Genomic DNA, 57,194 nt, shown 5'->3' with positions numbered 1-57,194 from the left:
GTGGTGGGCGTCCGAGGTGCTGCCGCAGCCCACCAGCCGGGCGCGGACCCGCGCACCGCGGGCCGCCGCGTCCCCGGTGCGTTCCAGCACGAGGACGCCCGCGCCCTCCGCCATGACGAAGCCGTCACGGTCGGCGGCGAAGGGCCGGGACGCCTCGGCGGGCGCGTCGACGCGCCGGGACAGGGCGCCCGCACGCCAGAAACCGGCGGTCGCCAACGGGGTGACGGCGGCTTCGGTGGCCCCGGCCACCGCGACGTCGCACTGCCCGGAGGCGAGGAGGTCGCGGGCCACGGCGACGGCGGTGGCACCGGAGGCGCAGGCGGTGGCCGGGGCGAGGCCCGGCCCGCGGGCCCCGAGGGCGATGGACACCTCGCCGGCCGCCATGTTCGGGATGATCTGGGGGATGGTGAGCGCCGAGACCATGTCGGCGCCCCGTTCCTCCAGCCGTGCCGCCTGCTCCTCGCGCACCGCGTCCGCGCCGAGCCCGCAGCCGATGACGACCCCGACCCGGTCGCCGTCCCACGTGCGCGGATCGAGGCCGGCGTCGCGCACCGCCTCCCGGGCGGCGAGCACGGCAAGCGCGGCGTTGCGCGACATGCGCCAGGCGGCGCGTCCCACGCGCCGGTCCAGGGCGTCGCGGGACAGCGGGACACGGCAGGAGAAGTCCACCGGGAGCCCGGCCAGCGCCGGATCGCGGGTCGCCGTGCCCGCGCCGCGGCACACCGTCTCCCAGGTGGCGCCGGCGTCCTCGCCGGCGGGGGTGACCAGACCGAGGCCGGTCACGGCGACGGGCGCGGTCACCGGCTCACCGCCGTCACCGCGCCACCGGACCCGCCCGCGCCACCGGACCCGTCCGCGCCGTGCGCGCCGTGCGCACCTCCCGCGCTGTCCGCGCCACCCGTGCCGTGCGCGCCGCCCGTGCCGACCGCCCGGTCCGCGCCGTGCGTGCCGTCCGTGGCACCCGTGCGCAGGGCGTCGAGGTGCTCGACGATCCGCGCGAGGGTCGTCTCGCGGGAGGCCTGCTCACCGTCGATCCTCACCCCGAGGCGTTCGTGGAGGATGAGCACCAGTTCCGTCAGGGCCAGGGAGTCCAGGTCCAGCTGAGCCAGGGTCAGCTCGGGCCGGATCTCCTCCTCCGGGACGCGGAAGGCACTGGTCAGGACGGAACGGAGGGTGTCGTAGGTGTCGGGCACGGGTTCTCCTTGCGGCTCTGGGGTACGGACGCGGCGGATGCGGCGAGACGGGCGAGCTCCGCGATCCCGGCGTCGAACCCGACCGGTGGCACGAAACCCAGGTCGCGGCGGGCCGCGGTGAGGTCGAAGTGGTGCGGATGCAGCAGTTCCGCGACGAGGAAGCGGCTCAGGGCATGGGTGCGGGAACTGCGGACCGCGCGCAGCACCGTCTCGGCGACCGCGGCCCCGGCGGTGGCCGGCCGGGGCGGTACGGAACACCAGCGGGCGTCGATGCCGGCGGCCCGCAGGAAGTGACGGGTGATCTCGCGCAGGGGGCGTGGGTCGCCCTGGCCGATGAAGTAGGCGCGGCCGCCCACGGTCCGCGGTGACTGCCGCAGCCGGTCCAGGGCCAGCAGGTGGGCGTGGGCGGCGGTACGGAGGTGGGTGGTGTCGACGAGGTTGCCGCCGTCGCCGGGCATCGGCAGCAGGCCCGCCCGCACGGTGCGGGCGAGGGCGGGGGCGAAGTGCGGGTCGCCCGGCCCCCAGATGATGTGCGGGCGCAGCGAGACGGTGGCCAGCTCCGGACCGTGGGCGGTCAGCACCAGGGCCTCGGCGCGGGCCTTGGTGGCGGGGTAGGCGGCCAGGTGGCGCGGGGAGGGGAGCAGGCTCTCGTCGACGCCCTCCAGGCCGCCGGGCCGGAAGACGACGCTGGCGGTCGAGGTGTACAGCAGGGTGCGGACCCCGTGCGCACGGCACTGCTCGATCACGTGGCGGGTGCCGACGACGTTCGTGGCCCAGTAGGGCCGCGGCGGGCCGCTGACACCGGCCAGGGCGGCGTTGTGCACCACCGCGTCGCACCCGGCCACGGCGCGGGAGACCGCGGCGGCGTCGGCGAGGTCCCCCAGGTGCTGGCGGACGCCCAGCCCTTCCAGCGCGGTGCTGGGGCGGCGTCCCAGGGACGAGACGACGTGGCCGCGCGCGCTCAGCTGCCGGCAGATCTCCAGACCGAGGAAGCCGCTTCCGCCGGTGACCAGTACGTTCATCGGACCCTTTCGTGCGGGGTGCCCCGCGGGTGTCCCGGCGGGCCGGGTGCGGCGGCCGGTGTCGGTGTGCGTGCGCCCACGGGCCGCCCGGCGGGGACCGGCGCTCCGGCCGGTGGCAGGGCCTTCACCGGGTCCTCCCGCGCAGGCGCCGCGCCGCCCAGCCGACCAGCCGCAGGCGGTCGATCTTGGAGTTGTGCCGGGGGTCGGTCGGAAAGCCGCCATGGATCAGCACGGCACCCACCCGGTGCCCTTCCGGGTGGTCCCGCAGGACGGCGCGCACGGCCGTCACCACGGCGGCGCGGGGCGTGGAGGGGAGGGGTTCCACGCAGAGCACGGGCAGTTGGCACAGCGCCGTGCCGACCCCGACGAGGGCGGTGCGCCGGACACCGGGGGCGGTGTCCGCGGCTGCCTCGATGTCCTCGGTGGCCAGGGTGAAGCCGGTCCCGGTCACCAGGTGGGCCCTGCGGCCGAGGAACCACAGCCGGCCCTCGTCGTCGAGCCGGCCGAGGTCTCCGGTGCGGTGCAGCACGCCGTGGTCGGTGTGGCTCTTGGTGACGGCGTCGGCGTCCGGGCGCGCGTGGTACGCGGGACTGACCGTCGGGCCGGTGACGGCGATCTCGCCGGCCCCGGTGGCGTCGGCGTCGAGGATCCGGGCGCGGATGCCGGGCAGCGGCCGGCCCAGGCAGGTGCCGGAGTGTCCCGCGGGCGGCCGGACGCGGGAGTCCCGCAGGTCGTGATCGCCGATCGCGGAGACGGGCAGGCACTCCGTGGCGCCGTAGACGCTGAGGATCTCGGCCTCGTCCGGCACGGCCTCGCGCAGGGCGTCGACGAGGCCCAGGCGCAGCGGGGCGCCGAAGGAGAGGACCTGCCGGACCGAGGGCAGGGTGAGGGCGTGGCGGGCGCAGTGACGGGCGATCAGGGTGAGCACGGCGGGTGACGCCAGGACGACGGTGGCCCGGTGCCGCAGGATCGGCCCGACGAGTTCCTCCGGCGCGGTGCGGGCCGGGGCCAGGTGGCGCACGGCCGGGGCCACGGTGGCCAGGCCGAGGAGCGGGCCGAGCAGGGCGGCCGGCAGGAACCCGGCGAGGAGCACGTCGTCGGGACGGGGGCCGATCAGCGTCGTGAGCGCGTCGAGCTGGCCCGCCAGGGTGGTGTGGCGGTACTCCGCGCCCTTGGGCCGTCCGGTGGATCCGGACGTGAAGGCGATGAGGGCCGGCCCGTCGCCGCCGGGCTCGCTCAGCGGTGCGGCCGGGACGCCGCCGGCCGGTGTCCGGGTGGTCAGCCGCCGTCCCGGGAGCAGCGGAGCGGACCCGGTGACCAGGGAGATCCCGATGTGCGGGCGGCCCCAGCCCAGGGCCCGGCGTCCGAGGTGGGCCAGCGGCTCCCCGACGAAGACCTCCGGGGCGACGTCCTCCAGGCAGCGGCCCACCTCGGCGCGCGGTTCGATCAGTACGGGGACGGCGCCGAGGAGGCCGAGGGCGTACGAGACGGCGGTGAGGTCGTGGGCGTCACGGGTCATCACCACGGCCTTGTGACCGGGCCGGACGCCCGCGCCGCGCAGGGCCCCGGCGATGTGGTGGGAGTGCCGCACCAGTTCACCGCGGCGGGTGGTCCTGGAGGTTCCCCCGCGGGTCTCGACGAGGGCGATCGCGTCGGGTCGGCCGGCCAGTCGTGCGGCGATGCCGGGAACGGTCGAGGTCACGGTGTCTCCTGGAGGAAGTCACGGATGAGGTCGCCCAGTTCGGCCGTGGCGTCCTCCATCACGAAGTGCCCGGCGTCGGGGAAGCGGTGGATCGCGGCGTGCGGGTGCCGGCGTGCCCATTCCCCCAGCAGGGCCGGGGTGAAGACGGGGTCGCGCATCCCCCAGGCGACGAGCAGCGGGAGATGCGCCGTACCGGCCCCGCCACCGGGCGGTTCGAGCAGCCGCCAGGCGGGGTCCGCGGGCCCGCGGGGGATGGCCCGCACGGCGTCGGTGACCGCCCGCCGTTCCGCGCGGCGGGCGCAGGGCCGCAGCAGGGCCCGGCGCTCGGCCGGGAGCAGCGGGCGGTGGACGCCGGCCCGTGCCGCGGTGCGGGCGAACGCGTTGGTGGCGTGGACGAGTTCGGCGACCGGGCGGTGGTCGCGGATCCACCGCAGGTACCACGGCAGCCGGAAGCCGTCCGGGAAGGGGAAGGCCACGGTGTTGCAGACGGCCAGCCGGGCCACCACGCCCGGGTTCCGCAGCGCCCAGGCGACGCCGAGCGGGCCGCCCCAGTCGTGCAGCACGAACGTCCAGCCCTTCTCGGGCAGGCCCTGGTCGCGCACCAGGTGGCGGTGGAGGATGTCCAGGTGCTCCAGCTGGGCCTCGTAGGGGTCCGGCACCCCGTCCGCCGGCCTGAGGTGCCGGGAGAGGCCGAAGCCCGGCAGGTCGGGGGCCAGGCAGCGGGCGTGCGGGGAGAGCCGGCGCAGCAGTCCCCGCCAGACGTAGCTCCACGACGGGTTGCCGTGCAGGAACAGCACCGGCTGCCCGGAGCCGAGGTCGAGATAGTGCTGGCCGGTGACCGGCACGCGCCGCCAGTGCCGGGGCGCGGGGTAGCCCGGCATCAGCCGTTCCAGGGCACCGGGGTCCGTCGCCGGGGCGCGGCCGGCTCGCGCGGTCACCACCGGACGAGGGCCAGGCCGAAGCTGAAACCGCTGGCCAGGCCGATCATCGCCACCAGGTCCCCGTGCTCGATGCGGTCGTCCTGGCGCGCCTTGACCAGTTGCAGGGGGAGCGAGGCCGCCGCGCAGTTCCCGTGCTCGGCCACCGCGGGCAGGCACCGGTCCTCGGGGAGGGAGAAGGTGTCGATCACCTCGCGGTACTGCGGCATGGCGATCTGGTGGAAGGCGATGAAGGCGTAGGCGCCGGCCTGCGCGGCCCGCAGCTCCTCCCCGGCGGTCTCCAGGATCCGGGGGAGGACGTCGAGAGCACCCTGGCGCAGGTCCCCGTTCAGCCGCAGGGTGGTGTGGTCGTCGTGGACGGAGAGGTGGTGCATGCTGCCTCCGCCGGCCACCGTGCAGGACTGCCAGGCGGCGGAGTTGCTGACGAACCGCAGGGACAGCAGGCCGGGATCGCCCTCGCCCGCCGGACCGGCGGTGAGCACCATCGCGGCGCCCGCGTCGGAGGCGGTGTAGCCGGGCAGGGCCCGCAGCAGGTCCTCCCGGTCGGGGGCGTGCCAGCGGGTGGCCAGGGTGGAGGGTTCCCCGCAGGTGATGAGGACCGTGCGGTAGCGGCCGGTCTCGATGAAGGAGGCGGCCACCTCCATGGCGTTGAGGAAGCTGTTGCAGGCGTTCTTGACGTCGAACACCGGGCAGGAGGCGCCCAGTTTGGCCGCCACGAGGTGGGCCGTCGCCGGTTCGATCAGGTCCTGCGAGGTCGAGGCGAACAGCAGCAGACCGATGTCCTCGATCTTCAGGCCCGCCTGGTCGAGCGCCGACCGGGCGGCCGTCACGGCGAGGTCGGAGGCGTTCTCGCCGTCCTCGTGGACATGGACTCCGCGCACCCCGGTGAGGTCCTCCAGCAGGCCGGGCGGCGGGGCGTAACCACCCGTCTCGGTGATCTTGACGCGGATCTCGTCCAAGGTCCGGTAGCGGGACGGAAGATGTGCTGACACGGCGGCGATTCGGGCACGGATGGCTTCGGGCACCGCGTCACCGTAGCCAGCCGTCCGGCCGGAATGACGATTGTGCAGTGGTTTACACCCCGACGAGTGATTCGCACTGGATTTTCCGTCCCGTTGTCCCTTTCAATCCGCAGGTAGGCCATCAATCGGCGTGAAGGGGCGGGAACTTGGCGACGCAGCAGCATGAACGGGCCGTGGCGGTGGTGGGTGTGGGCTGCCGGCTCCCCGGAGGCATCACCGACCTGGACGGACTGTGGTCCGTGCTGCGCGACGGACGGGACGTGGTCGGCGAGATGCCCGCCGACCGGCTGCCCCGGGACCGCACGGTCGACCCGGGGGCCGTGCGTCCCGGCCGCAGCTACACCGCGGCCGGCGGCTTCCTGGAGGACATCGCCTCGTTCGACGCCGCCTACTTCGGCATGTCCCCCGCGGAGGCCCGGCACATCGACCCGCAGCAGCGGCTGCTGCTGGAGATGGCCGCCGAGGCACTGGACGACGCCGCCATCCCCGCCGCATCCCTGGCCGGCTCGGACACCTGCGTGTACGTGGGCATCTCCGACCCCGGCCACGGCGTGCACCTGTCGATGATGCAGGACCACACCAGTCCGCACACCATGCCGGGCGCCACCCTGTCCATCGCGGCGAACCGGATGTCGTACGCCTTCGACCTGCGCGGGCCGAGCATGGCCGTCGACACGGCCTGCTCCTCCGCCCTGGTCGCCCTGGACCGGGCCTGCCGCACCCTGCGCGAGGGCCAGAGCCGCGTCGCCCTGGTGGGCGGCGTCAACGTGCTGTCCAACCCCTACTCCTTCGCCGGGTTCTCCTACGCGGGCATGCTGTCCCGGCGCGGACGCTGCGCGGCGTTCTCCGCCGACGCCGACGGCTTCGTCCGCGCCGAGGGCGGCGCGGTGCTCGTCCTCAAGCGCCTGACGGACGCGCTGGCGGACGGTGACCGTGTGCACGCCGTACTGGCCGCCACCGGGAACAACACCGACGGCCGCAGCACCGGCATGATCGTGCCCAGCGCCGAGACCCAGGAGGCCCTGCTGCACGCGGTCCACGCGGAGGCCGGGGTCGCCCCGGACGACCTGGTCTACGTCGAGGCCCACGGCACCGGCACCCAGGCCGGGGACCCGGCGGAGGCCGAGGCCATCGGCCGGGCGCTGGGCCGGCGACGCCGCTGCGGCCCGCTGCCGATCGGCTCGGTGAAGTCGAACGTCGGCCACCTGGAGCCCGCCTCCGGCATGGCCGGCCTGCTCAAGGCCATCCTGGTGCTGCGCCACCGGCTGGTACCGGCCTCCCTGCACGCCCGCCCCCTCAACCCCCGGATCGACTTCGACGGACTCGGCCTGGCCCCCGCCGTCGACCCCGTACCGCTGGAGGTGGGGGAGCGGTCCGCCGTGGGAGTGAGCGCCTTCGGCTTCGGCGGTGCCAACGCCCACGCCGTCCTCACCCCGTCGCCCGCCGCCGGCGGGTCCGGGGCGCGCCCGGTGCCGGACGGGCGTCCGCTGCCCCTGGTCGTCTCCGCGCGGTCCCCCAAGGCCCTGAAGCAGATGACCGCCCGCATGGCGGACCGGCTGCGGGAGACGGGACCCGAGGACTTCTACGACCTCGCCCACACCGCCACCGTGCGGCGCACCGCCCACCCCCACCGTGCCGCCGTCCTGGCCGCGGACCCCCGGGACGCCGCCCGGCAGCTGGACCGGCTGACCGCCGCCGAACCCGCCCGCGGGGCCGTCGTGCGGGCCGGCGCACGGGACGGCGTGGCCTTCGTGTATTCCGGCAACGCCTCCCAGTGGCCGGGCATGGCCGCCGACCTCCTGGCGGGCGAACCGGCCTTCCGCGAGGCCGTCGAGCGGGCCGACGCGGCCCTCGCGCCCCACCTGGGATGGTCGGTCGCCAAGGAACTGGCCCACCCGTCCCCCCGGCGGTGGCAGCGCACCGAGGTGGCCCAGCCCGTCCTCTTCGCCGTCCAGGCGGGTCTGACCGCACTGCTCGCCGCGCACGGAGTGCGCCCGCGGGCGGTGGCCGGGCACAGCGTCGGAGAGGTCGCCGCCGCCCACGCCGCGGGCGTCCTGACGCTGGAACAGGCCGCGCTGGTCATCGCCGAGCGCAGCCGCACCCAGGGCGCCACGGCCGGCCGGGGCCGCATGGCCGCCGTCGGCCTGCCCGAGGCGGAGGCCCGCGAGGAACTGGCACGCCACGGCGGTGCCCTGGAGATCGCCGGAATCAACAGCGAGAAGGACGTGACCGTCGCCGGCGACGCCGACGCGCTGGCGGCCTGGGGCGTCGAACTGGCCGGCCGCGGCGTCTTCTTCCGCGACCTGGACCTCGACTACGCCTTCCACAGCCGGGCCATGGACCCCATCCGTCAACCCCTGCTCGACGCACTCGGCGGACTCGGACCCGCCCCCGCCGCCGTCCCCTTCCTCTCCACCGTCACCGGCACCCCGCTGGACGGTCCGGAACTCGACGCCGAGTACTGGTGGCGCAACGTCCGCGAACCCGTCCGCTTCGCCGAGGCCGCCGCCCGGCTCACCGGACACGCCGGTGTCCTGGTCGAGATCGGCCCGCACCCGGTGCTGCGCCCCTACCTCCGCCACACCGGCGCCACCTGCGTCGCCACCCTGCACCGCGACGGCGACGGACCCCGCGAGACCGCGGCGGCCGTCGCCGCCGTACTCGCCGCCGACACCGCCACCGACTGGCGCCACCACTTCCCCCGGCCGGGCCGGGTCACCGACCTGCCCGCCTACGCCTGGCAGCGCGAACGGCACTGGCACGGCACCGCGCACGACCTGGTGGCGCACACCAGCGGCAGCGGCCTGCTGGACCATCCGCTGGTGGGCGAGCGGATGCCCGCCCCGCACCCCGTGTGGCACGGCACCGTCGAACCGCAGCTCGTGCCCTGGCTGGGCGACCACCGCATCGGCGACGACGTCCTCATGCCGGCCGCCGCCTACGTGGAGATGGCCCTGAGCGCCGGACGGCGGGCCCTGGAACGGCCGGTCGAGGTACGGCACCTGGAGATCGGCCGCCCGCTGTCCGTGCCGTGGCCGGACCCGACACCGGTCGCCGTGCAGACCGCGGTGACCCCCGAGGACGGCGCCCTGACCGTCAGCGTCCGCGAGGAACACGGCGGGGAGTGCCTGCCCGTCGTGCGCGCCCAGGTCCGCACCCTGCTCGGCACGGCACCCGCCCCGCTCGACGTCGGTACGATCCGGGCGCGCTGCGACCGGGGCATCGACGGCCCGGACTTCTACCGGGCGTGCCACGGCATCGGCCTGAACTGCGGCCCGGCCTTCCAGCTCATCGACCGCGTCGACGCCGGTGCGGACGAGGTCCTCGTCAGCTACCGGCTGGAGCACGACGCCGACGCCTACACCGCCCACCCGGTCCTCCTGGACGCGCCGCTCCAGGCCACCGTGGCCCTCGCCGGAGCGGATGCGGAGTCCGCCGCGTTCCTGCCGACCGTGTTCGACGCCGTACGCGTGTGGCGCACCCCGGCGCCCACCGGCGTGGCGCACCTGCGCCGCCGCAGCCGCGGCGCCAACGAGATCTGCTGGGACATCACCTACGCCGACCCGGACGGCACGGTCACCGTCGAGATCGACGGCTGCCGCACCCGCCGCGGCCACCTGGCCGGGCACACCCCGCTGACCGTCCAGCGCACCGTCCTGCGGGCCGCCCCCCGCCGGGCGGAGCCCGCGCCGCCCTCCCCGCTGCCCGCGCCCACCGAGGTCGCACGGGCCGCCGGGCCGCGGATCGCCGCCGCCCGTGCCGCCCTGGAGAGCAGCGGTCACCGCCGGTTCACCGCCGCCGCCGGACGGGCCGGCGCCCACTGCTGGGCCGGGACGCTCCACGGCCTCCTCACCGACCCCGCGGCCCCCTTCACGATGGGTGACCTGGTGGCCGGGGGCCTGCAGCCCCGGCACCGGCGGCTGGTCCGGCTGATGCTGCCCCTGCTGGCCGAGCACGGTCTCGTCCGGCCGGTGGGGGAGAACTGGCAGCTGACCGGCGCGGAGATCCACGCCGAGGCCATGCTACGCGGACTGGTGGAGGACCATCCCGCGTTCGGCGCCGAGACGCTGCTGCTCAACCGGCACCTGCGCCGGCTGCCCGAGGTGGTACGGGGACACGCCGACGCACGCGAACTCCTCCCGGCCGGGGACAGCGCCCACGAACAGCTCCACGAGACGAGTCCGGCCCACCGCTTCACCCACCGGGCCGTGCAGGCGCTGCTCGGTGACATCGTCGCCCGCTGGCCCGCCGACCGCCCCCTGCGCGTCCTGGAGTTCGGCGCGACCACCACCGCCCTGACGGCCGCGGTCCTGCCCGTCCTGCCGGCCGACCGGACCCGCTACACCTGCGCCGTCACCAGCGACGGTGCGCGCACCCGCGCCGAACACCGCTTCGCGGCCCACGACTTCGTCGAACACCGGGTCCTGGACCCGGACGCCGACCCGGCCGGCCAGGATCTGCACCGGGGCGGTTTCGACCTCGTCCTCGCGGGCGACTCCCTGCACGCCACCACCGACCTGGCCGCCACCCTGCGCCGGCTGCACGCCTTGCTGGCGCCCGGCGGACACCTGCTGGCGACCGCCCCGCACGACGCCCGTCTCCAGGCCCTCCTGTCCGGCACGGTGAACGGCTTCTGGGAGCGCGGCGACCACACCCTGCGCCCGGCCTCCCGCGTCCTGGCCCGCGACCAGTGGGCACCTCTGCTGCGGCAGTGCGGCTTCTCCGGTGTCGCGCAGACCGGACCCGAGGACCGTTCCGTCCTGCTCGCCGCGGCCGACCACGACCAGGAGCCGGACGCCGGGCCCCCGAGCCCGCTCCCCGGAACCGCCTGGGTGGTCGCCGTCGAGGACGGGACCGAGACGGCCACCGCGCGGGCCCTGGCCGCCCACCTCGGCGGGGCGAGTGTCGTCACCGCGCCCGACGGGGCCGCCGCATGGCGCGACGTGCTCCCCGCGGACCCCGCACCGCACGTCGTCCTGCTGCTCGCCGAACCCGGCCCGGACGACGTCGTCCCCCGGACCACCCGCCGGGCGGCCCTGCTGCGCGCCCTCGCCGAGGCCTGCGACAGCCCGAGCGGCGGCCCCGGACCCCGGGTGTGGCTCGTGACCCGCCCCACCGGCCTCTTCCCCGCCCCGGACCAGCCGTCCCACCCGGTCGACGCGGCCGTCTGGGCGGCCTGCCGCACCCTCGCCAACGAGCGGCCCGACCTGAGGCTGTGCCGCCTCTCCTGCCACCGCACCGAGGACCCCGGCACCGATGCCCGCCGCCTGGCCGCGGAACTCCTCGCCCCCGAGGACGCCACGGACGCCCCTGAGGACGAGATCCTCCTGACCGCCCGCGGCCGGTTCGTCCCCCGGCACGTCGAACACCCGGCACAGGAGCCGCCCGCCGTACCCGCCGGCACGCCCTACGTCCTCGAAGCCCGCGATCCGGGCCTGCGCCGGCGGCTGGTCTGGCGGCAGACGGACCCGAGCGTGCCCGGGCCGGGCGAGGTGGCCCTGGAGATGCGGGCCGTGGCCCTGAACTACCGCGACCCGATGCGGGCCAACGGCCTGCTGCCGCCCGAGGCGGCCGAGAACAGTCAGGTCGGCCGCGGACTGGGCACCGACGGGGCCGGCGTCGTGCGTGCCGTGGGACCGGGCGTGACGCACCTGAAGCCCGGTGACCGGGTGTGCGGGCTGGTGCCCGCCGCCCTCGCGTCCCACGCGACGACGTCCGCCTCCGCCGTCGTCCGCATCCCCGACGGACTGGACTTCACGGAAGCGGCGACCTTCCCCGTCGCCTTCCTGACCGTCCACCAGACCCTGGTCAACCAGGCCCGCCTCGCCCCCGGGGAGACCGTGCTGGTGCACGGCGGAGCCGGGGCGGTGGGCCTGGCCGTCCTGCAGTGCGCCCGCCGGCGGGGCGCCCACGTCATCGCCACCGCGGGCACCGAGACCAAGCGGGACCTGCTGCGCACCCTCGGCGCCGAACACGTGCTCGACTCCCGCGGCCTGGACTTCGTCCCCCGGGTACGGGAACTGACCGGCGGCCGCGGTGTCGACGTCCTGGTGAACTCCCTCAGCGGCGAGGCCATCGCCCAGGGCCTGGACCTGCTGCGCCCGAACGGCCGCTTCATCGAGCTGGGCAAGAGGGACATCTTCCTCAACAACCCGATCACACTCCGCCCGTTCCAGCGCAGCCTCACCTTCATCGGCTTCAACCTCGACAGCGTCATCGAGTCCCCGGAACCGGGTGCCCGGCTCCTGGAGGACTTCGCGGCGGAGGCCGCCTCGGGCACCTACCGGCCGCTTCCCCACACGATCCACCCCGCCGCCCGGATCGACGAGGCGTTCCACCTCCTCCAGCACTCCCGGCACACCGGCAAGGTCGTCGTCACCTTCGACCCGCTGGACGAACCCGTACCGGTGGAGCCCGCGCCCGCCGCCCTCCGCCTCGACGCCGGGGGCACCTACCTGATCACCGGCGGACTCAGCGGCCTCGGCGCCGCCACCGCCCACCTGCTGGCCGACCGCGGGGCCCGCCATCTGGCCCTGGTCTCCCGCGGCGGACCCGACGCCCCCGGGGCACCCGCCCTGCTCCGGGAGCTGACCGACCGCGGCGTACGCGCCACCGCCCACGCCGCCGACGTCACCGACGAGGCCGCGCTGCGCCGGGTCCTGGACGCCGTGGACGCCACGGGGCACCCCCTGCGCGGAGTGGTGCACGCGGCGATGCACATGGACGACGCGGTGCTGGCCGACCTCACCGACGACCGGTTCGCCGCCGTCCTGGCCCCCAAGGCGGCGGGCGCCGCCCTGCTCCACCGGCTCACCGCCGGCCGGGACCTCGACCTGTTCCTCGCCTTCTCCTCCGTCTCCGCCGGCATCGGCAACCCGGGACAGGCCGCCTACGCGGCGGCCAACGCCTACCTGGAAGCCCTCACCCGGGCGCGGCGCGCCACCGGCCTGACGGGTACGGCGCTGGCCTGGGGACCGATCGGCGGGACCGGCTACGTCGCCCGCAGCGGCATGGGCCCCGCCATGACCGGACGCGGCCTCGAACTGCTCACCCCCGCCCAGGTCCTGGCCACCACCGACCGCCTCCTGGCGGCCGGGACCGACGTCGCCGGGGCGGGCCGCTACCGCTGGGGGGCCGCCCGCGGGCTGCTGCCCGCCCTGGCCACCCCCCGGTTCGCCCCGCTCGTCCCGGCGTCCTACGCCTCCGCGGACGCCCGCGACGAGCTCCTGAGCACGCTGGCGGACCTCCCCGCGGACGAAGCGGTGCACAAGATCATCGAGACGGTCACCCAGCTCCTCGCCGGGGTCCTGCAGACCGCCCCGGACGACCTCGACCCCACGCTCAACGTGACCGACTTCGGACTCGACTCCCTGCTGGGCACGCAGTTCCTGCTGCAGGCGCGGGAACTCTTCGACGTCCGTCTCGGACCGGCCGACCTGGCCACCGGCCGCACGCTGACCCACCTCGCCCGGCTGATCCACCAGCGCCTGAGCCCGGAGCCCGGCACGTAGCGGGCACCGGACGCCGTCGGTGTCAGCGGGGCGCGGACCGGGGACCGGCGACGTCGGCGCCCAGGGCGGTCACCCTGCGGCGCAGCTCGCGGTCGGCGGTGATCACCAGGACGGGGCGGCCGGCCGCCCGGGACACCAGCTCGACCATGTGGTCGTCGCCGCTCCCCGGAGCCGACTCCACGTGGACGCCCGGCACCGGCTCCACCCCGCGGGCCGCGCCCTCCACCACCAGGACGATCTCCAGCGGACCGGTGCGGCCGGGCAGGCCGTCGGCGGCCAGGCGGTCCCGGAGCCGTTCGGCGGCGCCGCGCCGGTCCCGCCACCAGCCGTCGGGCACGGAACCGACCACGTTCGCGGCGTCGACGATCACGAGCGGGACGGTGCTGTCGTTCATGCGCTCAGGGTGCCACGGACGCCCCCGGCGGGGCCGGGCCCCCGGCGTCGCGCTCGAACACGCCTGCATAAAGTGAAGAGGTGAACGGCGACTGGCTCCTCCGCGGCCGAGACGGCCGCCTCACCGTGTACCTGCCGTCGGACGACGCCGTCCTGTGCCGTGCGGAACTCGCCCCCGGCGGGCCCTGGGAGCCGCCCCGCCGGATCGGCGGCGACCAGCGACTGCTCCCGGGCGCGGCGGTCGGCCGGGGCGCCGACGGGTACGCCCATCTGGTCGCCTGGCGGCCCACCGGGAACGGGCAGGCGGGCCTGGTGCACTCCACCCACTTCCGGCCCCGGCTCGCGCCCCTCGACTGGCAGCCCGTCGGGCACCCCGCCACCAAGGGCGACCGCACCGGGACACCGGCCGTCGCCGTCGACGCCCGGGGCCGGGCCCACGTGGTCGCGCCCACCGCGTCGGGCGGGCTCGCCCTGCGGGTGCAGAAGGAGAAGGGCGGCTGGGAACCCTGGCGGCCGCCGCGGCGGGCGGACGGCGACGCCAACGGCGCACACGACGGGAACGCCGGCGACGGCGGGAACGACACCGGCGACGGCCATAACGCCGGGGACGACGCCGACGCGGAGGGGGCGCCGGGTGTCCGCGGCGCGCCCGTGGCCGTGACCGCGGGCTCGGGCCGCGTCGAGGTGTACGCGGCCGTGCCGGGCGGCATCCGGCGCTGGACCCAGGACGAGCCGGCCGGTCCGCTGGTACCGGCGGGCCGCGTCGACGTGCCGGTGCGGCCGGACACCCTGCGGGCCCTGGCCACCTCCGCCGAGCACACCACCTGCTACTTCACCGACGAGCACGGCGAGCTGTGCGCGTGGCGGGCGGGCACCGAGCCGGTTCCCCTGCTCGCCGCGGCCGGCCCCGGTCCGGTCTCCGCGGTGCGCTGCACCATCGAGGGCCACGACTGCACCGTGCTCGCGCAGCGCTCGGCGAGCGGCCGGGTGGCCTTCGCCGCGTATCCCACCGAGCAGGAACCGGCCGGCGCCTGGTGGACCGAGTCCGGCCCGGCGCTGCCCGCCGACGCCCGGGTCGCGCTGGCCCTCGACGAGCACGAGGAGCTGGTGGCGGCCACCCTGTCGCCGTCCGCCGGAACCCTGCGGCTCACCCGCCGCAAGGACGAACCGGGACTCGCCCTGCGGGCCTGGCAGGAGGTCTGACCCGGCGGCGCCGCCCTGCCGGGCCGCCGCCAGGACGCCGGGGCACGGCCCCGTGCGTCCGCCGACGGAAAAGGGGCGGGCCGCACGGATCGTCTCCGTGCGGCCCGCCCCCTTCATGTCCCGGTGCGGCTCACCGGCGTGGACTCACGCCGGGACGCTCGCGACGCCCGGGGCGAGGAACCGCTTGCCGTTGACCCGCTCGGACACGCCCTCGCGGTCCAGGTACGGCGTGATGCCGCCCAGGTGGAACGGCCAGCCGGCGCCCGTGATCAGGCACAGGTCGATGTCCTGGGCCTCGGCGACGACACCCTCGTCGAGCATGAGCCCGATCTCCTGCGCCACCGCGTCCAGCACCCGCGCCCGCACCTGCTCCTCGGTGAGGACGGTGTCGCCCTGCTTCAGCAGCGCGGCGACCTCCGGGTCCAGCTCCGGCTTGCCGCTGTCGTAGACGTAGAAGCCGCGCTTGCCGGCCTCGACGACCCGCTTGAGGTTCGGGGAGACGGTGAAGCGCTCCGGGAACGCCCGGTTGAGCGTCTCGGAGACGTGCAGACCGATCGCCGGCCCGACCAGCTCCAGCAGCACCAGCGGCGACATCGGCAGCCCGAGCGGCTCGACGGCCTTCTCGGCCACCTCGACTGGGGTGCCCTCGTCGATGACGTTCTGGATCTCGCCCATGAAGCGGGTCAGGATGCGGTTCACCACGAACGCCGGGGCGTCCTTGACGAGCACCGCGGTCTTCTTCAGCTTCTTGGCGACACCGAACGCCGTGGCCAGCGAGGCGTCGTCGGTCTGCTCGCCGCGCACGATCTCCAGCAGCGGCAGCACCGCGACCGGGTTGAAGAAGTGGAAGCCGACGACCCGCTCGGGGTGCTTCAGCTTCGACGCCATCTCGGAGACGGACAGCGAGGAGGTGTTGGTGGCGAGGATCGCGTGCGCCGGGGCGACCGCCTCGACCTCCGCGAACACCTGCTGCTTGACGCCCATCTCCTCGAACACGGCCTCGATGACGAAGTCCGCGTCCGCGAAGCCCTCGGCCTTGTCCAGGACACCGGTGACCAGCGCCTTGAGGCGGTTGGCCTTGTCCTGGTTGATGCGGCCCTTGCCGAGCAGCTTGTCGATCTCGGCGTGGACGTAGCCGACGCCCTTGTCGATGCGCTCCTGGTCGATGTCGGTCAGCACGACCGGCACCTCCAGGCGGCGCAGGAACAGCAGCGCGAGCTGGGAGGCCATCAGACCGGCGCCGACGACACCGACCTTGGTGACCGGACGGGCCAGGCTCTTGTCCGGGGCGCCGGCGGGGCGCTTGCCGCGCTTCTGCACCAGGTTGAACGCGTAGATGCCGGACCGCAGTTCGCCGCCCATGATCAGGTCGGCGAGCGCCTGGTCCTCGGCGTCGTAGCCCTTCTGCAGGTCGCCGTCCTTGGCGGCGGCGATGATGTCCAGGGCGCGGTAGGCGGCCGGGGCGGCGCCGTGCACCTTGGAGTCCGCGATCGCGCGGCCCCGGGCGACGGCCTGGTCCCAGCCCTCGCCGCGGTCGATCACCGGGCGCTCCACCGCGATCTCGCCCTTGAGGACGGCCGCGGTCCAGATCAGCGACTGCTCCAGGAAGTCCGCGCCCTCGAAGATCGCGTCCGCGATGCCGAGTTCGTGGACCTGCTTGCCCTTGAGCTGCTTGTTCTGGTTCAGGCTGTTCTCGATGATCACCGAGACGGCCTTGTCGGCGCCGATCAGGTTCGGCAGCAGGGTGCAGCCGCCCCAGCCGGGCACCAGGCCGAGGAAGACCTCGGGCAGGGAGAAGGCGGGCAGCGCCGCGGACACCGTGCGGTAGGAGCAGTGCAGACCCACCTCGACGCCACCGCCCATGGCGGCGCCGTTGTAGTACGCGAAGGTCGGCACGGCCAGCTTCGACAGCCGCTTGAAGACGTCGTGGCCGCCCTTGCCGATGGCCAGCGCGTCCTCGTGGCGCTTCAGCAGCTCGACGCCCTTGAGGTCGGCGCCGACCGCGAAGATGAACGGCTTGCCGGTGACGCCGACGCCGGTGATCTCGCCGTCCGCGGCCTCCTTCTCGACCTGGTCGATCGCGGCGTCGATGTTCGCCAGCGACTGCGGGCCGAGCGTGGTCGGCTTGGTGTGGTCGTGACCGTTGTCCAGCGTGATCAGCGCGAACCGGCCCGCGCCCAGCGGCAGGTCGAAGTGGCGTACGTGCGCCTGCGTGACGACCTCGCCGGGGAACAGCTCGGCCGCACCCTTCAGAAGTTCAGCGGTGGTGCTCACTTGTCCCCCTCGAAGTGCGGGTTCTCCCAGATGACCGTGGCGCCCATGCCGAAGCCGACGCACATGGTGGTGAGGCCGTAGCGGACCTGCGGCTGCTCCTCGAACTGCCGGGCCAGCTGCGTCATCAGCCGGACACCGGAGGAGGCCAGCGGGTGGCCGAAGGCGATGGCGCCGCCGTACTGGTTGACGCGCGCGTCGTCGTCGGTGATGCCGTAGTGCTCCAGGAACGCGAGGACCTGGACGGCGAAGGCCTCGTTGATCTCGAACAGGCCGATGTCGGAGATCGACAGCCCGGCCTGGGCGAGGGCCTTCTCCGTGGCCGGGATCGGGCCGTAGCCCATGACCTCGGGCTCGACGCCGGCGAAGGCGTAGGAGACCAGGCGCATCTTCACCGGCAGGTCGTGCTCGCGGGCGAAGTCCTCGGAGGCGATGAGGGAGGCGGTGGCGCCGTCGTTCAGACCGGCCGCGTTGCCCGCGGTGACCCGGCCGTGCACGCGGAACGGCGTCTTGAGGTTCGCCAGGTTCTCCAGCGTGGTGCCCGGGCGCATCGGCTCGTCGGCGGTGACCAGGCCCCAGCCGGTCTCACCGGCTTCCTCGTTGGTGCGGCGCACCGAGACCGGCACCAGGTCGGCCTGGATCTTGCCGTTGGCGTACGCCTTGGCGGCCTTCTCCTGCGAGCGGACCGCGTACTCGTCGGCGCGCCGCTTGGTGATGCTCGGGTAGCGGTCGTGCAGGTTCTCTGCGGTCATGCCCATGAACAGGGCGGACTCGTCGACCAGCTTCTCGGAGACGAACCGCGGGTTGGGGTCGACGCCCTCGCCCATCGGGTGGCGGCCCATGTGCTCGACACCGCCCGCGATGGCGACGTCGTACGCGCCGAAGGCGACCGAACCGGCCACCGTGGTGACGGCGGTCAGGGCGCCGGCGCACATGCGGTCGATGGAGTACCCGGGGACCGAGGTGGGCAGGCCGGCCAGGATCCCGGCCGTGCGGCCGATGGTCAGGCCCTGGTCGCCGATCTGGGTGGTCGCGGCGACGGCGACCTCGTCGATCTTCTTCGGGTCGAGACCGGGGTTGCGGCGCAGCAGCTCCCGGATCGCCTTCACGACGAGGTCGTCGGCGCGGGTCTCGTGGTAGATGCCCTTCGGGCCCGCCTTGCCGAACGGGGTGCGGACGCCGTCGACGAAGACGACGTCCCTGACGGTACGAGGCACGATGGCTCTCCTCCAGGGTGCGGGATGGCACTGCTGCGGCACGCCAGCACTGAGCGCGCGCTCAGGCCCATGCTACTTGTGGGTAACGTAGCTGCCCAGTCCCGCTGCTCCAAGCGGCGAAGGTCACACCCGCCCGGCGGATGCGCCGCGCCCGGCGGACGGGCCCGCGACGGCTACGCGTCCTTCGCCCTGAGCGCGTCGACCAGGACCGGGGTCACCAGCTCCACCTGCCACGGACGGGCGCCGTGCCCGGCGAGGGCGGCGCCCACGGAGGCGGCGTCCACGTCCGCCGGGGGCTCCCAGCACACCCGCCGCACCGTGTCCGGCGTGATCAGGTTCTCCTGCGGCAGGTTGAGCCGCTCGGCCAGGGCCGTCACACCGGCCCGCGCGGCGGAGAGGCGGGCCGCGGCGGCCGGGTCCTTGTCGGCCCAGGCGCGCGGCGGCGGGGGACCGTTCACCGGCTGGCCCGGCTGGGGCAGCTGCGACTCGCTCAGCGCCTTCGCCCGGTCGACGGCCGCCTGCCACTGCTCCAGCTGGCGCCGGCTGGTGCGCTGCCCGAAGCCGTTCAGCGCGCCGAGCGCCCGGGCGTCGGCGGGCAGGGCGAGGGCGGCCTCGACGATGGCCGCGTCGGAGAGCACTTTGCCCGGCGAGACGTCCCGGCGCCGGGCGATGCGGTCCCGGGCCTGCCACAGCTCCCGCACGACGGCCATCTGGCGGCGCCGGCGCACCTTGTGCATGCCGGAGGTGCGTCGCCACGGGTCCTTGCGGGGCTCGGGCGGGGGAGCGGAGGCGATGGCGTCGAACTCCTGGCGGGCCCACTCCAGCTTGCCCTGGCGCTCCAGCTCCTTCTCCAGCGCGTCCCGCAGGTCGACGAGCAGTTCGACGTCCAGGGCGGCGTAGCGCAGCCACGGCTCGGGCAGCGGCCGGGTGGACCAGTCGACGGCGGAGTGGCCCTTCTCCAGCACGTAGCCGAGGACGTTCTCCACCATGGCGCCCAGGCCCACCCGGGGGAACCCGGCCAGGCGTCCGGCCAGCTCGGTGTCGAACAGGCCGGTCGGCCGCATCCCTATCTCGCGCAGGCAGGGCAGGTCCTGGGTGGCGGCGTGCAGCACCCACTCGGTGCCGGCCAGCCCCTCGCCCAGTGCGGACAGGTCGGGGCAGGCGACGGGGTCGATCAGCGCGGTCCCGGCGCCCTCGCGGCGCAGCTGGACCAGGTAGGCGCGCTGGCCGTACCGGTAGCCGGAGGCGCGTTCGGCGTCCACGGCGACCGGGCCGCTGCCGGACGCGAACGCGTCGGTCACGGCGGCGAGGGCCGCCTCGTCGGCGACGACGGGCGGGATGCCGTCACGGGGTTCCAGCAGGGGGGTCGGCGCCTCCGTAGCAGAAGATCGGCCGTCGTCCGGAGGGGCGCCTCCGGTGGTTCGCAGTGAGCTGTCTGCTGCGGTGTCGTGGGCGTCGGTCACCTGTCAAGAGTATCCGGGTCACGCGGGCGCCCGCCGACGGAACGTTACGTCGGCGGGCGCCAGGGGGTCGGGAACCGGTCAGTCCGGTGAACGGGACGGTGCGCAGGGACGAGGGACGGAGGGGGAGGGGGCCGGGGAGGGGGTGGAGGGAGGGGGGACGGGACGGCCGGGGGTCAGTGGATGATGCCGGTGCGCAGGGCCACGGCCACCATGCCCGCGCGGTCGCCGGTGCCCAGCTTGCGGGCGATGCGGGCGAGGTGGCTCTTGACGGTCAGCGCGGACAGGCCCATCGAGACGCCGATGGCCTTGTTGGACTGGCCCTCCGCCACCAGCCGCAGCACCTCGACCTCACGGCCGGACAGCTCGCGGTAGCCGCCCGGGTGGCTCGGGGCACCCGGGGGGCGGCGGTGCAGCCGTGCGGCGGCGGCACCGATGGGGGCGGCACCGGGCCGGGTGGGGAGCCCGAGGTTGGTGCGGGTGCCGGTGACGACGTACCCCTTCACTCCGCCGGCCAGTGCGTTGCGCACGGCGCCGATGTCGTCGGCGGCGGACAGCGCCAGCCCGTTGGGCCAGCCCGCGGCACGGGTTTCGGAGAGAAGGGTGAGGCCGGAGCCATCCGGCAGGTGGACTTCGGCGACGCAGATGTCGCGGGGGTTGCCGATGCGGGGACGAGCCTCCGCGACGGACGAGGCCTCGATCACGTCACGGACACCGAGCGCCCACAGGTGGCGGGTGACGGTGGAACGGACGCGGGGGTCGGCCACGACGACCATGGCGGTCGGCTTGTTCGGGCGGTAGGCGACCAGGCTTGAGGGCTGCTCGAGGAGAACGGACACCAGGCCTCCTGGGGTGCGGGACGGGGCCGGCTCGTGGGGGGTGAAGCCGGGACGAACCGTGCTTTCAAGGTCACAGTCGTCTTCGGCATCGAACCCGGTCTCCTTTAGAAAATGATCACTTTTCAGTGAGTAGTAATGCGTTCAATTCGGACACACTGTCGATCATTCGAAGATCGAACGGTTTCGGTCCACGTCGCAACGCTTCCGAAAGTGGCCGTATCGACAAAGTGACGCGCGCGGAGCGCCCCGCGAGGCCCCCCGGGAAAGCCGGAGGGGAGGGCCCCCGGGCGGAGCGGAGGATCAGTGCGACTGCGGACCCCTGCGCTGCGGGAGCGTCACCACCGACGCGTCCCCCGACGCGGCCGGCGGCAGCCCCGCCACCTGCGCCAGCAGGTCGCACCACGACACCAGGTGGGTCGCGGTGTCCGGCACCCCGCCCCGCCCCTCGCGCGGCGTCCACGAGGCACGGATCTCGATCTGCGAGGCCGACGGACGCTCCGACAGGCCCCCGAAGTAGTGCGAACTCGCCCGCGTGACGGTGCCGCTCGCCTCGCCGTACGACAGGCCGCGCGCCGACAGCGCCCCGGTCAGCCAGGACCAGCACACGTCCGGCAGCAGCGGGTCCGCCGCCATCTCCGGTTCCAGTTCGGCGCGCACCAGCGTCACCAGCCGGAAGGAGCCCTGCCAGGCATCGTGCCCCGCCGGGTCGTGCAGCAGCACCAGCCGCCCGTCCGCCAGGTCCTCCTCCCCGTCGACCACCGCCGCCTCCAGCGCGTAGGCGAAGGGGGCCAGCCGCTTCGGCGCGGGTGTGGGGTCCACCTCGATCTGCGGCCGCAGCCGCGCGGTCCGCAATCCCTCCACCGCCGCCCGGAAGGGGGCTGGGAGCCCGTTCCCGGGTCCGGGATCGTCCCCCGTGACCTTCCCTTCGTCCATTCCGCCAGCGCCGTCCGACAGTCGTCCCTGAGCCGCAGCCATGCCGGGAAGATTAAGGGGAAGCGGGCCCCGGCGCAGGGAGGGACACCCGGCCCGCCGGACGCTGTCCGGATCATGGTCGGCGGGCGGGCGGCGCACCCGCCGCACGGCCGGCGGGTGACCCCGGCCACCAGGGCCGCCCCGGGGCCGGACATCCCCCGCGACATGGGACACTGGCCGGTGTGAGTGCCAACCTGAGCCCGACGGGCGACCAGCCGACTTCGACGTACGACAGTGCCTTCCTCAAGGCGTGCCGGCGTGAGCCGGTGCCCCACACCCCGGTGTGGTTCATGCGCCAGGCCGGGCGCTCACTGCCCGAGTACCGCAAGGTGCGCGAGGGCATCGGCATGCTGGAGTCCTGCATGCGCCCCGACCTGGTCACCGAGATCACCCTCCAGCCGGTGCGCCGCCACCAGGTCGACGCGGCGATCTACTTCAGCGACATCGTCGTCCCCCTCAAGGCGATCGGCATCGACCTCGACATCAAGCCCGGCGTCGGACCGGTCGTCGAGCAGCCGGTGCGCACCCGCGCCGACCTCGCCCGCCTGCGCGACCTCACGCCCGAGGACGTCGGCTACGTCACCGAGGCGATCGGCCAGCTCACCCGCGAACTCGGCAGCACCCCGCTGATCGGCTTCGCCGGGGCGCCGTTCACCCTCGCGAGCTACCTCATCGAGGGCGGCCCGTCCCGCACCTACGAGAACGCCAAGGCGATGATGTACGGCGACCCGGAACTCTGGGCCGACCTGCTCGACCGCCTCGGGGAGATCACCTCCGCGTTCCTGAAGGTGCAGATCGAGGCCGGCGCCTCCGCCGTCCAGCTGTTCGACTCCTGGGCCGGCGCGCTCTCCCCGGCCGACTACCGCCGCTCGGTGCTGCCCGCCTCGGCGAAGGTGCTGGAGTCCGTGGCCGGCCACGGCGTGCCGCGCATCCACTTCGGTGTCGGCACCGGTGAGCTGCTGGGCCTCATGGGCGAGGCGGGCGCGGACGTCGTCGGCGTCGACTGGCGCGTCCCGATGGACGAGGCCGCCCGCCGCGTCGGCCCGGGCAAGGCGCTCCAGGGCAACCTCGACCCGACGGTGCTGTTCGCCGGCCGCGAGGCCGTCGAGGCGAAGACCCGCGAGGTCCTGGCCCAGGCCGAGGGCCTGGAGGGCCACATCTTCAACCTCGGTCACGGCGTCATGCCCAACACCGACCCGGACGCCCTGACCCGCCTGGTCGAGCACGTCCACACGGCGACGGCCCGCTAGGGACGGCCCGCCAGGGGTCGTCCGACAACCCCTGGCACCGGCACACGGCACGCCCCCGCCTCCGCGCCTCCACGCGCCGGACGCGGGGGCGTGCCGTCCGTGTGCCCGGCCCCGGATCCGCCCGTGGCGGCGCGGTCCGCGCCCCCAACTCCCCCTGGAGCAGGGTGACTCGGAGGACCGGGAGGGGGCGTGGCCGGGTGGGCCACGGGTGTACCGTGCCGTCCGACGGACGGAGTGAACACATGAGCGAGCGCAGGGACGAACCGGGTGAGGTGCGCGACAGCCCCACCGGCTGGGTGGCCGGCCACGTACGCCGGTACGTGGAGAGCGACGGTGCCCGCGGACACATCTGGTACGGGAAGCCGACGCTGCTCCTCACCACCCGGGGACGCCGGTCCGGCGTCCTGCGGCGCACCGGCCTGATCTACGGGGAGGACGCGGGCAACTACGTCGTCGTCGGCTCCAACGGCGGGTCCGACCGGCACCCCCACTGGTACCTCAACGCGCTGGCCGAGCCCCGGGTGCGGGTGCAGGTGGCCGCGGAGAGCTTCGACGCGGTCGCCAGGGAGGCGGAGGGGGAGGAACGGGCCCGCCTGTGGGAGGCGATGGCCGTGATCTTCCCGCAGTACCTGAGCTACCGGCAGCAGACCGCGCGGCGGATGCCCGTCGTGGTGCTGGAGCCGTGGCGGCCCGCCCGGGGCTGACCGCCTCAGCGCGCCCGGCGTCCGAAGAGGACGCCCGGGGGCTCCGGGGGCGGTGGCGTGCCGGGTTTCAGGGGCCAGGCCAGGAGCATGCCGACGACGAATCCGGCGACGTGGGCGACGTAGGCGACGTCGACCGTGGCGGAGACGCCCTGGCCGGCGGAGTAGAGGGCCTGGAGGACGAACCAGGACCCCAGGACGACCCAGGCCGGCAGCCGCAGGGGCAGGAAGATCAGGAAGGGCACCAGGACCCACACCCGCGCCCTCGGATACAGCACCAGATAGGCGCCGAGCACCCCCGCCACCGCGCCCGAGGCGCCCACCAGGGGGTCGTCGGAGCCCGCGTACAGCAGGGCGAAGGCGTAGGAGGCCGCGTAGCCGCAGACGACGTAGAACAGCAGGTACCGCACGTGTCCCATGCGGTCCTCGACGTTGTTGCCGAAGATCCACAGGAAGAGCATGTTGCCCAGCAGGTGCAGCCAGCCGCCGTGCAGGAACATCGAGGTCAGGACGCTCAGCTCGGGCGACTTGGTGTAGCCGGGCGGGCCGATCACGCAGCCCGGCCCCTGGGGCCCCACGCCGGTGTCGCCGGTGGGCACCAGCTCCGGCATCCGGTGGTGGATCAGTTCGCGCGGCACCACCGCGTACTGGTCCAGGAACGCCTGGAGGCGGCAGAGCTGCGCCAGTCCGCCCTCGCCCATCACGCCCAGCGCGCCGGGCGTGAGGAACACGAAGACGGCGACATTGGCGGCGATCAGCGCATAGGTGACCCACGCGGTGCGCCGGACGGGGTTCACGTCATGGACGGGGATGACCACATTCCACCTGTGCCCGGACGGCGGTGGGTGAATCCGGGACGGCGCTGAACACCGCCGTCCGGCGGTGCGTATCCCTCCTCGACCGCCCGCGGCGCGGGGAAGGGGCCGCGGGGCCGTGGGGCCGACGTGAGGAACAGACGATGAACGACCGTGGTACGGCTGCGATGCACGCGCTGCCCGACGGCGAGGCGGAGCTCACGCTCGTCGTGCGGCTGCCCTGGGAGGACGTCGCCCGGCTCGGCCAGGAGGCGGGGCGGCTGGCCGCCCAGATGCAGCGGCCGGTGACCCTGGACGAGGCGGTCGGGCACCGCCTGCGGTCCGCGCGGGCCGCCGCCGCGCACGCCAAGCCGGCCGGGGAGCAGCCGCCGTCGGCCGTGCCCTCGGCGTCGGCCGGGGCGGCCCCGGTGGCGTCGTCCGGGCCGGTGTCCTCGCTGCCGTCCCGCGCGCCGTCCGAGCAGGCCCGGCAGGCCATCGAACGGATCAACGGCTCGGCGTAATGCGGCCAGCCGCCCCTCTGTCCGCCAGCGCCGCGGCGTCCGCCACCGCCGCGGCTCGCACCCCGGGGCGGCGCGCCTGCCGGGGCGACGGCCGGGAGCGGTGGTGGCCGCGGGCCGTGGCGTCGGGCACCCGTGGCGGGGGCCCGGCCCGTCGCGTGGCGGAAGCCGCCCGGTGGGGCCGGCCGGTGGGGCCGCCCGGGCCGAGGGCGGGCGGCCCCCGCCACGCGCCGGGCGGCACGCCCGGGCGTGCGGTGCGTCAGCGTCCGGCGGCCCGCAGCTTCGACGTGGCCTTGCGGGCCGCCACCTGCACCGGGTCCCAGGTCGGGGAGAACGGCGGGGCGTAGCCGAGGTCCAGGGCGGTCATCTGCTCGACCGTCATCCCGGCCGTGAGGGCGACCGCGGCGATGTCCACCCGCTTGCCCGCGCCCTCCCGGCCGACGATCTGGACGCCGAGCAGCCGGCCGGTGCGCCGCTCGGCCAGCATCTTCACCGTCATGGGGGACGCCCCCGGGTAGTAGCCCGCCCGGCTGGTCGACTCGATGGTGACCGTCTCGAACCGCAGCCCCACCCGCAGGGCGTCCTTCTCCCGCAGGCCGGTGCGCGCGATCTCCAGGTCGCACACCTTGCTGACCGCCGTCCCGACCACGCCGGGGAACGTGGCGTAGTCGCCGCCGGCGTTGGCGCCGATGATCTGGCCGTGCTTGTTGGCGTGCGTGCCCAGCGGGATGTGCCGCTCCTGGCCGGAGACCAGGTCGAGCACCTCCACGCAGTCCCCGCCCGCCCAGATGTCCTCGTGGCCGCGCACCCGCATGGACCGGTCGGTGAGGAGCCCGCCGTACCGGCCCAGCGGCAGTCCCGCGGCCCGCGCGAGCCCCGTCTCGGGCCGGACGCCGATGCCCAGGACGACGACGTCCGCCGGGAACTCGGCGTCCGCGGTGGTGACCGCCCGCACCGCGCCGTCGTCCCCGGTGAGCAGGCCGGTGACCTCGGCGTCGTTGACCATGGTGATGCCCATGCCCTCCATGGCCCGGCCCACGAGTTCGCCCATGTCCGGGTCGAGGGTGGCCATCGGCTGCCGGCCGCGGTTGACGACCGTCACCTCGTAGCCCCGCTTGAGCATCGCCTCGGCCATCTCCACGCCGATGTACCCGGCACCGACGACCACCGCGCGCCGGCCCCGGGTGCGGGACAGCGTGTCGAGCAGGTCCTGTCCGTCGTCCAGGGTCTGCACCCCGTGCACCCCGGGGGCGTCGATGCCGGGCAGGTCCGGGCGCACCGGCCGGGCCCCGGTGGCGATCACCAGCTTGTCGTACGACGTCCAGGACTCGGCCCCGGAGTCGACGTCCCGGGCGCGCACGCGGCCCGCGGCGGCGTCGATCTCCGTGACCTCGGTGCGCATGCGCAGGTCGATGTCGCGCGCCCGGTGCTCGTCCGCGGTGCGGGCGATGAGCCGGTCGCGGTCCGGCACGTCGCCGCTGACCCAGTACGGGATGCCGCAGGCCGAGTAGGAGGTGAAGTGGCCGCGTTCGAACGCCACGATCTCCAGCTCGTCCGGACCCCTCAGCCTCCGTGCCTGCGACGCCGCGGACATCCCCGCGGCGTCGCCGCCGATCACGACCATCCGTTCCCGCGCACCGCGCCCCTGACTCGTGTTCATGCCCCCACGCTACGGCGACGGGCGCCCGTGCCGGGCCCGCCGGCTCAGTCCTCGTCGGCGGGCCGCTCCGGCCGGCCCTCGGGGCGCACGGCCGGCGGGGCCGCCGGCGCCGGGCCGGCCACACCGGCGGCGGGCGCGGGCCGCGGGCGGCGCCGCAGACGCGGGCGCACGGCCCAGCGCCACAGCAGCACGAGCAGCGCGACCGCCGCCGCGAACGGCAGGACGGCGCCCAGCCCCACGGTGATCCAGCGCAGCAGGGTGAGGAAGGCGTTCCAGCCGCCGGCGAGCGCGTCCGCGAAGCCGGGGTCGTCGTCCTCCGCGGCCTGCTCCGCCACGGGCTTCTCCGACAGGGTCAGGGTGAGGGTGGCCAGGCCGGTGCGGTCCTTCAGGGACGCCTGCTGGGCGAGCAGCGCCTCCAGGTCGGCCTGACGGGTGCTCAGTTCACCCTCCAGGGTGACCACGTCGCTCAGCTTCGTGGCCCGGTCCATCAGCTCGCGCACCCGCGCCACGCTGGCGCGCTGGGTCTTGATGCGGCTCTCCACGTCCACCACCTGGTCGGTGACGTCCTCCGCCTTCGCGGTGCGCCGCACCAGGGTGCCGGTGCCCTCCAGGGCGGACAGCACCTCGGTGTACCCGGCGACCGGCACGCGCAGCACCACGCGCGTCCGCTCGTGGCCGTCCCGGTCCCGGTCCGTGCTCTCGTCGCCGATGTAGCCGCCCGCGTCCTCGGTGGTGGTGCGGACCTCGTCCAGCGCCTTCGGCACGTCGTCGACCCGCACGGTCAGCGTGGCCGTGCGGATGACGTGCTGCCCGGCGGCACGCGGCGGGGCCGTCGACCGGGCGGCGCCGGACGAGCCGCCGGGGGCGCCCTTCCGCGCGCTCTCGGGCGCCGCCCCGCCGTCCGATCCGGCGCCCGGCGCGTCGGCGCGCGCCCCTGCGGCGCTGTCGGCGCCGTTCCCGCCGCCGTCGCCGCTCCCCCCGCATCCGGTGACGGCGAGCGCCGCGGCGAGCAGGACCCCGGCCAGGGCGTGGGCCGGCCGGGCGGACGTGTGGATGCGCATCTGGTACTCCCCCTGTGGTGATCTCCGACAGTCCTTCGACGCCACCGGGGGCCGGAACGTTTGCCGCCCCCGGTCCCGAACCGGTCACGGTCGGGACTCGGCAGGGCCACATGGCCCTGGCCGGGGAGCCGGGCGGGTCTGAGAGGGTGGGGGCATGAGCGCAACGAGTACCGGTCCCCGGCAGCGGGTGGTCGTCGTCGGAGGAGGCATCGCCGGACTGGCCGCCGCGCACCGGCTCCAGGAGCGCGGAGCACACGTGACCGTGCTGGAGGCCGCCGGACGGATCGGCGGCAAGCTGCTGCCCGGCGAGGTCGCCGGCGCCCGCGTGGACCTCGGCGCCGAGTCGATGCTGGCCCGCCGTCCGGAGGCGGTGGCCCTCGCCCGCGCGGTGGGGCTCGCCGGCCGGCTCCAGCCGCCCGCCACCGCGACCGCCTCGCTGTGGACCCGCGGCGCCCTGCGCCCCATGCCCAAGGGCCACGTCATGGGCGTGCCCGGTACCGCCGCCGCCCTCGCCGGGGTGCTCTCCGACGAGGGCCTGGCCCGCATCGGGCGCGACGCCGACCTGCCGCGCACCGAGGTCGGCGACGACGTCGCGGTCGGCGCGTACGTGGCCGCCCGGCTCGGCCGCGAGGTCGTGGACCGGCTGGTCGAGCCGCTGCTCGGCGGCGTGTACGCGGGCGACGCCTATCGCATCTCGATGCGCTCGGCGGTGCCGCAGCTGTTCGAGGCGGCCCGCACCCACACCTCGCTCACCGAGGGCGTCCGCGCGATCCAGGAGAAGGCCGCCGCCGCGCCCCGCACCGATCCGGTGTTCATGGGCATCGAGGGCGGGGTCGGCACCCTCCCGTCCGCGGTCGCCGCGTCCCTGCGCTCCGGCGGCGCCGAGATCCGCACCGGGACACCGGTGACCGGGCTGCGCCGGGAGCCCGGCGGCGGCTGGCGCGTCGTCACCGGCGACGGGCACCTCACCGCCGACGCGGTCGTCGTCGCCGTGCCCGCCCCGGCCGCCGCCCGGCTGCTGCGCGCGGAGGCCCCGGCCGCAGCCGCCGAACTGTCGGGTGTCGAGTACGCCTCCATGGCGCTGATCACCCTCGCCTACCGCCGCGACCGGGCCGCCCTGCCCGACGGGAGCGGCTTCCTGGTGCCGCCGGTCGACGGCCGCACCATCAAGGCCGCCACCTTCGCCTCGCAGAAGTGGGGCTGGATCGCCGCGGAGAACCCGGAGCTGCTCGTCGTGCGCACCTCCGTCGGCCGGCACGGCGAGACGGAGGTCCTGCGCCGCGACGACGCCGACCTCGTCGAGGTCTCCCGGCACGACCTGAAGGCCGCCACCGGCCTGGACGCCACGCCCGTGGCCACCCGGGTCACCCGCTGGGACGACGGCCTGCCCCAGTACCCCGTCGGCCACCACGCGCGCGTGGCGCGCGTCCGTGAGCACCTCGCCGCCCTGCCCGGCCTCGCCGTCTGCGGGGCGGCCTACGACGGCGTCGGCATCCCCGCGTGCATCGCGAGCGCGTACGCCGCCGCCGACCGGATCCACGAGGACCCGCGCGCTGTGCGGGACCTCACCGCCGACCCGGTGCGGAGCCCGCACCCAGGAGCAGGAGAATGAACGGCATGAGTGACGACGCCACCACCCCCGCCGCCGACCGCATCCCGAACAAGGGCAAGCTGGCCAGGGACCTCAACGAGGTCATCCGCTACACCCTGTGGTCCGTCTTCCGACTGAAGGACGTGCTGCCCGAGGACCGGGCCGGCTACGCGGACGAGGTCCAGGAGCTGTTCGACCAGCTCGCCGCCAAGGACGTCACGATCCGCGGCACCTACGACGTGTCGGGGCTGCGCGCCGACGCCGACCTGATGATCTGGTGGCACGCCGAGGACAGCGACCGGCTCCAGGAGGCGTACAACCTCTTCCGCCGCACCCGCCTGGGCCGCGCCCTCGAACCGGTCTGGTCGAACATGGCGCTGCACCGCCCCGCCGAGTTCAACCGCTCGCACATCCCGGCGTTCCTCGCCGACGAGACGCCCCGCAACTACGTGAGCGTCTACCCCTTCGTGCGCTCCTACGACTGGTACGTGCTGCCCGACGAGGACCGCCGCCGGATGCTCGCCGACCACGGCAAGATGGCCCGCGGCTACCCCGACGTGCGGGCCAACACGGTCGCCTCGTTCGCGCTGGGCGACTACGAGTGGATCCTCGCCTTCGAGGCCGACGAACTGCACCGCATCGTCGACCTCATGCGTCACCTGCGGGCCTCCGAGGCCCGGCTGCACGTCCGTGAGGAGATCCCGTTCTACACGGGCCGCCGCAAGGACCTCTCCGAGCTGGTCGCGTCCCTGGCCTGATCACAGCGCGGGCCGCGCGGGCTCCGGCCCGCCGGCCCGCCCGGCCGGCACCCTCGGGACCGGCTCCGGGCGCGGCGCGCACGACGCCCGCCGCCCGGGCACCCGGCCGTGCAGCAGGTACGCCTCCAGGTGCCCGTTGACGCAGGCGTTCGGGCCGCCCGCGATGCCGTGCGTGCCCGCGTCCCGCTCGGTCACCAGCGCCGAACCGGCCAGCCGGCGGTGCAGCTGAAGGGCGCCCTTGTAGGGGGTGGCCGCGTCCCGCTCGGCGGCCAGGATCAGGGTCGGCGGCAGTTCCCCCGGCCCGGTGCGCACGTCGAGCGGCCGCTGCCGGGGTGCCTGCCAGAACGCGCACGGCAGGTTGGCCCACACGTTGTCCCACGTCTCGAACGGCGCGGTGCGCGCCAGCCGGGTGTTGTCCCGGTCCCACACCGCCCAGTCCGTCGGCCAGGGCGCGTCGTTGCACTCCACGGCCAGGTACACCGCCCGCGCGTTCTCGTTCTCCGCCGCCGCCTCCGGGAGCGGCTCGGCCTGCTCGGTCAGCGGCCGCGGATCGCCCCTCAGGTAGGCGGACAGGGCGTGCGCCCGGTGCGGCCAGTGGTCGTCGTAGTACCCGGCCTGCAGGAACGCCCCGTGCAACTGCCCCGGCCCGACCGTGCCGCCCGCCGGCTCCCGCGCCAGACGGGCGCTCACCTCGTCGTAACTGCGCTGCACGGCCCGGGCGGTGGTGCCCAGCCCGTACACGGCGTGGTGCCGGGCGGCCCACTCCCGGAAGTCCGCCCAGCGGTCCTCGAAGGCCGCCGACTGCGCCAGGTTGTTGCGGTACCAGATCCGCTCCGGGTCCGGGTCCACCGCCGAGTCGAACACCATCCGCCGCACGTGGCCGGGGAACATCGTGGCGTACAGCGCGCCGACGTAGGTGCCGTACGAGGCTCCCAGGAAGGTCAGCCGGCGTTCGCCGAGGGCGGCCCGCAGCACGTCCAGGTCGCGCGCGTTGTTCAGGGACGTGAAGTGGCGCAGCGCCTCACCCGTCCGCTCGGCGCAGCCCCGCGCGTACGCCCGCGCCCGGGCGACGCGTGCGCGCTTGTACGCCTCGGAGGGGTGGACCGGCGCGGCGGTCGGCCCCTGCACCGAGGACCCGGGCTCCACACAGGACAGCGGGGCGGACGGGCCCACGCCGCGCGGGGCGTAGCCGACCAGGTCGTAGGCGGCGGCGAGGCGCTTCCACTCGGGGACCATGCCCATGAGGGGGAAGTACAGGCCGTTGCCGCCCGGCCCGCCCGGGTTGTACACCAGGGCGCCCTGGCGCGGCACCGCCCGCCGGCCGTCGGCGGGGTCCTCGCCGGTGGCGCGGATCCGGCTGACGGTGAGCTCGATCTGCTTCCCGCCGGGCCGCGCGTAGTCGAGCGGGACGCGCACGGTGCCGCACCGCAGGGCGCCCGGCAGGTCCTCGGCGTCCGGGCACCTGCCGAACGTGACGCCCTCGGCGGCGGCGCGCGCGGCGGCCACCGCGGTGCCGCGCAGCTCGGCCGCGCCCGGGGTGCCGGTCGCCGGCGTCGCGGGGGCACCGCCGGCCGGAGCGGCGGCCAGGGCGGTGAACAGCAGGGTCCCGGCGGCCACGTGGACGGCGGCTGGTCTCATCGAGTGTCCCTTCGGCGCACGGCGGCGTGACGGGCCGGAGGGGCCGGCCCGTCGGAAGGGATGCTTCGGCCGGGGGCGGCGCGGGGCAAGCACCCGCCCCGGGTGTCGCGGTCAGTGCCCCCGCACGCCCCCGTCGTGACGGCCGGACACCGCCGGATGGTGCTCGCGGTGTGCGAAGGCCGCACGCAGGTCCGGATCGTCCACCGCCCGGATGCCGTGCACGGCGACCGACGTGAGGTACGCCCGGTCGTCGCCCGTGCGGTCACCGTCGAGGTGCAGGGTGCCCAGCAGCCGCTGCCCGGCCGGCGACGCCCAGCGCGCGTACGGGTGCACCTCGGCCCGCGCCATGGCCAGGCAGCTCAGCGTGAGGGTGAGCGGCAGCGCGAACCACAGGGCGACCAGGTGCCGGGGGACGTCCGGCGGGACCGGCATCAGCAGCGCGGTCACGGCCAGGACGAGCACCACCGGCACGGCCAGCCGCACCTGCCGCACCGCGTCGGCGATGCCGGTGGCCGTCGTGCCGGGCAGGGCGAGGCCGGCGCCCACGAGCCGGTCGGCGATCCCGCGCACCGGCTCCGCGCCCGCCGCGGCGGCCCGGACCGGCGCCAGCGGCGACTGGCCCTCCGGGCCGATGGCCCCTATCACCGACCGCTCCATCTCGTCCCGGCCGAGCGGGTCGACCACGGTCGCCCACCCGGTGTGCGCCAGCAGCAGCCGGCGCTGGCGGGCCATGGACACCAGGGTGACGTCGGCGACCCGGCGCGGCCCGCCGGACAGGAACGCGGTCTCGTACAGGGTCAGGACGCGGTCCCGCCGGCCGCCCGGAGGCGCGGCGTCGGCGGCCGCCGCGCGGACCGCGGCCAGGCACAGCCGCGTGCACGTCACCCCGGCGACGGCCCAGGCGGGCAGCAGGAGCAGCACCCAGAACATGGCTCGTTTGTAAGCGACACGGTCGCGGGAGCACCATGCCCGGTTCACGATCCGGACGCGATGTCGCCGGTCCGTGACGTTCCGCTTCCGGCCCGCCGCCGTCCGTCACGGCCGCGCGCGGGCCCCGGCTCAGCGGCGCAGCAGGACCCGGCGGGTCGCCCGCGCGAGCCGTACCGCCGGGCGGCCGGTACGGGGCCGGGGCCCGGACCGCTCCAGCCACCAGTTACGCAGCTCGCGGCGCGTCCGGGCGTCCTCGGGCCGGCCGGCCGTCAGGAGGTGCCCGGCGAAGTCCAGGGCGTCCTGCCGGTAGCCGCCGGTCATCGGGCGGGCCTGCGCGTACGCGAGGAACGCGGGCCGGTACCGCGCGCCCAGCAGCACCGGCAGCTCGGGCGCCACCTTGGCGACGACGTCGGCCCGCTTCGCGGCCAGCGCCCGCGCCTGCACGCCGACCCGCGCCCGGTCGAACCCCTCGGGCGCGGGCGTCCCGGCGACGAGCGCCGACAGCAGCGCGGTCTGCGCCAGCGCGAGCCGTTGCCGCGCGGGCCCGGCCGCCTGCCCGCCCGGCTCCGGCGCGGGCGCCGGGGCCGGGGGAGCGGGCGGGGTCCGCCGGGCGGCGGGGGACCGCCGGGCCGCGCCGTCGGCCAGGGCGCGGCGGACGGCCCCCAGTTCGGCCCGGAGCTCCCGCGGGGCGGGGAAGTTCTCGTCCCGTTCCAGCAGCACGCCCGGGGGCGAGGTGCGGGAGGCGAGGTCGGTCAGGATGTCGAGCACCGGCCGCGGGACGGGGTGGGCGTGGCTGTCGTGCCACACCCCGTCCCGCTCGAAGCCGCCGGCGACATGGACGTAGGCGATCGCCTCCAGCGGCAGCTCGGCGAGGGCGGCGGCCGGGTCCTCGCCGCGGTTGACGTGGTTGGTGTGCAGGTTGGCGACGTCGATGAGCAGCCGCACGCCGGTGCGGTCGGCCAGCTCGTACAGGAACTGGCCCTCGGTCAGCTCCTCGCCGGGCCAGGAGAGCAGCGCCGCGATGTTCTCCAGGGCGAGCGGCACCGGCAGCGCGTCCTGGGCGACGCGGACGTTCTCGCACAGCACGTCGAGCGCGTCCCGGGTGCGCGGCACGGGCAGCAGGTGCCCGGCCTCCAGGCGCGGGGAGGCGGTCAGCGGGCCGCCCGCGCGGACGAAGGCGATGTGTTCGGTGACCAGCGGCGCCTGAAGGGCGGTGGCCCGCTCGGCGAGGGCGTCGAGCCGTCCGGGGTCCGGCCGGTCGGCGCCGCCGAGGCCCAGCGAGACGCCGTGCGGTACGACGGTCACCCCCCGCTCGCGCAGGCGCAGCAGCGACGCGGGCAGATGTCCGGGGCAGACGTTCTCGGCCACGACCTCGACCCAGTCGATCCCCGGCATCGCCTCCACGGCGTCCGCGATCTCCGGCCGCCAGCCGATGCCCGTCCCCAAGTGCTGACGCATCGTCCCCTCCTCACCCGGCCCCCGGTCGTCCGGCGGGCCCGGCCCCCGGTGTGTTCCGGCCCCCGCCGGACGTCCGTCGCGGACGTGTCGGGGGTATGGCCCCGCCGCCGGGACGTGAACCGTCCCGGCGGGACCTTCAGAGGAACATTTGAGCTTCGCGGTGCGGCGGGCGGACGCGACGAACCGCGCCCGCCCGCCGCACCGGCCCTCACGCCAGGGCGAAGTAGCGCGCCCACACGTAGACGGCGGCCAGCGACACCGTGACGGCGGTGACGACCAGTCCGTAGCGGCTGAACTGCCAGAACGAGATGTGGTGGCCGGAGCGCTCGGCTATGCCGATGACGACCACGTTCGCCGAGGAGGCGATGATCGTGGCGTTGCCGGCGAGGTCCGCGCCGAGGGCGAAGGACCACCAGAGCATGCCCGCCTCCGCGGTGCCGCCGGCCGCGTTCACGATCTCCTCGACGATCGGGCTCACCGACGCCACGAAGGGGATGTTGTCGATGAGCGCGGAGGGCACCACCGAACCGAACACCAGGGCCATCGAGGTGGCGAACAGGTTCCCGCCGGTGGCCTCGGCCGCCGCTTCGCCCAGGTCGCCGATGACGCCCATGTTCACCATCGCCCCGACCATGACGAACAGTCCGGTGAAGAACGCCAGGGTCTCCCACTCGACGTCCTTCATGACCTCACCGGTGTTCAGCCGGGACACCGCGAGCAGCAGCAGACCGCCGCTGATGGCGATCACCGAGGGCTCCAGGTCCAGCCAGGTGTGCAGCACGAAGGCGACCATCACGACGCCCATCACCGCACCGCTGACGGCGAGCAGCCGGGCGTCCTTGATGGCGTCGCGCGGGTCGAGTTCCATCACGGACGCGACGCGCTCGGGGTCGTAGGTGAACGCTTTGCGGAACATGACCCGGGCCATCAGGATGAACACGATCATCAACACGATGACGATCGGTGTCATGTGGATCAGGAAGTCGTTGAAGCTCAGACCCGCACGCGAGCCGATCATGATGTTGGGCGGGTCGCCGATGAGTGTGGCGGCGCCGCCGATGTTGCACGTCATCACCTCGGCGATGAGGTACGGCACCACGGGCAGCCCGAGGCGGTTGCAGACCAGGATCGTCACCGGGGCGACCAGCAGCACGGTCGTGACGTTGTCCAGCCAGGGCGAGAACACGGCCGTCACCAGGATGAGCAGCACCATCAGCCGGTACGGTTTGCCGCGCGCGCGGCGCGCCGCCCAGATCGCGATGTACTCGAAGACGCCGGTCTGTTTCAGCACCGCGACGATCAGCATCATGCCGAGCAGCAGGACGATGACGTCCCAGTCGATGCCGGCGTCCTTGGAGAAGAAGGCGTGCTCGGGGTCGGTGGCCCCGATGAGCAGCATCAGCACGCCGCCGCCCAGCGCGGCGGCGACCCGGTGGACCCACTCCGTGGCGATCAGTACGTAGACGGCGACGAACACTGCGATCGCCGCCCACGTCAGAACGCTCAACGCGCCACCTGCCCCGTGCCGGCACGGCCGGATACGGAGGGGACTGGGGTGCGGGTCGACAACAGGAGGGGTCCGGGAACCGTTCGGGAGTGATCAGGGCGCTGTGGCGCTGCGCGCATGAGCGAGGAGCTCCTCTCGTCGTCCGGGCCCGCAGCACTGCCGTGCGGCAGCCAGGACCCACGACGACGCCGCTCCCTGCTCGGGGAGCGGACGGACAGGACGGTGCGGCGCTTCGGCTGTCGCAACCGAGGGCGCCGGCAGACCCGCAAGACGAGCGTTCGCCCTCACCGCACGACGGACTGTGCTGGGGCGGTGATGTGGCTCCACCCTCTCCCGCGCGCGGGAGGGACGACCATCAGGGTCGGCACCCAGATGGCATGGGGGAGAACGTGTAGAGGCCAATGAGGGTCATTCCCCATTGACAGTCAAATCCGTTCTTGGTGGCCGAAAGCGGCGGCACGGACCGACCCAGTGTGGCCCATGGCCGGGCGTTCAGTCCCCCGATTCGTCGGAGAGGAGCATCCCCAGGGGGCCGAGGTCGAGGTTGAGGTCGGCGCGGGTCAGGCCGTGCTGCGCGCACAGCTCGTCCATGCGCCGGTCGAGCAGCATCAACGCCGTCCCCAGCCGGTCCTCCTGTTCGGCGGTCAGGGTTCCCTCGTCGAAGCGGCGCACGGCCTGCCGCTCCATGAGCTGGCGCAGCAGTTCCACGACGGTGAGCACCAGGGCGGCGAGGTCGTTCGTGACCCGCTCGGGGTCCAGGTCGAGGGTGCGGTCCCGGGGCGCCGTCACAGCGGCCCGCTGTCCGGCCAGGGGGCGGGGACGCGTTCGCTCACCGAGGCCAGCAGGGCGTGCAGCGAGATCCGCACCAGGGGCACGTCGGCGATGGCCAGCACCAGGTCCCCGCTGACCACGACGCCGGTGGCCAGCACGCGGTCCAGGAGGTCCACCAGGGGCACACCGGCCGGGGCGTACGGGGCGGGGGTGTCCCACGGCACCGGAGCCGGGCCGGGGGTCCGCGGGTCCACGGCGGTCACGCGGGAACTCCCCGGTGTGCGGGACGTGCGGTGCCCTCGGCCGGGCCATGGCCCGCTCCCGGGCCGCCCGGCGGGTCCTCCCAGCGGGCGAAGGAGTACGGGATCCACGGTCCGGACGCCTCGACCCGGGCGCCGCGGCACGGCCCGTCCGCGGTGAGCCGGGCGAGGGCGGCGGTGAACCGGGCGCGCTCCGCGTCGTCGACCAGGTAGGCGGCGTTGAGGAGCTGGGGGGCGCTGCGGCCGGTCAGCCGCTCGTCCTGCGGGCGGTGCCGCACGGCCGCGACGGCGTACGCGCGCAGCGAGGCGTCGACGGCCTCCGCCGCGGCCAGCGCCCGGCCGTGGGCGTCCTGCCGGTCGCGGTGCCGGGAGCTGGCCCGGCTGAGGTAGGCCCGCCCGCCGGCCGCCGCACCGTCGGGGGCGGGGCCGCCGGGAGACCGGGGCGCCCGGTCGGCGGCGTGCACCTTCACCACCCACTCCGTGCGGTGGCGCAACCGGTCCAGCAGGGCACCCAGCTGCGCTTCCCGGCGGGCGAGGGCCGCACGGGCGCCGCGGTCGCCGCGGTACAGGGTGGCCAGCGGCAGCGGCACGACGGGGCCGCGCCCCGCCCCGTACGCCGCCTCGACGGCGCGGTGGTGGGCGCGGGCACAGCGCTCCAGCTCGTCGGGCCGGTTGAGCCGCTCCGTCAGCGCCTCCCGGCCGAACAGGGCGGCGGGGACGTCCTGCACGACGAGGCTCAGCTCCCCGGCGCGCAGCACGCGCAGCGGACCGCCCTCCTCGTGACCGGCCGCGGTGTCCGGCGCGGCGGTGTCCGGCGGAGTACGGGTGACGGCGAACGCGCAGACCAGCACGTCCGGTTCCGGTCCGCCGGGGAGGTCACGGTCACTCACCGACGGCCTCCGGTGTCTGTCCCACGGACTCCTCCAGTGCTTCGAGCCGCGCCCTCAACTGTGCGTTCTCCTCGGCGAGCGCGTCCCGCGCGGCCCGGGACGACAGCGCCGGGTCGGTCTCCCACCAGTCGATGCCCGCCTTCTTCGCGGTGTCCACCGACGCGATGAACAGGCGCAGCCGGATGGTGAGGAGTTCGATGTCCAGCAGGTCGATCTTGATGTCGCCGGCGATGACGACGCCCTTGTCCAGCACCCGTTCGAGGAGGTCGGCGAGGCTGCCGGAGGGAGGACCGTACGGCTCGGTCCCGGCGAACGTGTGGCCGTGCTCGAGCGCGGTCATCGCGGCCTCCCCGGACGGCGACGGGCACCGGCCGAGAGGGCGGCGGGTGCGGTCGCGGTGGTACGCACGGCGCGGCGGCCGGAGTGGTGGGCCGGGCGTTCCAGGAGCGTCAGCAGGCGCTCCTCCTCCCGTTCGAAGGTGTCCTCGTCGATCTCGCCCGCGTCCAGGGCCCGGTTGAGGGCGCTCAGGCGGGCCTGCACGGCCCGCGGGTCGTGGTGCAGGCGGCGGGCCTCCTCCAGGAGGTGGTCGGCGATCCACGCCGTGCCCCGCACGGGCGCCAGCGGCAGCAGCAGGAGACCGGTCACGAGGCCCACCGCGTCACCGCCCGTCCGGCGCGGGGCGCGGTTCGACGAAGCTGTAGCAGGGCAGCGGGCCGGTCACCTGGAGCGTCAGCCGGTCCCCGCAGGCGCCGGCCGCTTCCGCCACCGCCTCCCGGAACCGGGCCTCCTCGGCGGCGGGCAGCAGGAACGAGGTGCTCAGCACCTGCTCGTCGTCGGTGGTGCCGTGCACCGTCCGCTCGGCGAACGGAGTGAGGCGGGCGAGGACGTCCCGTGCCGCGCGCCGCGCCTCGCGGCGGACGCCCCGCGCGATCGCCTCGCCCAGCCGGACGTTGGCCTCGTAGTCGGGCCGGCGCCGGGTGCGGCGGGCCAGGTCGCGCAGTCCCTCGTCGCGCCGCACCAGGTCGGCGAAGCAGCCGAGCACGACCGTGCCCTTGACGTTGAGTTCCACGCGCCCGCGCAGCTCGGCCAGTTGCCGCGTCAGCCGGTCGGCGTCGTCGCGCAGCTGCCCGAGCAGGGTGTCGGAGCCGGGGCTGAGCACCGCGAACCGCATGGGCAACAGCGGTCCCTGGGCGGCCAGTTCCTCCAGGACCGCCTGGTGGGCCAGCAGGTCGCGGCGCCGGGGGCGCAGCTGCGCGGGCGCGGCCGACACCGCCGCGCACAGCCCCGCCTTGGTCAGCAGCCGCACCGGGGCGCCGTCCACTCCGGGCCGGCGGGGGGCACGGACACCGGCGGGCGCGATGCCGTAGACGTACAGGGTGTCCTCGGCGGTGGTCGCGGCGGTGGTGGTGGGCATGGTCACTCCTCCTCGGTCTCCGTGCGCCGGCGGGGGCGGGAACGCGGACGGTCGTCGCCGTCACCGTCGTCGTCGCGGGAACGGGCGGCCGGCCGGCTGCGGGCGCGCTGCGGGGCCCGGGAACGCTCCTCGCGCTCCCGGGCGCGGGAGCGCGCCTCCGGCTCCTCCTCGACGGCGTCCTCCGGATCGTCGGACTCCTCGGGGGTGAGGGCGTCGCGCACCTTGTCGGTGAGCGAGTGCGCCTTGCGCCGGACCCCGCGGGCGGCGCCCTTGCCGACCGACTTGGCGACCGGACCGCCGAACAGCTCCGGCACCGTCTTGGACCGCACGTCGTGCTCCAGGTCGAGGCGGTTGCACGCCTCGGCGAAGCGCAGGTAGGTGTCCACGCTCGCGACCACGATGCGGGCGTCCACCTTGAGGATCTCGATGCCGACCAGGGAGACGCGCACGAAGACGTCGATCACCATGCCGCGGTCGAGGATGAGTTCGAGAACGTCGTAGAGGGTTCCGGCGCGGGGCGCGCAGACGACCTCGTCGTCGTAGGTGATCATGCGGTCGTCCTTCCGGTCACGGGCCGGGGCACCGCTCACTGGTCCTGGGCACCGCGCCGGTAGCGCGCGATCCGCCGGTACCGGAGCAGGTCCCCCGCCCGGTCGATTCCCACCTCGTAGGTGGCGAGGAGACTGGTGGTGTCCGGGATGCGGGCCACTTCCAGCACGTCCACGTGCACGGTCCAGCCGTCGTCCTCGTCGCGGCGGACCGCGGACACGCCCTCCAGGCGGTGGCGGATCAGGTCGCCGAGCTGCTCGGCCGCGCGCTGGGCCGCGTCCCGGGCATGACGGACCTCGGGGTCACGCGTGGTGGTCCGCGCGGACGTGCCGCGCCGTCGCTCGCCAGGTTCTGTCACGTTGTTCACTGTCACCCTGCGGTACGGCGTACGCACATGCGGTTGACCCGTCCGGGCGGCCCGCGGGGGTGGCGACGGGGGGCGACGGGGGTGGTCCGGCGGGCCGGTCAGCCGGGGTCACCCGGTCGGGAACGTCAGGGCGGTCCGGACGGGGCCCGGCGCCGGACGGGCCTGCCGGGGATGGGGGCGGCGCACGAGGAAGCCCCGCGGCCTGCGGGGCAGGGCGGGGCGGGGACTGCTGGGACGTGAGGCGTCCGGAGGCTTCTGCGGAGGTGACTGGTCCGTCCGGGACCCGGCGGCCCTCGGACGGTCCGGCCCTCGGACGGGCCGGTCCCCGGACGGTCCGGCCCTCGGACGCTCCGGTCACCGCAGTGCGGGGTGCTCCGCCACGAGGGTGCAGGAACCGGGCGCGATCTCGGTGAAGCCGGCGTCACGGACACGGGGGAGGCGGCTCGCGAGGAGGGCTTCCCACTGGGACGGGCCGGCGGTGCGGACGGCGAGCGGGTAGCCCTCGGCGTGCCAGGCGGCGCGGTCGTCGCCGCCGAGCTCCCACCACGCGAGCTGGGCCGCGTGACCCGCCTGGGCCATGGCCTTCCCGGCCGACATGTCCAGGTCCGGGTTGAGCCACAGCACCGGGACGGCCGGGTCCACGGGCGCGGGCGCCTGCGGATCGTCCAGGTCGGTGCCGGAGACCTGGAGGCGGGCCAGGTCCTTGGGCCACCCGTCGAGCGGGACCGGCGGGAAGACGCGGACCTCGGCCGACGCCCCGGTCACCGTGAGGCCCGGCAGGGCCTCGGCACGCCGCCACTCGGCGCCGCGGGCCCGGCGCACCACCTTGCGGATCCGGCCGTCCTGCCAGGAACGCATGGCCCCGGCCCACTCGCCCTCGCCCGCCGAACGCTCGTCGGTCAGCATCAGCAGGACGGCGCGCGCGGCCGTCTCCAGCGCGTCGGTGCGGGCCGGCGGCGCGGACCGTTCGATGCGGACCACGAGGGGCAGGACGAACTGCGGCGCGGTGTCGCGGTCGGACGGGGCGTGACGGAAGGGGCTGTCGGCGGGCTTCTGGTCGGTGCTCACGGACCCAGTCTGCCAAGCCGGCGGACCGCTCCGTCAGCCCGAACAGGAAGTCCGCTCGGCCTCGCGCCACTCGCAGACCGGGCAGAGGGTGATGCCCTTGTAGGACTCGGGGTACTCCGTCGGCTGCCGGCACAGCACGCACTCCGCGTACGGCGGGCCGTCCGCCCGGGGCGGCCGGGACGCGTCGATCAGGCAGTAGTCGGAGCCGGGGTCGGGACGGCTGCCGGTGTCGGTGTCGGTGTCGGTCATGAGTCCAGCGTAGGACGTCAGCCGCGGCCGGCCCGGGCGGCGATGAGGTCGGAGACCTTGACGAAGCGGTAGCCCCGTTCACGCAGTTCGGGGACGATCGTGCGGACCGCCCGCTCGGTCGCCGGGGCGGCGCTGCGCGTGCAGTGCAGGACCACGACCGAACCCGGGCGGACGCCCTCCAGCACCTGCCGGGCCACCGCGTCGGGGTCCGTGGCGAAGGCATCGCCGCCCACCACGTCCCACTGCACGGCCGTGACGCCGGTCGGCGTGAGGGCCTTCAGCGCCGCGCGGTCGTAGCAGCCGCCGGGGAAGCGGAAGTACGGCATCGGGTCGGCGACGCCGACCTCGCGGAACGCCGCGTAGGCCCGCTCCACGTCGGCCCGCATCCGCTCGCGCGGGACGGTGGGCAGGCCGTAGCAGTCCTCGGTGAAGGCGTAGTGGCTGTAGGAGTGGTTGGCGACCTCGAACAGCGGGTCGCGGCCGAGGGCGCGGGCCTGTTCCGGGTACTCCTCGGCCCACCGGCCGGTCATGAAGACCGTGGCCGGGACCCGGAGCCTGCGCAGGGTGTCGATGAGCGCGGGATGGTCGAACCGCTCCCCGGCCGCCGCCCTCGGGCCCTGGTCGGCGGTCATGTCGGCGTCGAAGGTGAGGGCGACGGTCCGTCCGCCGGAACGCGGGGCGTTCTCGAACACCGGCGTCAGCCCCGCCGGGCCGGGGGCCAGGGTGGGCCGCTGGGCCGGGGGCCGCTGCGAGGCGTCCGGGGCGGCGCTGGACGCGGGACGGGCGGGCCGCACCTCGGACGCCGACGGGGGGCCGGCGCAGGCGGCCAGGGCGGCGGCCAGGACACAGACGGCGGTCACGTGACGTCGTACTGGTGTGATCACCGTATGAACGTAGGAGCGGATGCCCGGCGCCCGCGCCGACCCGGGCCCCGCCACGGGCCGGGATCACCCGACCGGCCCCGGCGCACGCGCGGGGAGGCCGCCCGCCGCCTCCGGGCGGCCGTACCGGAACCCCGGGGCGGTAAGGCCGCCGGGCGCCCCGGCCGCCCGGGGCCGCCAGGATCCGGGCGGGTCTGCGGGTCTCAGATGTCCCGCTGCTCCAGCGGCTTCGTCGCCGGGCCCTGGATGACTTTGCCGTCGGTGCCGAAGCGGGAGCCGTGGCACGGGCACTCCCAGGCGCGTTCCGCCGGGTTGAAGTCGACCAGGCAGCCCAGGTGGGTGCAGCGGGCCGAGACCGCGTGCAGCGAACCCTGCTCGTCCCGGTACACGGCGAGCCGGTGACCGTCCACGCGGACGACCGCTCCCTCGCCCGGCGGCAGGGACTCCACCGGCGGCGAGGGGCGCAGCCGGTCGCCCACGAAGTGCCGGGCCACCTCGGCCTGGGTCCGCAGGAAGGACGGTGCCTCGCGCACCGCCGGTGCCAGCCGGCGCGGGTCGTACAGCCCGCTCCACGCGCACTCCTCGCCGGTGATCTGCGCGGTGAGCAGCAGGCCCGCCATCATGCCGCCGCTCATGCCCCAGCCGTTGAAGCCGGTGGCGACGTAGGAGTGCCGGGCTCCGTGGTGCAGGGGGCCGACGAGGGGGACGGTGTCGGTGGGCGTGTTGTCCTGGGTGGCCCAGCGGTGGGTGATCCGGGCGTCGGGGAAGTGCTCGCGGGTCCAGTCGGTGAGCCGCTCGAACCCCTCCCGGGTGTCGCCGGTACCCGGGGTGAAGTGCTCGCCGGTGATCACCAGCAGGCGCCGGGCGGCGTCCTCCCCGTAGGGGGCGGTGCGCACCGAGCGGGTGTTCTCGTCCGGCGTGATGTACATGCCCCCGGGGTCCTGCTCCGTCGGCAGGGTGCCGGCGACGACCAGTTCGCGGCGCGGCGAGAGACGGGCGAACAGCAGGGCCCGGTCGAAGATCGGGTAGTGCGTGGCGACGACGACGTCGCGGGCGGTCACCGTGGGCCCGTTCGCGGTGGACACCCGGCAGGGGCCGCCCTCGTCGAGACCGGTGACGGTGGTGTCCTCCAGGATGCGTCCGCCCCGGGCGACCAGGTCACGGGCGAGGGCCAGCAGGTAGGAGCGCGGATGGAACTGCGCCCCGCCGGTCACCTCGACGGCGCCCGCGACCGGGAAGGGCAGCCCGGTCTCCGTCACGAACGAGGCCGGCAGGCCCGCCTCCCGGGCGGCGCGCGCCTCGGCCTGCAGTTCCTCCACCCGGCCGCGGTCGCGGACGAACGTGTAGGCGCTGCGGCGCTCCCAGTCGCAGTCGATGCCCAGCTCCGCGACGACGTCGGCGGTGTGCTCGATCGCCTCCGACTGCGAGCGGGCGTAGAGCCGCGCCCCCTCGGCGCCCCGCGTGCGGCGCAGCTTGTCGTAGATCAGCGTGTGCTGGGCGGTGATCTTGGCGGTGGTGTGGCCGGTGACCCCGGCCGCGATCCGCCCGGCCTCCAGCACCGCGACGCTGCGTCCGGCCCGGGTCAGCTCCCAGGCGGTGCACAGCCCGGCGATCCCGCCGCCGATCACGGCCACGTCCACCTCGAGGTCGTCGGTCAGTGCGGGGTACCGGTCGCCCGGTGCGGTCTCGATCCAGTACGAGCCGCTGACCTGCTGGTTGTCCGTCATGGGCGCCGAGTACCCCGCTGCGGGGGATTTCAGTGGCCCGGCGGGTGCGGTTGTGGCCGGGAGCGGTCGGGCATAACGTACAACCAAATGGTTGTACATGAGGAAGCCGCAGGGACCGCGGGAGCCGACGGGCCGGCCGACGCGAGCGTGGACCGGATGCTCAGGGCCCTGTCCGACGCGACGCGGCGCGACATCCTCCGGCGCTGCGGAGGGGACGAGCTGTCCGTGTCGCGTCTCGCCGGGGCGTACCCGATGAGCTTCGCCGCGGTGCAGAAGCACGTCACCGTGCTGGAGCGGGCCGGGCTGGTCACCAAGCGGCGGCAGGGCCGGGAGCAGCTGGTGCGCACCGACCCCGCCGCGGTGGACCGTGCGCGCCGGGCGCTCGACGACCTGGCGACCGCCTGGCGGGGCCGGGTGGACCGGATGACGGACCTGCTGGCCGGCGGCCCGGACGCGGCCGGACCACCAGGACCGGACCCCACACCGCACCCCGGACCGGACCCCGGTTCCGGCGGCGGCACGACGAAAGGACACCGGAGATGACCGTGACGAGCGTGGACAAGGACCTCGACGGGCTGACCCTGACCGTGATCGCGGACTTCACCGCCCCGGTCGAGCGGGTCTGGGAGCTGTGGGCCGACCCGCGGCGGCTGGAGCGCTGGTGGGGCCCGCCGGCCTACCCGGCGACGTTCGAGGAGCACGACCTGACGCCCGGCGGGGAGGTCCGGTACTTCATGACCGGCCCCGAGGGCGAGAAGTTCGGCGGCTGGTGGCGGATCACCTCCGTCACCCCGCCCACCGTCCTGGAGTTCACCGACGGCTTCTCCGACGCGGAGGGCAGGCCCGACCCCGAGATGCCGACCACGGCCGTGCGGATGACGCTCACCGGGCGGGACGGCGGCACCCGGATGGAACTGCGGTCGGTCTTCGACACCCGCGAGCAGATGGAGCGGCTCGCCGGCATGGGCATGGTGGAGGGGCTGCGCGCCTCCGTCGGGCAGATGGACGGCGTGCTGGCCGGCTGATCCGGCCGCCGGCGGGGCCGGGGCCCGGTGCCCCGGCCCCGGCCGGGCGTCACCTCCGCCAGGGCCCCGTCACCGCGAACGTCGTCCCCGGGTCGTAGCAGTTGACGTACATCGTCCGGCCGTCCGGGGAGAACGTGACCCCGGCGAACTCGCCCCACTCCGGATCCTCGGGCGTGCCGGTGTTCTGGCGGTTGCGGGCCAGGGCGTAGACCTCTCCGCGCCGGGTCACGCCGTAGACGTGCTGGGCACCGCCGCCGTCCTCGCAGACCATCAGGCCGCCGCTCGGGGCGAGGCAGATGTTGTCCGGGGACTCGCCGGGCAGCTGCACGTCCGTGTCCGGGCCGAAGACGATCACCAGGGTCAGCCGGTGCCGGTCCGGGTCGTAGCGCCAGATCTGGCCGTAGTGGTCGCCCGCCGAGCCCTCCGCGCTGCGGGCGAACGACGACACGAAGTAGACCGACCGGTCGCCCCAGTAGCAGCCCTCCAGCTTCTGCGCGTGGGTGATGCCGCCGCGGCCGAAGTCCTGGAACCGGATGGGGGTCTCGGCGGCCAGCGGATCGGGCACGTCGACCCACTCGACGCCGTCGAAGCGGGCCCCGGGCTCCTGGATGGAGGACAGGTCCGGCACGCCCGGCACCCGCATGGCCTGGAGCCGGCCGCCCGCCCGCAGCGAACCGGTGCCGCCCAGCGGTTTGCGGGGCAGGAAGCGGTAGAACAGGCCGAAGGGCCGCTCGAAGGCGTCCTCGGTCTCGTAGACGATGCCCCGCCGGGGGTCGACGGCGACGGCCTCGTGCTGGAAGCGGCCCATCGCGGTCAGCGGCACGGCGCCGGTGCGGTGCGGGTCGGCACCGTCGACCTCGAAGATGAAGCCGTGGTCCTTGGCGTAGCCGTTGGTGCCGGCCTTGTCCTCGGTCTCCTCGCAGGTCAGCCAGGTGTTCCAGGGTGTCGGTCCGCCCGCGCAGTTGACGGCCGTACCGGCGATGGCGACCCGCTCCGAGCGAACCCGGCCGGCCGCGTCCAGGGTCAGCGAGGTGCAGCCGCCCTTGGCCTCGGGGTCGTAGGTCAGGCCGTCGATCACCGGCACCGGGTGGCGGCCGTTGTGGCGGTTCTCGTGGTTGCGCACGAGGTGCACCCGGCCGTGCCGGCCGCGGAGGGCGGCCATGCCGTCGTGGTTGGAGGGCACCGGCCCCTCACCGGAGCGGAGCGGGTCGCCCTCCCGGGAGAGCACCCGATAGCGGAAACCTTTCGGCAGGTCGAGGAGGCCGTCGGGGTCGGGCACCAGGGGGCCGTAGCCGCCGTGCCCGAGCGCCTGGGCGGAGGCGCTGTCGGTGAACAGTTCGGAGAGTGCGCCGGTGAAGGCGATGCCGACACCCAACGCGCCGGAGCGGGCGAGCAGTTGACGCCGTGTGGAGCCCGCGGGGGCGGACTCGGGCGCGGGGGTGGTACCGGTGCTCGGGGACCCGGTCTCGGTCATGGGGGGAACCTTCCTGCTGGCGGACAGGAACAGTGACCCCGCCGTGTCTATCACTTGGCGCGGGCCGCGGGAACCACGCGCGGCACACGTGTCACCCCCCGGGGGACGGCGGTGCCTGACCGCCCTGCGCCCGCTCCACGAACCGCAGGAGTTCGACGGGGAAGGGCAGGACGAGGGTGGAGTTCTTCTCGGCGGCGACGGCCACCACCGTCTGGAGCAGCCGCAGGTGCAGGGCGGAGGGGGTGTCCTCCATCTGCTGGGCGGCCTCGGCCAGCTTCTTCGACGCCTGGAGTTCGGCGTCGGCGTTGATGATGCGGGCCCGGCGTTCGCGGTCGGCCTCGGCCTGGCGGGCCATGGAGCGCTTCATCGTCTCGGGCAGGGAGACGTCCTTGATCTCGACCCGGTCGACGTGCACGCCCCAGCCGACGGCGGGGCTGTCGATCATCAGCTCCAGGCCCTGGTTGAGCTTCTCCCGGTTGGACAGCAGGTCGTCCAGGTCGCTCTTGCCGATGATCGAGCGCAGCGAGGTCTGGGCCATCTGGGAGACGGCGAAGCGGTAGTCCTCGACCTCCACCAGGGCGTCGGCGGCGTCGACCACCTTGAAGTACACCACCGCGTCCACCCGCACCGTCACGTTGTCCCGGGTGATGCCCTCCTGGGCGGGCACCGGCAGCGTGACGATCTGCATGTTCACCTTGTGCAGCCGGTCCACGAACGGGACGATCATCGTGAACCCGGGGGTGCGCACGCCGCGGTGCACCCGGCCCAGGCGGAAGACGACCCCGCGCTCGTACTGCTTGACGACCCGTGCCGCGGCGGCGACGTAGACGACGCCCGCGCCCCCCGCCGCCGCGACCGCGGCGAGCAGTTCCTCGACCATGACGACCACCCGTCCGAAGGTCCTGTCCGTGCCGGTGCGCGCGCACGGGTGCCGGTCCGTCCCACGATAGGCACGGGCCGCGGTGCGGGGCCATGGCGCGGGACGTGCGGGACGGGGACGGGCCGCGGCGGCAGCGGTCCGGTTGCGTGAGCGGGCGGGGGAGGGGGCGGGCCGGGGGTCCGGGCCTCAGCGGTTCCCGGTGAGGCGTCCGGCGTCCCGGGCCAGGGCGGTGAGCCGCGAGATGGCCCGGAAGTACTTCTTGCGGTAGCCGCCCTTCAGCATCTCCTCGCCGAACAGCCGGTCGAACGGCAGCCCGGAGGCGAGGACCGGGATCTCCCGGTCGTAGAGCCGGTCCGCGAGGACCACCAGCCGCAGCGCGGTCGACTGGTCCGGCACCGGCCGGACCCCGGTCAGGCACACCGCGCGCAGCCCGTCGGTCAGCGCGCCGTAGCGGCTGGGGTGGACCTTCGCCAGGTGGTCCAGCAGGTCCGGGAAGGCGTCCAGCGAGGCGCCCTCGGTGGCCTGCGCGGTCTCGGCGACCAGCTCGTCGGAGTACGGCGGCGGCGCCTCGGGCAGGCCGCGGTGGCGGTAGTCCTCGCCGTCGATGCGCAGGGCGCGGAAGTGGGCGGACAGGCCCTGGATCTCGCGCAGGAAGTCGGCCGCGGCGAACCGGCCCTCGCCCAGCTTGCCGGGCAGCGTGTTGGAGGTGGCGGCCAGCGCCACGCCCGCCTCGACCAGCTTGCCGAGCAGGGTGGAGACGAGCACCGTGTCGCCCGGGTCGTCGAGCTCGAACTCGTCGATGCACAGCAGCCGGTGCCCGGAGAGGGTGCGGACCGTCTGCTGGAAGCCGAGGGCGCCGACCAGGTTGGTCAGCTCCACGAACGTGCCGAACGCCTTCAGCGAGGGTTCGGCGGGGGTGGCGTGCCAGAGGGAGGCCAGCAGGTGGGTCTTGCCGACGCCGTAGCCGCCGTCGAGGTACACGCCGCGCGGTCCTGCCGGGGCCTTGCGGGGCGCCTTGCCGAAACCGAACAGCCGCCGCTTGCCGGAGCCGTCGGAGGGCGTGCCGCCGAGCCCGGCGGCGAACTGCTCCAGGACGCCCACCGCCTCGGTCTGGCTGGGCTGGTTCGGGTCCGGTATGTACGTGGCGAACCGGACCGCGTCGAAGCGGGGCGGCGGCACCATCTCGGCGACCAGCCGGTCCGCGGGGACGTGCGGCTCGCGGGCGCACAGGGACAACGGGGCCAGGCCCGTCGGAGGACCGGATGGGGAGGCGGCGGCGGAGGACGCGGAGGAGGACGACACGGTTCCCCATGCTACGGGGCGTGGAACACTGCACCGCATGCGACGCCTGTTCCCTGTGACCCACGAAACAGCAGCTCCCGACGGTGCGGCCGGTGCCGCCCGCGGTTCCGGCACGCCCGGCGGCGAGGCCGCCCAGGAGGTCCCGGCCGGGGCCGGCCGGGAGTGGAGCCTGGCCGAGCTGGCCGCCGCGTACGCCTACCCGGAGCCGGGACCGGGCGGCCGGGAGCCGTGGCTGCGGGCCAACATGGTGTCCACCCTCGACGGGGCGGCCCAGCACGACGGCCGCTCCCAGCCCATCTCCTGCGCGGCCGACATGCGAATCTTCGGCACCCTGCGGGCACTCGCCGACGTCGTGGTCGTCGGCGCCGAGACGGTCCGGCAGGAGGGGTACCGCCCGGCCCGCGCGCGGGCGGACTTCGCGGCGGCCCGGCAGGCGGCGGGGCAGGGGCCCGCGCCGGCGATCGCCGTGGTCAGCGCGAGCCTGGACCTGGACTTCTCGCTGCCGTTGTTCGTCTCGCCGCTGGTGCCGACGCTGGTGCTGACGGGCGCGGCGGCGCCCGCGGACCGGGTCGCCGCCGCCGAGCGCGCCGGGGTCCGGGTGGTCGTCGCGGGCGAGGGCGCCGGGGCCGATCCGCACCGCACGGTGGCGGAGCTGGCCGGACTGGGGCACACCCGGCTGCTGACGGAGGGCGGACCGCGGCTGCTGGGGCAGCTGGTGGCCGCGGGGGTGCTGGACGAGCTGTGCCTGACCCTCGCGCCGATGCTCACCGCGGGGGACGCGCAGCGCGTCGCGGGCGGGCCGTCGGTGACGGTTCCGCGCCGCTTCGCGCTGAAGTCGATGCTGGAGGAGGACGGCTTCCTCTTCACCCGCTACGCACGTGCCTGACCCGACCTGACCGGGCGAGGGGGAGCGGACGGCCGGCGCGCGGTGAGCCGTCCGGCCGTCCGTGCGGGAAGCGCCGTGCGCCTCCGGCCGCCCGTCGCAGGGGCGGGACCGGCACGTCCGGAAAGGGGTTCGAGAGGTACCGCGAAACCGTTGATCGAGCGGAATTCGCCGTTCCGCTTGGTTCGCCGACGGGCACACTGAAACCGGTCGTACTCGGGCGATCACGGGGCAGGATGGTTTCCGCAGGGGGCGGCCGGCCCCTCGGAGGAGAGAGGGCCCGACGGTCCTCCGAAGGAGAAGGGGCGCTGGTGTTCACAAGCGTACTGATGATCGAGAAGGCCCTGACGTCCGCCGACGTGGAGTTCGTCACCACCTTGCACGGCGACGAGCCGGTCTCCTTCCACGTCCTGCTCCAGCCACGCGGCGAACAGGCGGACCGGCTCCTGCGGGCCATCGACGACGTCGCCCTCGGCGAACTCGACGAAGCCGTCCGGGAGGGCGAGACGCCGGAGGGCGAGGAGGCCAGGAGCATGGGCGAGCGCGCCCTGGAGGTGTCCCTGCGGGCCCTGCGCGCCTCCGGGGACCAGGCCCGGGGACGCCTCGTGACGGACCACCCGCTGGACGCGCTGAGAACCCTGGTCGACGAGGTCGGCGCGGACGAGGTCATCGTCCTGACCGACCCGCACTACGTGGAGGAGTTCTTCCACCGCGACTGGGCCTCGCGCGCCCGCCACAAGGTGGGCGTACCGGTGCTGAAACTCTTCTCCCACAGCAAGGCATAGGCTGGGGCGGCGCCTTCCCGGCGAGGGCGCCCGTCCGTCACGGACGCGCGCCCGGCGCCGGGCGCGCGTCCCGTCGTCCCGCCCGTCGCACCACTGGGGAGAACACGCATGGCACCCGGCCTTCCTACCGCCATGGACCGACCGCACTTCATCGGCATCGGCGGCGCCGGAATGTCGGGGATCGCCAAGATCCTCGCCCAGCGCGGCGCCCGGGTGGCCGGCAGCGACGCCAAGGACTCCGCGACCGCCGAGGCACTGCGCGCCCTGGGCGCCACCGTGCACATCGGGCACGCGGCGGAGCACCTCGCCGACGACGCCAGCTGCGTGGTGGTGTCCTCGGCGATCCGCGAGGACAACCCGGAGCTGGCCCGCGCGGCGGCGCTGGGCATCCCGGTGGTCCACCGCTCCGACGCCCTCGCCGCCCTGATGGACGGGCTGCGCCCGATCGCGGTGGCCGGCACCCACGGCAAGACCACCACCACCTCCATGCTGGCCGTCTCCCTGTCCGCCCTCGGCCGCGAGCCCTCGTACGCGATCGGCGGCGACCTCGACGAGCCCGGCTCCAACGCGCTGCACGGCACCGGCGAGATCTTCGTCGCCGAGGCGGACGAGTCCGACCGCAGCTTCCACAAGTACGCGCCCGAGGTGGCGATCATCCTCAACGTGGAGCTGGACCACCACGCCAACTACGCCTCGATGGAGGAGATCCACACCTCCTTCGAGACCTTCGTCGGCCGCATCGTCCCCGGCGGCACCCTGGTGATCTCCGCCGACCACGAGGGCGCGCGGGAACTGACCCGGCGGCTGGACGGCTCGGTGCGCACCGTCACCTACGGCGAGTCCGCCGACGCCGACGTGCGCGTCACCTCGGTCGTCCCGCAGGGCCTGCGCAGCGAGGTGACCGTCGACTTCGACGGCACCCCGCTCACCTTCACCGTCTCGGTCCCCGGCCGCCACTACGCGCACAACGCCGTGGCCGCGCTCGCGGCGGGCGTGGCGCTCGGCATCCCGGCCGCGGAACTGGCCCCGGCCCTGGCCTCCTACACCGGCGTCAAGCGGCGCCTGCAGCTCAAGGGCGAGGCGGCCGGCGTCCAGGTCATCGACTCCTACGCGCACCACCCGACGGAGATGACCGCCGACCTGGAGGCCATGCGCTCGGCCGCCGGGGACGCCCGCATCCTGGTCGTCTTCCAGCCGCACCTGTACTCCCGCACCCGCGAACTGGGCACCGAGATGGGCACGGCCCTGGCCCTGGCCGACGCCTCGCTGGTGCTGGACATCTACCCGGCCCGCGAGGACCCGGTCCCCGGCGTCACCAGCGAGCTGATCATCGACGCGGCACGGGCCGCCGGCGCGGACGTCACCCCCGTCCCGGACGCGGCGGACGTCCCGGCGGTGGTGGCGGGAATGGCGAAGCCCGGGGATCTGGTTCTCACCATGGGAGCGGGCGACGTCACCGACCTCGGCCCCCGCATCCTGGACCGTCTGTCGAACTGAAGGGCCCATCCTCATGCCGTACGACGTGGAGAAGCCGGACGAGCAGTGGCGCGCGGAACTGTCGCCGTCCGAGTACGCGGTGCTGCGCCAGGCGGCGACGGAACCGGCGTTCACCGGTGAGTACACGGACACCAGGACCGAGGGCGTCTACTCCTGCCGTGCCTGCGGCGCGGAGCTGTTCACCTCGGACACCAAGTTCGAGTCGCACTGCGGCTGGCCGTCCTTCTACGACCCGCGGGACTCCGAGGCGGTGGAGCTGGTCGAGGACCGGTCCCACGGCATGGTCCGCACCGAGGTGCGCTGCGCCCGCTGCGGCTCCCACCTCGGCCACGTCTTCGAGGGCGAGGGCTACGCCACCCCCACCGACCAGCGCTACTGCATCAACAGCATCGCGCTGCGGCTCCAGCCCGCGGAGGGCTGACCCCTCCACCCGGCGGGCCGGGCCGGTCAGCCGGGCGCGTCCCGGCGGCCGGCCCGGGGCAGCCGCACCGTGAACACCGTCGCGCCCGGCCCGCCGGCCAGCTCGACGGTGCCGCCGTGGGCCCGCACCAGCGACCGGGCCACCGACAGGCCGAGCCCGCTGCCGCCCCGGTCGCGGCTGCGGGCCCGGTCGACGCGGTAGAAGCGGTCGAAGACCCGCTCCCGCTCCTCCTCGGGGATGCCGGGCCCCTCGTCGGCGACCCGGACCAGCACCTCCTCCCGCCCGGCGGCCACCGTCACCGACACGGGCGTCCCGGGCGGGGTGTGCACGGCCGCGTTGGTCAGGAGGTTGTCCAGCACCTGCCGTATCCGGTCCGCGTCGAGACGCAGGCGCAGCGGGCCGGGGTGCGCCGACACCGTCAGCGGGTGGCCGGGATGCCCGGCCCGGAAGGCGTCGGCGGCCTGCCGGACCAGCTCCACCACGTCCGCCGGCCGCGCCCGCACCGGCGCCGCCGCGTCCAGCCGCGCGAGCAGCAGCAGATCGTCCAGCAGCACCCCCATCCGGGCGGCCTCGGCCCGCAGCCGCGCCAGGTGCCGCTCGCGTTCCCCGGGCGCGTTGGCCGCCGCGTACTGGAACAGGTCCGCGTAGCCCCGCACCGACATCAACGGGGTGCGCAGCTCGTGCGAGGCGTCCGCGACGAAGCGGCGCAGCCGCTGCTCGGCCTCCGCGCGCACCGCCAGGGAGCGGTCGATGTGCTCCAGCATCGTGTTGAACGCGGTGCGCAGCTCCGCGACCTCCGGGCCGCCGTCCCGGCCGGCGGCGCGCAGCGGCAGCCGGGCCGCGGACTCCGTCAGGTCGTGCGAGGCGATGCCGTGCGCCGTGCTCGCCATGTCGCTCAGCGGCTTCAGGCCCCGCCGCAGCATCCGCCGCCCGGCCGCCACCAGGGCCGCCAGGGCCAGCGCGAACACCACGACCTGCACGGTGATCAGCCGCTCCACGGTCTCCTCGACGTCCGTCACGGGCGCCGCGCTCACCAGCACCACCCCCGGCCGGACCTCGCACCCGCGCAGCCGGTAGGTGCCCTCGCCGTCGATCCGCGCGGTGCGCAGGAGTTCGGTGTCGGAGTGCGCCATCGTCCGCGCCAGGGCCGCGAACGCCCGGGTGTCCTCGGGCACGTCCGCCGGCCTGCGCAGCCGCACCTCGCCGTCCGCGACGTCGTAGACGGCCGTGTACCAGCCGTAGTACGGCTTGCGCTCCACCGTGCCGTGCGCCGCCGCGTCCTTGGCCTGCACGGTCTGCACCAGCTCGAGCTGGGTCGCCAGCTGCTGCTCCAGGTAGTCCCGCATGTAGGCGGTCAGCGCGGTGCCGACCACGGCGAACACCGCCAGCGACAGCGCACCGAGGCCGAGCGCCAGCCGGGTGCCCAGGCGTATCCGCCGGCGGACGTGGCGCGGCCCGCCCGCCCGCCGGCTCACTCGCCGGCCTGCCGTATGACGTAGCCGAAGCCCCGCACGGTCCGGATCAGCGGCGGGCCGGTGTCGTCCAGCTTGCGCCGCAGCCGGCTGATCACCAGCTCCACCACGTTGGACCGGCCGCCGAAGCCGTACTCCCACACGTGGTCGAGGATCTGCGCCTTGGTCTGCACGGCCGGCGAGCGGCGCATCAGGTAGCGCAGCACCTCGTACTCGGTGGGGGTCAGCGACAGCAGCCGCTCGCCGCGCCGCACCTCACGGGTGTCCTCGTCCATCGTCAGGTCCCCCACCGACAGCACCGGCCGCCCGGGTCCCGGCCCGGCACTGCGGCGCAGCACGGTCCGCAGCCGCGCCATCAGCTCCTCCACCGCGAACGGCTTGACGAGGTAGTCGTCCCCGCCCCGGGTGAGTCCCGCCACCCGGTCGGCGACGCCGTCCCGGGCGGTGAGGAACACCACCGGCACCATCGTCCCCGAGCGGCGCAGCCGGTCGAGCACGCCGAAGCCGTCGACGTCCGGCAGCATCAGGTCCAGCACCACGATGTCCGGACGGAACGAGGCGGCGCGACGCAGCGCCTGGGCACCGGAGTGGGCGGTGACCGCCTGCCAGCCCTCGTAGCGGGCGACGGTGGCGACCAGGTCGGCGATGGGCGGGTCGTCGTCGACGACGAGCAGGCGTACGGTGTCCACCCGCTCATACTGCGGCACGCCGCGCCCGGCGCCGAGGGGCTGCCCGGCGGCCCCGGGACATCGACAGCGATCCGACAGGAAGCCCGCGGGGATCCGCACGGGAGCCGAGGGACCACGGGCCGTCCGGGTGCGGCGGCGGGAAACGGCCCGGGGGTTTCCGGACGACAGGGCGGGGCAGGTGGCGTACCGCGCGGGGCGCACGCCGGGGACCTCGTGCGTTCCGGCGTGCTGTCGGTGGCGATGTCTAGACTCGTCCGGCGGCAGACCGCGCGGCCTTGGTCAGCATTCCGCCACCCGAAGGGCATTCGGCGTCTTGATACGGATCGACTCAGTCACGAAGCGGTACCCGGACGGCACGGTGGCGGTCGACCGGCTGTCGCTGGACATCCCCGACCGCTCGATCACCGTCCTCGTCGGGCCCTCGGGCTGCGGCAAGACGACCACCCTCCGCATGATCAACCGGATGGTCGACCCCACCGAGGGAACGATCCTCCTCGACGGCGAGGACATCCGCAGCCGGCCGGTCACCACCCTGCGCCGGTCCATGGGGTACGTGATCCAGAACGCCGGCCTCTTCCAGCACCGCACCATCGTCGACAACATCGCCACCGTGCCCCGCATGCTCGGCTGGGGCCGGCAGCGCGCCCGGGAACGGGCGGCCGAGCTGATGGAGCGGGTGGGCCTGGACCCGTCGCTGGCCAAGCGGTACCCGTACCAGCTCTCCGGCGGCCAGCAGCAGCGCGTGGGCGTCGCCCGGGCCCTCGCCGCCGACCCGCCGGTGCTGCTGATGGACGAGCCCTTCTCCGCCGTCGACCCCGTCGTGCGCAAGGGGCTGCAGGACGAACTGCTGCGCATCCAGGACGAACTGGGCAAGACCATCGTCTTCGTCACCCACGACATCGACGAGGCGATCACCCTGGGCACCATGGTCGCCGTCTTCCGCGAGGGCGGCCGGCTCGCCCAGTACGCGCCGCCCGCCGACCTGCTGTCCGCCCCCGCGGACGCCTTCGTGGAGGACTTCCTCGGCGCCGACCGGGGCATCCGCCGGCTGTCCTTCCTGCCGTCCGGCTCGCTGGAACCGCTCATGGACGCCGTCGTACCGCTGCACGCCCCGGCCGAGCGGATCGCCGCTGCGGACGCCGGCGCCGAGCACCTGCTGGTCACCGACGAGGACGGCCGGCCGCTGGGCTGGGCCGCCCGCCGGGACCTGCTCGCCGGGGACACCGACCGGCTGCTGCCCCACGGGCGGCCCTTCGTGCCCGGCACCGACTCCCTGCGGGTCGCCCTCGACCGGGCCGTGCTGTCGCCCACCGGCCGCGCGGTCGCCGTGGACGCCGCCGGCCGCGTGACCGGGGTGGTCTCCCAGCAGGCCATCGCCGAGGCCGTCCGCGCCGCCCACGCCTCGTCCGGGGACGCCGGCCCGGCCGGTGACGGCCGCGCCGACAAGGCCGGGGTCGCCCCGTGACCGGCTTCTTCGACATCCCCAGCGACCTCCAGCACAGCTGGGCCGGACTGATCGGGCTCCATGTGCGCGAGGCCCTGCTGCCGGTCGCCGCCGGGCTGCTGCTCGCGCTGCCGCTCGCCCAGCTGTGCGTGCGCTTCCGCCGGCTGTACCCGCCGGTGCTGGGCCTCACGACCGTGCTGTACGCCGTCCCCTCCCTGGCCTTCTTCGTGGTCCTCATCGACTACACCGGCCAGAGTGAACTCACCGTGATGATCCCGCTCGCCGTGTACAGCCTGGTCGTGCTGGTCCCGGCGATCGTCGACGGAGTGCGCTCGGTCCCCGACGAGACGCTGGCCGCCGCCACCGCCATGGGCTTCGGCCCTCTACGGCGGTACGCCCAGGTGCAGTTGCCCCTCGCCGCGCCCGCCATCATCGCCGGGCTGCGGGTGGCCACCGCGTCCAGCATCTCCCTGGTGAGCGTCGGCGCGCTGATCGGCAACCAGGGCGCCCTCGGCAACCTGCTCGCCGCCGCGCAGAAGTACGACCGGCCCGAACTCGCGGTGAACGCCGTGCTCACCATGGCCGCCCTCGCCGTCGTCTGCGACGCCCTGCTGGTTCTGCTCCGCATCGTGCTGACCCCGTGGATGCCCCGTTCCGGACACGGCGGGCGGGGGCGGCCCAAGACCGTCGCGCGCGGTGCCCGGCCCGGGCCCGGACTCGACACCGGAGGCGGGGCCCGGTGAACGTCCTCTCCTTCGTCGAGGCCTTCTTCAGCGACCCCGCCCAGTGGCAGGGCTACGACGGCATCCCCCAACGCCTGCTGGAACACCTCCAGTACACGCTGCTCGCCCTCGCCGTCGCCGCCGCGATCGGCCTGCCCGTCGGCCTGCTCACCGGCCACACCGGGCGCGGCGGGAACGCGGTCGCCTTCATCGCCAACGCCGCCCGCGCCCTGCCCAGCTTCGGTCTGCTGGTGCTGGTCGTCCTGCTCATCGGCTTCGGCCTGCTGCCCGTGATGATCCCCCTGGTGGTGCTCGCCGTGCCGCCGATCCTGGTGACAACCTACGAGGCGGTCCGCTCGGTCGACCCCTCGCCGGTGGACGCCGCCCGGGGCATGGGCATGCGGGAGTCGCGGATCCTGTTCCAGGTCGAACTGCCGGTGGCGCTGCCGCTCGTCCTCAGCGGACTGCGGTCGGCCGCCATCCAGATCGTGTCGACGGCCACCATCGCCGCCTACGTCAGCCTCGGCGGCTTCGGCCGGTACATCATCGACGGGCTCTACCAGCGCGACTACACCAAGGTGGTGGGCGGCGCCACCCTGGTCGCCGTGCTGGCCCTGGCCACCCTCGCGGTGTTCTGGGCCGCCGGCCGGCTGGCCGTCTCACCCGGGGTGCGGCGACGCTGACCGCCCGCACCCTCCCCGTCCCGCCCCGCACGGCCGGGGCGGTGACGGGCTGTCAGCCCCGCAGCCGCGGGCTCCGCACACCCGCCGGGGCGGGTGCCGGAAACCGTGACCAGGACGTTGTTGACCGCACTG

At 75.0% G+C, this 57,194-nt stretch carries 52 protein-coding genes (1 of these 52 only partly in view); 16 read left to right on the top strand and 36 right to left on the bottom strand.

The genetic code is table 11. The annotated features are described in order from the left end of the window. From ACSU53_RS06210 to ACSU53_RS06185, 6 genes are all read right to left on the bottom strand, one after another. Positions 1–801, bottom strand: the 5' portion of a protein-coding gene (locus ACSU53_RS06210; RefSeq protein ID WP_437025378.1) for a beta-ketoacyl-[acyl-carrier-protein] synthase family protein. 426 nt of this gene lie to the left of the window's left edge; 801 of the gene's 1,227 nt are visible here — the first part of the coding sequence; it begins with the start codon at positions 799–801; its stop codon lies beyond the left edge, outside the window. Further along, positions 798–1,193: an acyl carrier protein gene (locus ACSU53_RS06205; protein WP_437025376.1), complete on the bottom strand. Its 396-nt coding sequence runs from the start codon at positions 1,191–1,193 to the stop codon at positions 798–800. The genes ACSU53_RS06210 and ACSU53_RS06205 overlap by 4 nt, the downstream gene beginning before the upstream one ends. Further along, positions 1,157–2,215 carry an NAD-dependent epimerase/dehydratase family protein gene (locus ACSU53_RS06200; protein ID WP_437025374.1) on the bottom strand — a complete coding sequence of 353 codons (1,059 nt, stop codon included), beginning with the start codon at positions 2,213–2,215 and terminating at the stop codon, positions 1,157–1,159. The genes ACSU53_RS06205 and ACSU53_RS06200 overlap by 37 nt, the downstream gene beginning before the upstream one ends. Before the next feature lie 124 nt (positions 2,216–2,339). Further along, positions 2,340–3,917: an AMP-binding protein gene (locus ACSU53_RS06195; protein WP_437025372.1), complete on the bottom strand. Its 1,578-nt coding sequence runs from the start codon at positions 3,915–3,917 to the stop codon at positions 2,340–2,342. Then, positions 3,914–4,855, bottom strand: a complete 942-nt coding sequence (locus ACSU53_RS06190) for an alpha/beta fold hydrolase (RefSeq protein WP_437025370.1) — start codon at positions 4,853–4,855, stop codon at positions 3,914–3,916. The genes ACSU53_RS06195 and ACSU53_RS06190 overlap by 4 nt, the downstream gene beginning before the upstream one ends. After that, the gene (locus tag ACSU53_RS06185) at positions 4,852–5,847 is read right to left on the bottom strand and encodes a 3-oxoacyl-ACP synthase III family protein (protein WP_437025369.1); all 996 of its coding nucleotides are present in this window, start codon (positions 5,845–5,847) and stop codon (positions 4,852–4,854) included. Before ACSU53_RS06185 ends, ACSU53_RS06190 begins: the two co-directional genes overlap by 4 nt. Positions 5,848–6,023: 176 nt before the next feature. Here ACSU53_RS06185 and ACSU53_RS06180 point away from each other — a divergent pair, with 176 nt between their 5' ends. Beyond that, positions 6,024–13,388: an SDR family NAD(P)-dependent oxidoreductase gene (locus tag ACSU53_RS06180; RefSeq protein ID WP_437025367.1), complete on the top strand. Its 7,365-nt coding sequence runs from the start codon at positions 6,024–6,026 to the stop codon at positions 13,386–13,388. A 22-nt stretch (positions 13,389–13,410) separates the two neighbouring features. On the opposite strand, the gene ACSU53_RS06175 is transcribed toward ACSU53_RS06180, so the two are convergent. After that, positions 13,411–13,782, bottom strand: coding sequence for an NTP pyrophosphohydrolase (locus ACSU53_RS06175; RefSeq protein WP_437025365.1), 372 nt, complete (start codon positions 13,780–13,782; stop codon positions 13,411–13,413). A gap of 80 nt (positions 13,783–13,862) precedes the next feature. On the opposite strand from ACSU53_RS06175, the gene ACSU53_RS06170 reads away from it, so the two are divergent. Next, positions 13,863–14,984 carry a hypothetical protein gene (locus ACSU53_RS06170; RefSeq protein ID WP_437025363.1) on the top strand — a complete coding sequence of 374 codons (1,122 nt, stop codon included), beginning with the start codon at positions 13,863–13,865 and terminating at the stop codon, positions 14,982–14,984. 144 nt (positions 14,985–15,128) lie between these two features. Here ACSU53_RS06170 and ACSU53_RS06165 read toward each other — a convergent pair whose 3' ends face one another. The 5 genes from ACSU53_RS06165 to ACSU53_RS06145 form a co-directional block, all read right to left on the bottom strand. Continuing rightward, complete coding sequence (locus ACSU53_RS06165) at positions 15,129–17,258, bottom strand: 3-hydroxyacyl-CoA dehydrogenase NAD-binding domain-containing protein (protein ID WP_437025361.1); 2,130 nt, start codon at positions 17,256–17,258, stop codon at positions 15,129–15,131. Next, positions 17,255–18,472 (bottom strand): thiolase family protein, encoded by a 1,218-nt coding sequence (locus ACSU53_RS06160; protein WP_437025359.1) that lies wholly within the window; start codon positions 18,470–18,472, stop codon positions 17,255–17,257. The genes ACSU53_RS06165 and ACSU53_RS06160 overlap by 4 nt, the downstream gene beginning before the upstream one ends. Before the next feature lie 173 nt (positions 18,473–18,645). After that, positions 18,646–19,935, bottom strand: coding sequence for an HRDC domain-containing protein (locus ACSU53_RS06155; protein ID WP_437025357.1), 1,290 nt, complete (start codon positions 19,933–19,935; stop codon positions 18,646–18,648). Positions 19,936–20,108: 173 nt separating this feature from the next. Next, a complete protein-coding gene (locus ACSU53_RS06150; protein ID WP_006130493.1) occupies positions 20,109–20,771 on the bottom strand; it encodes a helix-turn-helix transcriptional regulator in 663 nt (220 codons plus the stop codon). A 300-nt stretch (positions 20,772–21,071) separates the two neighbouring features. Next, positions 21,072–21,746 (bottom strand): DUF3000 domain-containing protein, encoded by a 675-nt coding sequence (locus ACSU53_RS06145; RefSeq protein WP_437025356.1) that lies wholly within the window; start codon positions 21,744–21,746, stop codon positions 21,072–21,074. 179 nt (positions 21,747–21,925) lie between these two features. On the opposite strand from ACSU53_RS06145, the gene hemE reads away from it, so the two are divergent. Both hemE and ACSU53_RS06135 read left to right on the top strand, forming a co-directional pair. Beyond that, positions 21,926–22,993 (top strand): uroporphyrinogen decarboxylase, encoded by a 1,068-nt coding sequence (gene hemE, locus ACSU53_RS06140; RefSeq protein WP_437025354.1) that lies wholly within the window; start codon positions 21,926–21,928, stop codon positions 22,991–22,993. Positions 22,994–23,235: 242 nt separating this feature from the next. Further along, positions 23,236–23,697: a nitroreductase family deazaflavin-dependent oxidoreductase gene (locus tag ACSU53_RS06135; protein ID WP_437025353.1), complete on the top strand. Its 462-nt coding sequence runs from the start codon at positions 23,236–23,238 to the stop codon at positions 23,695–23,697. Positions 23,698–23,702: 5 nt separating this feature from the next. On the opposite strand, the gene ACSU53_RS06130 is transcribed toward ACSU53_RS06135, so the two are convergent. After that, the gene (locus ACSU53_RS06130; RefSeq protein ID WP_437025351.1) at positions 23,703–24,512 is read right to left on the bottom strand and encodes a rhomboid family intramembrane serine protease; all 810 of its coding nucleotides are present in this window, start codon (positions 24,510–24,512) and stop codon (positions 23,703–23,705) included. Between the two features lie 140 nt (positions 24,513–24,652). Here ACSU53_RS06130 and ACSU53_RS06125 point away from each other — a divergent pair, with 140 nt between their 5' ends. Further along, positions 24,653–25,009 (top strand): hypothetical protein, encoded by a 357-nt coding sequence (locus ACSU53_RS06125; RefSeq protein ID WP_437025349.1) that lies wholly within the window; start codon positions 24,653–24,655, stop codon positions 25,007–25,009. 256 nt (positions 25,010–25,265) lie between these two features. Here the strand turns inward: ACSU53_RS06125 and ACSU53_RS06120 are convergent, their stop codons facing one another. Continuing rightward, positions 25,266–26,666: an FAD-dependent oxidoreductase gene (locus tag ACSU53_RS06120; protein ID WP_437025347.1), complete on the bottom strand. Its 1,401-nt coding sequence runs from the start codon at positions 26,664–26,666 to the stop codon at positions 25,266–25,268. A gap of 44 nt (positions 26,667–26,710) precedes the next feature. After that, positions 26,711–27,727: a DUF4349 domain-containing protein gene (locus ACSU53_RS06115; RefSeq protein WP_437025346.1), complete on the bottom strand. Its 1,017-nt coding sequence runs from the start codon at positions 27,725–27,727 to the stop codon at positions 26,711–26,713. Positions 27,728–27,881: 154 nt separating this feature from the next. On the opposite strand from ACSU53_RS06115, the gene hemG reads away from it, so the two are divergent. Both hemG and hemQ read left to right on the top strand, forming a co-directional pair. Then, positions 27,882–29,339 carry a protoporphyrinogen oxidase gene (gene hemG / locus ACSU53_RS06110; RefSeq protein ID WP_437025344.1) on the top strand — a complete coding sequence of 486 codons (1,458 nt, stop codon included), beginning with the start codon at positions 27,882–27,884 and terminating at the stop codon, positions 29,337–29,339. A gap of 5 nt (positions 29,340–29,344) precedes the next feature. Continuing rightward, positions 29,345–30,076 (top strand): hydrogen peroxide-dependent heme synthase, encoded by a 732-nt coding sequence (hemQ, locus tag ACSU53_RS06105; protein ID WP_437025342.1) that lies wholly within the window; start codon positions 29,345–29,347, stop codon positions 30,074–30,076. On the opposite strand, the gene ACSU53_RS06100 is transcribed toward hemQ, so the two are convergent. The 16 genes from ACSU53_RS06100 to ACSU53_RS06025 form a co-directional block, all read right to left on the bottom strand. Beyond that, on the bottom strand, positions 30,077–31,714 hold the full coding sequence (locus tag ACSU53_RS06100) for an alpha/beta hydrolase (RefSeq protein WP_437025340.1): 1,638 nt from the start codon (positions 31,712–31,714) through the stop codon (positions 30,077–30,079). Between the two features lie 111 nt (positions 31,715–31,825). Beyond that, positions 31,826–32,644, bottom strand: a complete 819-nt coding sequence (locus ACSU53_RS06095) for a TIGR04222 domain-containing membrane protein (protein ID WP_437025337.1) — start codon at positions 32,642–32,644, stop codon at positions 31,826–31,828. Between the two features lie 129 nt (positions 32,645–32,773). After that, positions 32,774–34,102, bottom strand: a complete 1,329-nt coding sequence (locus tag ACSU53_RS06090) for a DUF692 domain-containing protein (RefSeq protein WP_437025335.1) — start codon at positions 34,100–34,102, stop codon at positions 32,774–32,776. Between the two features lie 208 nt (positions 34,103–34,310). Next, positions 34,311–35,609, bottom strand: coding sequence for an SLC13 family permease (locus tag ACSU53_RS06085; RefSeq protein WP_437025333.1), 1,299 nt, complete (start codon positions 35,607–35,609; stop codon positions 34,311–34,313). A 492-nt stretch (positions 35,610–36,101) separates the two neighbouring features. Next, positions 36,102–36,398: a gas vesicle protein K gene (locus ACSU53_RS06080; protein WP_437025332.1), complete on the bottom strand. Its 297-nt coding sequence runs from the start codon at positions 36,396–36,398 to the stop codon at positions 36,102–36,104. After that, entirely contained in the window at positions 36,395–36,604 is a 210-nt protein-coding gene (locus tag ACSU53_RS06075) for a gas vesicle protein (RefSeq protein ID WP_437033047.1), read from the bottom strand. Before ACSU53_RS06075 ends, ACSU53_RS06080 begins: the two co-directional genes overlap by 4 nt. Before the next feature lie 35 nt (positions 36,605–36,639). Next, positions 36,640–37,530, bottom strand: coding sequence for a GvpL/GvpF family gas vesicle protein (locus ACSU53_RS06070; protein WP_437025330.1), 891 nt, complete (start codon positions 37,528–37,530; stop codon positions 36,640–36,642). Next, complete coding sequence (locus ACSU53_RS06065; protein WP_437025328.1) at positions 37,523–37,870, bottom strand: gas vesicle protein; 348 nt, start codon at positions 37,868–37,870, stop codon at positions 37,523–37,525. Before ACSU53_RS06065 ends, ACSU53_RS06070 begins: the two co-directional genes overlap by 8 nt. Then, entirely contained in the window at positions 37,867–38,184 is a 318-nt protein-coding gene (locus ACSU53_RS06060) for a gas vesicle protein GvpG (RefSeq protein ID WP_437025326.1), read from the bottom strand. The genes ACSU53_RS06065 and ACSU53_RS06060 overlap by 4 nt, the downstream gene beginning before the upstream one ends. Positions 38,185–38,188: 4 nt before the next feature. Further along, a complete protein-coding gene (locus ACSU53_RS06055) occupies positions 38,189–38,944 on the bottom strand; it encodes a GvpL/GvpF family gas vesicle protein (RefSeq protein ID WP_437025323.1) in 756 nt (251 codons plus the stop codon). 2 nt (positions 38,945–38,946) lie between these two features. Continuing rightward, on the bottom strand, positions 38,947–39,495 hold the full coding sequence (locus ACSU53_RS06050; RefSeq protein ID WP_437025321.1) for a gas vesicle structural protein GvpA: 549 nt from the start codon (positions 39,493–39,495) through the stop codon (positions 38,947–38,949). 35 nt (positions 39,496–39,530) lie between these two features. Next, positions 39,531–39,851, bottom strand: coding sequence for a gas vesicle protein GvpO (gene gvpO, locus ACSU53_RS06045; RefSeq protein ID WP_437025320.1), 321 nt, complete (start codon positions 39,849–39,851; stop codon positions 39,531–39,533). A gap of 363 nt (positions 39,852–40,214) precedes the next feature. After that, positions 40,215–40,928, bottom strand: a complete 714-nt coding sequence (locus ACSU53_RS06040; protein WP_437025318.1) for a peptidyl-tRNA hydrolase — start codon at positions 40,926–40,928, stop codon at positions 40,215–40,217. Positions 40,929–40,961: 33 nt separating this feature from the next. Then, positions 40,962–41,177, bottom strand: a complete 216-nt coding sequence (locus tag ACSU53_RS06035) for a hypothetical protein (RefSeq protein WP_437025316.1) — start codon at positions 41,175–41,177, stop codon at positions 40,962–40,964. A gap of 17 nt (positions 41,178–41,194) precedes the next feature. Further along, positions 41,195–42,061, bottom strand: a complete 867-nt coding sequence (locus tag ACSU53_RS06030) for a polysaccharide deacetylase family protein (RefSeq protein WP_437025314.1) — start codon at positions 42,059–42,061, stop codon at positions 41,195–41,197. 200 nt (positions 42,062–42,261) lie between these two features. Then, a complete protein-coding gene (locus ACSU53_RS06025) occupies positions 42,262–43,785 on the bottom strand; it encodes an FAD-dependent oxidoreductase (RefSeq protein WP_437025312.1) in 1,524 nt (507 codons plus the stop codon). Between the two features lie 87 nt (positions 43,786–43,872). Between ACSU53_RS06025 and ACSU53_RS06020 the strand changes: the two genes are divergently transcribed. Beyond that, entirely contained in the window at positions 43,873–44,328 is a 456-nt protein-coding gene (locus tag ACSU53_RS06020; protein ID WP_437025310.1) for an ArsR/SmtB family transcription factor, read from the top strand. After that, complete coding sequence (locus ACSU53_RS06015) at positions 44,325–44,810, top strand: SRPBCC family protein (protein ID WP_437025308.1); 486 nt, start codon at positions 44,325–44,327, stop codon at positions 44,808–44,810. The genes ACSU53_RS06020 and ACSU53_RS06015 overlap by 4 nt, the downstream gene beginning before the upstream one ends. A gap of 49 nt (positions 44,811–44,859) precedes the next feature. On the opposite strand, the gene ACSU53_RS06010 is transcribed toward ACSU53_RS06015, so the two are convergent. From ACSU53_RS06010 to zapE, 3 genes are all read right to left on the bottom strand, one after another. After that, positions 44,860–46,284, bottom strand: coding sequence for an alkaline phosphatase PhoX (locus tag ACSU53_RS06010; protein WP_437025307.1), 1,425 nt, complete (start codon positions 46,282–46,284; stop codon positions 44,860–44,862). 91 nt (positions 46,285–46,375) lie between these two features. Continuing rightward, a complete protein-coding gene (locus ACSU53_RS06005; RefSeq protein ID WP_437033045.1) occupies positions 46,376–47,164 on the bottom strand; it encodes a slipin family protein in 789 nt (262 codons plus the stop codon). Between the two features lie 186 nt (positions 47,165–47,350). Further along, on the bottom strand, positions 47,351–48,505 hold the full coding sequence (gene zapE / locus ACSU53_RS06000; RefSeq protein ID WP_437025305.1) for a cell division protein ZapE: 1,155 nt from the start codon (positions 48,503–48,505) through the stop codon (positions 47,351–47,353). Here zapE and ACSU53_RS05995 point away from each other — a divergent pair. The 4 genes from ACSU53_RS05995 to msrB all read left to right on the top strand — a co-directional run bounded on the left by ACSU53_RS05995 (position 48,504) and on the right by msrB (position 52,052). After that, on the top strand, positions 48,504–49,352 hold the full coding sequence (locus tag ACSU53_RS05995) for a pyrimidine reductase family protein (RefSeq protein ID WP_437025303.1): 849 nt from the start codon (positions 48,504–48,506) through the stop codon (positions 49,350–49,352). The genes zapE and ACSU53_RS05995 overlap by 2 nt on opposite strands. A 308-nt stretch (positions 49,353–49,660) precedes the next feature. Beyond that, positions 49,661–50,134: an indole-3-glycerol phosphate synthase gene (locus ACSU53_RS05990; protein ID WP_437025301.1), complete on the top strand. Its 474-nt coding sequence runs from the start codon at positions 49,661–49,663 to the stop codon at positions 50,132–50,134. Between the two features lie 108 nt (positions 50,135–50,242). Then, positions 50,243–51,631, top strand: a complete 1,389-nt coding sequence (gene murC, locus ACSU53_RS05985) for a UDP-N-acetylmuramate--L-alanine ligase (RefSeq protein ID WP_437025299.1) — start codon at positions 50,243–50,245, stop codon at positions 51,629–51,631. 13 nt (positions 51,632–51,644) lie between these two features. After that, complete coding sequence (gene msrB, locus ACSU53_RS05980; RefSeq protein WP_437025298.1) at positions 51,645–52,052, top strand: peptide-methionine (R)-S-oxide reductase MsrB; 408 nt, start codon at positions 51,645–51,647, stop codon at positions 52,050–52,052. A gap of 26 nt (positions 52,053–52,078) precedes the next feature. Here msrB and ACSU53_RS05975 read toward each other — a convergent pair whose 3' ends face one another. Next, positions 52,079–53,527, bottom strand: a complete 1,449-nt coding sequence (locus ACSU53_RS05975; protein ID WP_437025296.1) for a sensor histidine kinase — start codon at positions 53,525–53,527, stop codon at positions 52,079–52,081. Beyond that, entirely contained in the window at positions 53,524–54,213 is a 690-nt protein-coding gene (locus tag ACSU53_RS05970; protein WP_437025294.1) for a response regulator transcription factor, read from the bottom strand. The genes ACSU53_RS05975 and ACSU53_RS05970 overlap by 4 nt, the downstream gene beginning before the upstream one ends. A 313-nt stretch (positions 54,214–54,526) precedes the next feature. On the opposite strand from ACSU53_RS05970, the gene ACSU53_RS05965 reads away from it, so the two are divergent. From ACSU53_RS05965 to ACSU53_RS05955, 3 genes are read left to right on the top strand one after another with little or no spacing between them, the layout of a single operon-like run. Beyond that, positions 54,527–55,678 carry an ABC transporter ATP-binding protein gene (locus ACSU53_RS05965; RefSeq protein WP_437025292.1) on the top strand — a complete coding sequence of 384 codons (1,152 nt, stop codon included), beginning with the start codon at positions 54,527–54,529 and terminating at the stop codon, positions 55,676–55,678. After that, a complete protein-coding gene (locus ACSU53_RS05960) occupies positions 55,675–56,400 on the top strand; it encodes an ABC transporter permease (RefSeq protein ID WP_437025290.1) in 726 nt (241 codons plus the stop codon). Before ACSU53_RS05965 ends, ACSU53_RS05960 begins: the two co-directional genes overlap by 4 nt. Then, positions 56,397–57,062, top strand: coding sequence for an ABC transporter permease (locus ACSU53_RS05955; protein ID WP_437025288.1), 666 nt, complete (start codon positions 56,397–56,399; stop codon positions 57,060–57,062). The genes ACSU53_RS05960 and ACSU53_RS05955 overlap by 4 nt, the downstream gene beginning before the upstream one ends. Positions 57,063–57,194: the final 132 nt, after the last annotated feature.

The sequence above is a fragment of the Streptomyces sp. enrichment culture genome, assembly GCF_964273255.1.
Classification (GTDB): domain Bacteria; phylum Actinomycetota; class Actinomycetes; order Streptomycetales; family Streptomycetaceae; genus Streptomyces.
Note: the sequence above shows the minus strand (reverse complement) of the source record. Positions and strands in the feature narration are given on the sequence as shown.

What these genes read in the sequence shown, in the direction of transcription:
- ACSU53_RS06200 (WP_437025374.1), bottom strand. Translation starts at nt 2,215, where the DNA reads ATGAACGTACTGGTCACCGGCGGAAGCGGCTTCCTCGGTCTGGAGATC.
- ACSU53_RS06175 (WP_437025365.1), bottom strand. Translation starts at nt 13,782, where the DNA reads ATGAACGACAGCACCGTCCCGCTCGTGATCGTCGACGCCGCGAACGTG.
- ACSU53_RS06145 (WP_437025356.1), bottom strand. Translation starts at nt 21,746, where the DNA reads ATGGCTGCGGCTCAGGGACGACTGTCGGACGGCGCTGGCGGAATGGAC.
- ACSU53_RS06135 (WP_437025353.1), top strand. Translation starts at nt 23,236, where the DNA reads ATGAGCGAGCGCAGGGACGAACCGGGTGAGGTGCGCGACAGCCCCACC.
- ACSU53_RS06125 (WP_437025349.1), top strand. Translation starts at nt 24,653, where the DNA reads ATGAACGACCGTGGTACGGCTGCGATGCACGCGCTGCCCGACGGCGAG.
- ACSU53_RS06120 (WP_437025347.1), bottom strand. Translation starts at nt 26,666, where the DNA reads ATGAACACGAGTCAGGGGCGCGGTGCGCGGGAACGGATGGTCGTGATC.
- ACSU53_RS06115 (WP_437025346.1), bottom strand. Translation starts at nt 27,727, where the DNA reads ATGCGCATCCACACGTCCGCCCGGCCGGCCCACGCCCTGGCCGGGGTC.
- hemG (WP_437025344.1), top strand. Translation starts at nt 27,882, where the DNA reads ATGAGCGCAACGAGTACCGGTCCCCGGCAGCGGGTGGTCGTCGTCGGA.
- hemQ (WP_437025342.1), top strand. Translation starts at nt 29,345, where the DNA reads ATGAGTGACGACGCCACCACCCCCGCCGCCGACCGCATCCCGAACAAG.
- ACSU53_RS06100 (WP_437025340.1), bottom strand. Translation starts at nt 31,714, where the DNA reads ATGAGACCAGCCGCCGTCCACGTGGCCGCCGGGACCCTGCTGTTCACC.
- ACSU53_RS06095 (WP_437025337.1), bottom strand. Translation starts at nt 32,644, where the DNA reads ATGTTCTGGGTGCTGCTCCTGCTGCCCGCCTGGGCCGTCGCCGGGGTG.
- ACSU53_RS06090 (WP_437025335.1), bottom strand. Translation starts at nt 34,102, where the DNA reads ATGCGTCAGCACTTGGGGACGGGCATCGGCTGGCGGCCGGAGATCGCG.
- ACSU53_RS06065 (WP_437025328.1), bottom strand. Translation starts at nt 37,870, where the DNA reads ATGACCGCGCTCGAGCACGGCCACACGTTCGCCGGGACCGAGCCGTAC.
- ACSU53_RS06055 (WP_437025323.1), bottom strand. Translation starts at nt 38,944, where the DNA reads ATGCCCACCACCACCGCCGCGACCACCGCCGAGGACACCCTGTACGTC.
- ACSU53_RS06050 (WP_437025321.1), bottom strand. Translation starts at nt 39,495, where the DNA reads ATGATCACCTACGACGACGAGGTCGTCTGCGCGCCCCGCGCCGGAACC.
- ACSU53_RS06035 (WP_437025316.1), bottom strand. Translation starts at nt 41,177, where the DNA reads ATGACCGACACCGACACCGACACCGGCAGCCGTCCCGACCCCGGCTCC.
- ACSU53_RS06025 (WP_437025312.1), bottom strand. Translation starts at nt 43,785, where the DNA reads ATGACGGACAACCAGCAGGTCAGCGGCTCGTACTGGATCGAGACCGCA.
- ACSU53_RS06020 (WP_437025310.1), top strand. Translation starts at nt 43,873, where the DNA reads ATGGTTGTACATGAGGAAGCCGCAGGGACCGCGGGAGCCGACGGGCCG.
- ACSU53_RS06015 (WP_437025308.1), top strand. Translation starts at nt 44,325, where the DNA reads ATGACCGTGACGAGCGTGGACAAGGACCTCGACGGGCTGACCCTGACC.
- ACSU53_RS06010 (WP_437025307.1), bottom strand. Translation starts at nt 46,284, where the DNA reads ATGACCGAGACCGGGTCCCCGAGCACCGGTACCACCCCCGCGCCCGAG.
- ACSU53_RS06005 (WP_437033045.1), bottom strand. Translation starts at nt 47,164, where the DNA reads ATGGTCGAGGAACTGCTCGCCGCGGTCGCGGCGGCGGGGGGCGCGGGC.
- ACSU53_RS05995 (WP_437025303.1), top strand. Translation starts at nt 48,504, where the DNA reads ATGCGACGCCTGTTCCCTGTGACCCACGAAACAGCAGCTCCCGACGGT.
- zapE (WP_437025305.1), bottom strand. Translation starts at nt 48,505, where the DNA reads ATGCGGTGCAGTGTTCCACGCCCCGTAGCATGGGGAACCGTGTCGTCC.
- murC (WP_437025299.1), top strand. Translation starts at nt 50,243, where the DNA reads ATGGCACCCGGCCTTCCTACCGCCATGGACCGACCGCACTTCATCGGC.
- msrB (WP_437025298.1), top strand. Translation starts at nt 51,645, where the DNA reads ATGCCGTACGACGTGGAGAAGCCGGACGAGCAGTGGCGCGCGGAACTG.